This window comes from Streptomyces sp. NPDC059649 (genome assembly GCF_042734445.1).
Taxonomy (GTDB): domain Bacteria; phylum Actinomycetota; class Actinomycetes; order Streptomycetales; family Streptomycetaceae; genus Streptomyces.
In genome coordinates this window covers 569672-627342 of the sequence record NZ_JBHWDV010000002.1, presented here as the reverse complement: position 1 = coordinate 627342, position 57671 = coordinate 569672, and the positions used below count along the sequence as shown (strand labels likewise).

At 70.7% G+C, this 57671-nt stretch carries 46 protein-coding genes and 2 pseudogenes (1 of these 48 cut by a window edge); 23 read left to right on the top strand and 25 right to left on the bottom strand.

Features of this window, described 5'->3' with window-relative positions:
* The 4 genes in view from ACFV1J_RS05610 to ACFV1J_RS05595 are tightly spaced (at most 29 nt apart) and all read left to right on the top strand, a layout consistent with a single transcriptional unit that may run on beyond the window.
* Positions 1 to 712, top strand: partial view of a CoA transferase subunit A gene (locus ACFV1J_RS05610; RefSeq protein ID WP_385855928.1) — the 3' portion only. Its footprint begins 155 nt before the window's first position; 712 of the gene's 867 nt are visible here — the last part of the coding sequence; its start codon lies off the left edge, out of view; it ends in the stop codon at positions 710 to 712.
* A complete protein-coding gene (locus ACFV1J_RS05605; RefSeq protein ID WP_385855927.1) occupies positions 709 to 1476 on the top strand; it encodes a CoA-transferase subunit beta in 768 nt (255 codons plus the stop codon). The genes ACFV1J_RS05610 and ACFV1J_RS05605 overlap by 4 nt, the downstream gene beginning before the upstream one ends.
* A 29-nt stretch (positions 1477 to 1505) precedes the next feature.
* On the top strand, positions 1506 to 2600 hold the full coding sequence (locus ACFV1J_RS05600) for an NAD(P)H-dependent flavin oxidoreductase (protein ID WP_385856012.1): 1095 nt from the start codon (positions 1506 to 1508) through the stop codon (positions 2598 to 2600).
* Positions 2601 to 2604: 4 nt separating this feature from the next.
* Positions 2605 to 3537 carry a tyrosine-protein phosphatase gene (locus ACFV1J_RS05595; RefSeq protein ID WP_385855926.1) on the top strand — a complete coding sequence of 311 codons (933 nt, stop codon included), beginning with the start codon at positions 2605 to 2607 and terminating at the stop codon, positions 3535 to 3537.
* Positions 3538 to 3570: 33 nt separating this feature from the next.
* On the opposite strand, the gene ACFV1J_RS05590 is transcribed toward ACFV1J_RS05595, so the two are convergent.
* The 5 genes and pseudogenes from ACFV1J_RS05590 to ACFV1J_RS05570 form a co-directional block, all read right to left on the bottom strand.
* On the bottom strand, positions 3571 to 4728 hold the full coding sequence (locus ACFV1J_RS05590) for an acetyl-CoA C-acetyltransferase (protein ID WP_385855925.1): 1158 nt from the start codon (positions 4726 to 4728) through the stop codon (positions 3571 to 3573).
* A gap of 40 nt (positions 4729 to 4768) precedes the next feature.
* Positions 4769 to 4849: pseudogene (locus tag ACFV1J_RS05585) on the bottom strand (TetR family transcriptional regulator); the annotation flags it as partial.
* A 14-nt stretch (positions 4850 to 4863) separates the two neighbouring features.
* Positions 4864 to 4956, bottom strand: a pseudogene (locus tag ACFV1J_RS05580) (TetR family transcriptional regulator); the annotation flags it as partial.
* Between the two features lie 64 nt (positions 4957 to 5020).
* Complete coding sequence (locus tag ACFV1J_RS05575) at positions 5021 to 5809, bottom strand: SDR family oxidoreductase (protein WP_385855924.1); 789 nt, start codon at positions 5807 to 5809, stop codon at positions 5021 to 5023.
* 103 nt (positions 5810 to 5912) lie between these two features.
* Positions 5913 to 7088: an acyl-CoA dehydrogenase family protein gene (locus ACFV1J_RS05570; RefSeq protein WP_385855923.1), complete on the bottom strand. Its 1176-nt coding sequence runs from the start codon at positions 7086 to 7088 to the stop codon at positions 5913 to 5915.
* A 109-nt stretch (positions 7089 to 7197) separates the two neighbouring features.
* On the opposite strand from ACFV1J_RS05570, the gene ACFV1J_RS05565 reads away from it, so the two are divergent.
* The 8 genes from ACFV1J_RS05565 to ACFV1J_RS05530 all read left to right on the top strand — a co-directional run bounded on the left by ACFV1J_RS05565 (position 7198) and on the right by ACFV1J_RS05530 (position 13735).
* On the top strand, positions 7198 to 8088 hold the full coding sequence (locus ACFV1J_RS05565) for an enoyl-CoA hydratase (protein ID WP_385855922.1): 891 nt from the start codon (positions 7198 to 7200) through the stop codon (positions 8086 to 8088).
* Entirely contained in the window at positions 8088 to 9266 is a 1179-nt protein-coding gene (locus ACFV1J_RS05560) for an acyl-CoA dehydrogenase family protein (RefSeq protein ID WP_385855921.1), read from the top strand. The genes ACFV1J_RS05565 and ACFV1J_RS05560 overlap by 1 nt, the downstream gene beginning before the upstream one ends.
* Entirely contained in the window at positions 9266 to 10351 is a 1086-nt protein-coding gene (locus ACFV1J_RS05555; RefSeq protein ID WP_385856011.1) for an acyl-CoA dehydrogenase family protein, read from the top strand. The genes ACFV1J_RS05560 and ACFV1J_RS05555 overlap by 1 nt, the downstream gene beginning before the upstream one ends.
* Entirely contained in the window at positions 10348 to 11421 is a 1074-nt protein-coding gene (locus ACFV1J_RS05550; protein ID WP_385855920.1) for an acyl-CoA dehydrogenase family protein, read from the top strand. Before ACFV1J_RS05555 ends, ACFV1J_RS05550 begins: the two co-directional genes overlap by 4 nt.
* Positions 11422 to 11800: 379 nt before the next feature.
* A complete protein-coding gene (locus ACFV1J_RS05545; protein WP_385855919.1) occupies positions 11801 to 12178 on the top strand; it encodes a hypothetical protein in 378 nt (125 codons plus the stop codon).
* A 23-nt stretch (positions 12179 to 12201) separates the two neighbouring features.
* A complete protein-coding gene (locus ACFV1J_RS05540; protein ID WP_385855918.1) occupies positions 12202 to 12894 on the top strand; it encodes a hypothetical protein in 693 nt (230 codons plus the stop codon).
* Between the two features lie 26 nt (positions 12895 to 12920).
* Positions 12921 to 13304 (top strand): hypothetical protein, encoded by a 384-nt coding sequence (locus ACFV1J_RS05535; protein ID WP_385855917.1) that lies wholly within the window; start codon positions 12921 to 12923, stop codon positions 13302 to 13304.
* A 23-nt stretch (positions 13305 to 13327) separates the two neighbouring features.
* Positions 13328 to 13735 carry a hypothetical protein gene (locus ACFV1J_RS05530; RefSeq protein WP_385855916.1) on the top strand — a complete coding sequence of 136 codons (408 nt, stop codon included), beginning with the start codon at positions 13328 to 13330 and terminating at the stop codon, positions 13733 to 13735.
* Between the two features lie 137 nt (positions 13736 to 13872).
* Here ACFV1J_RS05530 and ACFV1J_RS05525 read toward each other — a convergent pair whose 3' ends face one another.
* A complete protein-coding gene (locus ACFV1J_RS05525; protein ID WP_385855915.1) occupies positions 13873 to 16809 on the bottom strand; it encodes an AAA family ATPase in 2937 nt (978 codons plus the stop codon).
* A 541-nt stretch (positions 16810 to 17350) separates the two neighbouring features.
* On the opposite strand from ACFV1J_RS05525, the gene ACFV1J_RS05520 reads away from it, so the two are divergent.
* From ACFV1J_RS05520 to ACFV1J_RS05505, 4 genes are all read left to right on the top strand, one after another.
* Entirely contained in the window at positions 17351 to 17866 is a 516-nt protein-coding gene (locus tag ACFV1J_RS05520) for a GNAT family N-acetyltransferase (protein WP_385855914.1), read from the top strand.
* Positions 17867 to 18137: 271 nt separating this feature from the next.
* Positions 18138 to 18716, top strand: coding sequence for an AAA family ATPase (locus ACFV1J_RS05515; protein ID WP_385855913.1), 579 nt, complete (start codon positions 18138 to 18140; stop codon positions 18714 to 18716).
* A 198-nt stretch (positions 18717 to 18914) separates the two neighbouring features.
* Positions 18915 to 20003: an NAD(P)-dependent alcohol dehydrogenase gene (locus ACFV1J_RS05510; RefSeq protein ID WP_385855912.1), complete on the top strand. Its 1089-nt coding sequence runs from the start codon at positions 18915 to 18917 to the stop codon at positions 20001 to 20003.
* A 754-nt stretch (positions 20004 to 20757) separates the two neighbouring features.
* Complete coding sequence (locus ACFV1J_RS05505) at positions 20758 to 22170, top strand: transcriptional regulator (protein WP_385855911.1); 1413 nt, start codon at positions 20758 to 20760, stop codon at positions 22168 to 22170.
* Positions 22171 to 22330: 160 nt separating this feature from the next.
* On the opposite strand, the gene ACFV1J_RS05500 is transcribed toward ACFV1J_RS05505, so the two are convergent.
* The 4 genes from ACFV1J_RS05500 to ACFV1J_RS05485 form a co-directional block, all read right to left on the bottom strand.
* The gene (locus ACFV1J_RS05500; protein WP_385855910.1) at positions 22331 to 22858 is read right to left on the bottom strand and encodes an ATP-binding protein; all 528 of its coding nucleotides are present in this window, start codon (positions 22856 to 22858) and stop codon (positions 22331 to 22333) included.
* A gap of 332 nt (positions 22859 to 23190) precedes the next feature.
* The gene (locus ACFV1J_RS05495) at positions 23191 to 29532 is read right to left on the bottom strand and encodes an SDR family NAD(P)-dependent oxidoreductase (RefSeq protein WP_385855909.1); all 6342 of its coding nucleotides are present in this window, start codon (positions 29530 to 29532) and stop codon (positions 23191 to 23193) included.
* A 30-nt stretch (positions 29533 to 29562) separates the two neighbouring features.
* Positions 29563 to 30891 carry a beta-ketoacyl synthase N-terminal-like domain-containing protein gene (locus ACFV1J_RS05490; protein ID WP_385855908.1) on the bottom strand — a complete coding sequence of 443 codons (1329 nt, stop codon included), beginning with the start codon at positions 30889 to 30891 and terminating at the stop codon, positions 29563 to 29565.
* A 77-nt stretch (positions 30892 to 30968) separates the two neighbouring features.
* Positions 30969 to 31286 carry a DUF5988 family protein gene (locus ACFV1J_RS05485; protein ID WP_385855906.1) on the bottom strand — a complete coding sequence of 106 codons (318 nt, stop codon included), beginning with the start codon at positions 31284 to 31286 and terminating at the stop codon, positions 30969 to 30971.
* Between the two features lie 823 nt (positions 31287 to 32109).
* Between ACFV1J_RS05485 and ACFV1J_RS05480 the strand changes: the two genes are divergently transcribed.
* On the top strand, positions 32110 to 33021 hold the full coding sequence (locus tag ACFV1J_RS05480) for a tyrosine-type recombinase/integrase (RefSeq protein WP_385855905.1): 912 nt from the start codon (positions 32110 to 32112) through the stop codon (positions 33019 to 33021).
* A gap of 109 nt (positions 33022 to 33130) precedes the next feature.
* On the opposite strand, the gene ACFV1J_RS05475 is transcribed toward ACFV1J_RS05480, so the two are convergent.
* The 8 genes from ACFV1J_RS05475 to ACFV1J_RS05440 all read right to left on the bottom strand — a co-directional run bounded on the left by ACFV1J_RS05475 (position 33131) and on the right by ACFV1J_RS05440 (position 41082).
* A complete protein-coding gene (locus ACFV1J_RS05475) occupies positions 33131 to 33775 on the bottom strand; it encodes an IPT/TIG domain-containing protein (RefSeq protein ID WP_385855904.1) in 645 nt (214 codons plus the stop codon).
* A 410-nt stretch (positions 33776 to 34185) separates the two neighbouring features.
* Complete coding sequence (locus ACFV1J_RS05470) at positions 34186 to 34593, bottom strand: hypothetical protein (protein WP_385855903.1); 408 nt, start codon at positions 34591 to 34593, stop codon at positions 34186 to 34188.
* Positions 34594 to 34941: 348 nt separating this feature from the next.
* A complete protein-coding gene (locus ACFV1J_RS05465; protein ID WP_385855902.1) occupies positions 34942 to 36165 on the bottom strand; it encodes a glycosyltransferase in 1224 nt (407 codons plus the stop codon).
* Positions 36166 to 36201: 36 nt separating this feature from the next.
* The gene (locus ACFV1J_RS05460) at positions 36202 to 37269 is read right to left on the bottom strand and encodes a class I SAM-dependent methyltransferase (protein ID WP_385855901.1); all 1068 of its coding nucleotides are present in this window, start codon (positions 37267 to 37269) and stop codon (positions 36202 to 36204) included.
* An 89-nt stretch (positions 37270 to 37358) separates the two neighbouring features.
* Entirely contained in the window at positions 37359 to 38564 is a 1206-nt protein-coding gene (locus ACFV1J_RS05455; RefSeq protein ID WP_385855900.1) for an IPT/TIG domain-containing protein, read from the bottom strand.
* Positions 38565 to 38849: 285 nt separating this feature from the next.
* Entirely contained in the window at positions 38850 to 39593 is a 744-nt protein-coding gene (locus tag ACFV1J_RS05450) for an IPT/TIG domain-containing protein (protein ID WP_385855899.1), read from the bottom strand.
* 140 nt (positions 39594 to 39733) lie between these two features.
* Positions 39734 to 40363, bottom strand: coding sequence for a hypothetical protein (locus tag ACFV1J_RS05445; protein WP_385855898.1), 630 nt, complete (start codon positions 40361 to 40363; stop codon positions 39734 to 39736).
* 479 nt (positions 40364 to 40842) lie between these two features.
* Complete coding sequence (locus tag ACFV1J_RS05440) at positions 40843 to 41082, bottom strand: hypothetical protein (RefSeq protein ID WP_385855897.1); 240 nt, start codon at positions 41080 to 41082, stop codon at positions 40843 to 40845.
* Between the two features lie 201 nt (positions 41083 to 41283).
* Here ACFV1J_RS05440 and ACFV1J_RS05435 point away from each other — a divergent pair, with 201 nt between their 5' ends.
* From ACFV1J_RS05435 to ACFV1J_RS05425, 3 genes are all read left to right on the top strand, one after another.
* A complete protein-coding gene (locus ACFV1J_RS05435; RefSeq protein ID WP_385855896.1) occupies positions 41284 to 43743 on the top strand; it encodes a WD40 repeat domain-containing protein in 2460 nt (819 codons plus the stop codon).
* Positions 43744 to 43884: 141 nt separating this feature from the next.
* Positions 43885 to 45396: a transferase gene (locus ACFV1J_RS05430; protein WP_385855895.1), complete on the top strand. Its 1512-nt coding sequence runs from the start codon at positions 43885 to 43887 to the stop codon at positions 45394 to 45396.
* Positions 45397 to 45611: 215 nt separating this feature from the next.
* Entirely contained in the window at positions 45612 to 46223 is a 612-nt protein-coding gene (locus tag ACFV1J_RS05425) for a DUF4328 domain-containing protein (RefSeq protein ID WP_385855894.1), read from the top strand.
* Positions 46224 to 46303: 80 nt separating this feature from the next.
* On the opposite strand, the gene ACFV1J_RS05420 is transcribed toward ACFV1J_RS05425, so the two are convergent.
* Entirely contained in the window at positions 46304 to 47905 is a 1602-nt protein-coding gene (locus ACFV1J_RS05420; protein WP_385856010.1) for a CocE/NonD family hydrolase, read from the bottom strand.
* 633 nt (positions 47906 to 48538) lie between these two features.
* Here ACFV1J_RS05420 and helR point away from each other — a divergent pair.
* The 3 genes from helR to ACFV1J_RS05405 all read left to right on the top strand — a co-directional run bounded on the left by helR (position 48539) and on the right by ACFV1J_RS05405 (position 51795).
* Positions 48539 to 50764: an RNA polymerase recycling motor ATPase HelR gene (gene helR / locus ACFV1J_RS05415; RefSeq protein WP_385855893.1), complete on the top strand. Its 2226-nt coding sequence runs from the start codon at positions 48539 to 48541 to the stop codon at positions 50762 to 50764.
* Positions 50765 to 50817: 53 nt separating this feature from the next.
* Complete coding sequence (locus ACFV1J_RS05410) at positions 50818 to 51342, top strand: GNAT family N-acetyltransferase (protein WP_385855892.1); 525 nt, start codon at positions 50818 to 50820, stop codon at positions 51340 to 51342.
* 141 nt (positions 51343 to 51483) lie between these two features.
* Positions 51484 to 51795, top strand: a complete 312-nt coding sequence (locus ACFV1J_RS05405; protein WP_385855891.1) for a hypothetical protein — start codon at positions 51484 to 51486, stop codon at positions 51793 to 51795.
* Positions 51796 to 51898: 103 nt separating this feature from the next.
* Here ACFV1J_RS05405 and ACFV1J_RS05400 read toward each other — a convergent pair whose 3' ends face one another.
* From ACFV1J_RS05400 to ACFV1J_RS05375, 6 genes are all read right to left on the bottom strand, one after another.
* The gene (locus tag ACFV1J_RS05400) at positions 51899 to 52690 is read right to left on the bottom strand and encodes a VOC family protein (protein ID WP_385855890.1); all 792 of its coding nucleotides are present in this window, start codon (positions 52688 to 52690) and stop codon (positions 51899 to 51901) included.
* A 47-nt stretch (positions 52691 to 52737) separates the two neighbouring features.
* Positions 52738 to 53313 carry a DUF6817 domain-containing protein gene (locus ACFV1J_RS05395; protein ID WP_385856009.1) on the bottom strand — a complete coding sequence of 192 codons (576 nt, stop codon included), beginning with the start codon at positions 53311 to 53313 and terminating at the stop codon, positions 52738 to 52740.
* 110 nt (positions 53314 to 53423) lie between these two features.
* Positions 53424 to 54320 (bottom strand): ketopantoate reductase family protein, encoded by an 897-nt coding sequence (locus tag ACFV1J_RS05390; RefSeq protein WP_385855889.1) that lies wholly within the window; start codon positions 54318 to 54320, stop codon positions 53424 to 53426.
* A 228-nt stretch (positions 54321 to 54548) separates the two neighbouring features.
* On the bottom strand, positions 54549 to 55652 hold the full coding sequence (gene menC, locus ACFV1J_RS05385; RefSeq protein ID WP_385856008.1) for an o-succinylbenzoate synthase: 1104 nt from the start codon (positions 55650 to 55652) through the stop codon (positions 54549 to 54551).
* 129 nt (positions 55653 to 55781) lie between these two features.
* A complete protein-coding gene (locus tag ACFV1J_RS05380; RefSeq protein WP_385855888.1) occupies positions 55782 to 56564 on the bottom strand; it encodes a GNAT family N-acetyltransferase in 783 nt (260 codons plus the stop codon).
* The gene (locus tag ACFV1J_RS05375) at positions 56561 to 57655 is read right to left on the bottom strand and encodes a M20 family metallopeptidase (protein ID WP_385856007.1); all 1095 of its coding nucleotides are present in this window, start codon (positions 57653 to 57655) and stop codon (positions 56561 to 56563) included. Before ACFV1J_RS05375 ends, ACFV1J_RS05380 begins: the two co-directional genes overlap by 4 nt.
* Positions 57656 to 57671: the final 16 nt, after the last annotated feature.

The window sequence follows — 57671 nt, the reverse complement described above, 5'->3', positions numbered from 1 at the left end:
TTACGGCGGTCCGGACGTCGGCCTGCTCGCCGCCGCCGGGAAGATCCGCACACTGGTCGCCGCCTTCGCCACCCTGGACTCCGTCCCGCTGGAGCCGAACTTCGGCGCGGCCCGGCAGCGCGCGGCGTTCGAGATGGTGGAGCTGGACGAGGCCATGGTCATGTGGGGCCTGACCGCGGCCGCGCACCGGCTGCCGTTCATGCCGATCCGCGCCGGCCTGGGCTCGGACGTCATGGCCGTCAATCCGCGGCTGCGGACGGTGCGGTCCCCCTACGAGGACGGGGAGGAGCTGGTCGCCGTACCCGCGCTGCGGCTGGATGCCGCGCTGGTGCACCTGAACCGCGCGGATGTGCACGGCAACGGGCAATACCTGGGCCCGGACCCGTACTTCGACGACCTGTTCTGCCAGGCCGCCGACCGGGCCTACGTCTCCTGCGAACGGATCGTGGACACCGCGGATCTGCTCAAGGCGGACGGCCCCCAGTCGCTGCTGGTCAAGCGGGCGTTTGTGCACGGTGTGGTGGAGACCCCGAACGGTGCGCACTTCACCTCCTGCGTCCCCGACCACGACCGCGACGAGACGTTCCAGCGCGCCTACGCGCAGGCCGCCCGCGACCCCGAGGCCTGGCGGGCCTTCAGCGAGAGGTTTCTGTCGGGCGATGAGGACGCGTACCAGGCGGCCGTCGCGGCGTTCCACAAGGAGGAAGCATGAGCAGCGGCGCGACGACGGCGACCCGGGCCGAGTACTGCGTGGTGGCCTGCGCCGAGGCCTGGCGGGACGCGGGCGAGGTGCTGGCCAGCCCTATGGGCACGGTCCCGATGATCGGGGCCCGGCTGGCCAAGCTCACCTTCTCCCCCGACCTGCTGCTGACGGACGGCGAGGCGCTGCTCATCGGCGACGTACCGGCGGTGGGCGCCAAGTCCGAGGTGGTCGAGGGGTGGCTGCCGTACCGCCAGCATCTGGCGCTGGTGGCCACCGGGCGGCGGCACGTGATGATGGGCGCCAGTCAGCTGGACCGGCACGGCAACCAGAACATCAGCTGCATCGGCGACTGGAACCGGCCCCAGCGCCAGCTGCTGGGGGTGCGCGGCGCGCCGATCAACACCCTCAACAATCCGACCAGTTACTGGGTGCCGCGGCATTCGACGCGTGTCTTCGTCGAGCGGGTCGACATGGTGTCGGGCGTCGGCTACGACCGCGCCGCCGCGGCCGGCCCGTCCGCGTCCCGCTACCACCGCATCCCCGAGGTCATCAGCGACCTGGGCGTCTTCGACTTCGAGACCCCGGACCGCACGATGCGGCTGCGTTCGCTGCATCCGGGTGTCACGGTCGAGGAGGTCGCCGAGGCCACCGGTTTCGCGCTCGCCGTGCCGGACGAGGTGCCGTACACCCGCGAGCCGACGGAGGAGGAACTGCGGCTGATCCGTGAGGTGGTGGACCCGAAGGGGCTGCGCGAGCGCGAGGTGCCGGCATGAGCGACGCGCACCGCATGACGGGGGTCAGGATCGAGACTCCGTTGACCAAGCTCGTCGGCGTACGGCACCCGCTCGTGCAGACCGGGATGGGGTGGGTGGCCGGTCCCCGGCTGGTGTCGGCCACCGCCAACGCGGGCGCGTTGGGCATCCTCGCCTCCGCCACCATGACCGTCGAGCAGCTGCGGTCGGCCGTCCGGAAGGTCAACTCCCGTACGGACGCGCCGTTCGGGGTCAATCTGCGGGCGGACGCGGGTGACGCCGCCGAACGCGTCCGCCTCATCATCGACGAGGGCGTACGGGTCGCCTCGTTCGCACTCGCGCCCTCCCGCGAGCTGATCGCCCGGCTCAAGGACGCCGGGGTGGTCGTCATTCCGTCGATCGGCGCCAGGCGGCACGCGGAGAAGGTCGCCGCGTGGGGCGCCGACGCCGTGGTGGTGCAGGGCGGCGAGGGCGGCGGCCACACCGGGAACGTGGCCACCACCGTCCTCCTCCCCCAGGTCGTCGATGCGGTGGACATCCCGGTGATCGCGGCCGGCGGTTTCCATGACGGCCGCGGACTGGTCGCCGCGCTGGCGTACGGCGCCGCCGGGATCGCCATGGGCACCCGCTTCCTGCTCACCTCCGACAGCACCGTCCCGGAGGCGGTCAAGGCCCGGTACCTGGCCGCGACGGTCAAGGACGTCACCGTCACCACCAAGGTCGACGGCCTGCCGCACCGGATGCTGCGCAGCGAACTGGTCGACGCGCTGGAGCGCTCGGGGCGGGTGGCGGCGCTGCTGCGCGCGGTGCGCCACGCCGCCGCTTTCAGACACGACTCCGGTCTGAGCTGGGCGCGGATGGTGCGCGACGGCCTGGCCATGAAGCACGGCAAGGAGCTGACGTGGAGTCAGGTGCTGCTGGCAGCCAACACTCCCATGCTGCTCAAGGCGTCGATGGTCGAGGGCCGCACCGATCTCGGGGTGATGGCCTCGGGCCAGGTCGCGGGGCTCATCGACGACCTGCCGTCCTGCGCCGAACTCGTCGACCGCGTGATGGCCGAGGCGCAGCACACCCTGCACGCCCTTCCCTCTGCGAGCCGAATCCCCCCTCCACGACATAATTCCCCATCCCCTACAGGGAGTTGATGTGATGCGCACCATCCCTGGACGACTGGCCGCGGTCGCCGTCGCCTCCGTCATCACCCTCGGCGTCCTTCCGACCTGCGCCGTCGCCGACGCCCCGGCGCCGGCCGCCGCCCCCACCGCCCCCCACCACCACTGGGGCGCCGACGCCGTCCACCGCATCGCGCTGCAGGGCGCGGTGAACGTCCGCGACCTCGGCGGATACCGCACCGGCCTGGGACGGCACGTCCGCTACGGCCAGGTGTTCCGGGCCGACGGGCTCGGCAAGCTGACGGATGCCGATGTGGCCAGGCTGTCCGAGCTGCACCTGCGGACCGTGGTGGACTTCCGCGTTCCGCTGGAGGTTCAGCGCGAGGGCGCGGACCGCCTGCCCGACGGACCGTCCGCCCTCCCGCGCCCCGTGAACGACCTCGGCCTCTACGAGAAGACGATGGCCGCCATCGGCACCAGGGACCCGGCCAAGCAGCAGGAACTGCTCGGCGACGGCAAGGCGGAGGCGCTGATGCGGTCGATCTACCGCACCTTCGTCACCGACCGGGAGAACCGCGAACGCTTCGGGCAGACCCTCCGCGACATCGCGGCCCACGACCGGTCCCCGCTGCTCTACCACTGCACCTCGGGCAAGGACCGCACCGGCTGGGTGAGCTATCTGCTGCTGCGCACCGTCGGCGTCCCGGACCACACCGCGACCGGCGACTATCTGCTCTCCAACGAGCTGCGCGCCGAGGCGGACCGCGAGACCCGCGAGGCGCTGAAGAAGGCCGGCCTGATGGAGAACCCCGACCTGCTGATCCCGCTCCAGGAGGTCCGCGAGGACTACCTGCGGGCGGCGCTCGACCAGGCCGAGAAGGACTACGGAGGCCTCGACGGCTATCTGCGCAAGGGGCTCGGCCTGGACACCGCGACCGTGGTCGGACTCAGCGCCCGGCTGGTGAGGTGAGGAGGTTCGCGGGCGGTGACCGGCGCGGGTGGGTCACAGCCGCTCGATGATCGTGACGTTCGCCTGGCCGCCGCCCTCGCACATCGTCTGGAGGCCGAACCGGCCGCCGGTGCGCTCCAGTTCGTGCAGGAGGGTCGTCATCAGCTTGGTGCCGGTGGCGCCCAGGGGGTGGCCGAGGGCGATGGCGCCGCCGTTGACGTTGACCTTCTCCGGGTCGGCGCCGGTCTCCTTCAGCCAGGCGAGGACGACGGAGGCGAAGGCCTCGTTGATCTCGACGAGGTCGATGTCGTCGAGGGTCATCCCGGCCTTCTTCAGCGCGTACGCGGTGGCGGGGAGGGGGGCGGAGAGCATGCGGATGGGGTCCTCGCCGCGTACGGAGAGGTGGTGGATGCGGGCGCGCGGGGTCAGTCCGTGTTCCCGTACGGCGCGCTCGCTGGCGAGGAGCAGGGCGGAGGCGCCGTCGGAGACCTGGGAGGAGACGGCGGCGGTGAGCCGGCCGCCCTCGATCAGCGGCCGGAGGCCGGCCATCTTCTCCAGGGTGGTGTCGCGGCGCGGGCCCTCGTCGGTGCTCACCTCCCCGTACGCGATCAGCTCGCGGTCGAAGCGGCCCTCGTCGATGGCGCGGACGGCGCGCCGGTGCGAGCGCAGCGCGTACTCCTCCATGTCACGGCGGGAGATGTCCCACTTCTCCGCGATCAGCTCGGCGCCGTGGAACTGGTTGACGGGCTGGTCGCCGTAGCGGGCCCGCCAGCCCTCGGAGCCGGCGAACGGGCCCTCGGTGAGGCCGAGCGGCTCGGCGGCCTGGCGGCTGGCGAAGGCGATCGGGACCTGGGACATGTTCTGGACACCGCCCGCGACCACCAGGTCCTGGGTGCCGGAGAGCACACCCTGCGCGGCGAAGTGCAGGGCCTGCTGGGAGGAGCCGCACTGCCGGTCCACGGTCACTCCGGGGACCTCCTCCGGCAGCCCGGCGGCCAGCCAGCAGGTGCGGGCTATGTCGCCGGCCTGCGGACCAACGGTGTCGAGGCAGCCGAGGACGACGTCCTCGACGGCCGCCGGATCGGCGCCGGAACGCTCCATCAGCGCCTTGAGCACATGCGCGCCGAGGTCGGCCGGGTGCACGGCGGAGAGTCCGCCGTTCCGCTTGCCGACCGGGGTGCGGACCGCTTCGACGATGTATGCCTCGGCCATGACCACTCCTCTTCGTATGTCTACGCTCTCGGGTCACGCGTCATTCCCGGACGGCGATGCCTTCCAGCACCGTCGACAGGTACTGGCGGGCGATCTCCTCGGGGCTGTGCCGTCCGCCCGGTGCGGGGACTCGTTCTTGCGGACGGTGGTGGCGTGGTAACCCTGTGCGGCGAAGACCTCGGCGGCGGTGGCCAGGAGTTCCTCGCGCCGCTCGGCCGCCGGGCTCATCGCGGTCTTCCTGCTGCCACTGCTGGCTGCTACCGCTGGTTTTCGGGACCTGGCCATCGTCGCCTCACGGGTGCTGGCTGCTGACCGACAGGACCTCCCCGGTGAGGTACGAGGAGTAGCCGCTGGCGAGGAAGACGATGACGTTGGCCACCTCCCACGGCTCGGCGTAGCGGCCGAACGCCTCGCGGGAGGTCAGCTCCTCCAGCAGTTCGGGCGTGGTGACCTTCACCAGATGGGGGTGCATGGCGAGGCTCGGCGAGACGGCGTTGACCCGCACCCCGTAGTCGGCGGCCTCCAGGGCGGCGCAGCGGGTGAGCGCCATGACGCCGGCCTTGGCGGCGGCGTAGTGCGACTGACCCCGCTGGGCCCGCCAGCCGACGACGGAGGCGTTGTTGACGATGACGCCGCCGCTGCCGGTGGCCTTCATCCGGCGCAGTGCGGCGCGGGTGCAGCGGAAGGTGCCGTTGAGGGTGACGTCGAGGACCTTGTCCCACTGATCGTCGGTCATGTCGACGAGGTCGGCGGTGCCGCCGAGGCCGGCGTTGTTGACGACGATGTCGAGCCGGCCGTGCCGCTCCTCGGCCAGGTCGAAGAGCGCCGCGACCTGGGTTTCGTCGGTGACGTCGCAGGTCAGAGCGGCAACGCGGTCGGCGCCGAACTCGGCGGCCAGTTCGGCCCCGGACTCCTTGAGGCGGCGGGCGTGGGCGTCGGAGACGATGACGCTCGCGCCCTCTTCGAGGAGGCGCCGGGCCGTGGCACCGCCGATGCCGGCGCCCGCGGCGGCGGTGATGACGGCGGTGCGGCCGGCGAGCAGCCGGTGGCCGGGCTCGTACGAGGGCGGAGCCGAGGTCACGGGCGAACCTCCTTCGGCAGGCCGAGGCTGCGGTCTCCCGGGGAGCGCTGCGCCCGATTGCGGCTTCGCAGGCCGGACCCCCGATACGTGCTCGGCGGCCTCCTCACGGGCGAACCTCCTTCGGCAGGCCGAGCACGCGCTCGGCGATGATGTTCCGCTGGATCTCGTTCGACCCGGCGTAGAGGGTGTCGGCGCGGGAGAAGAGGAACAGCCGCTGCCAGTCGTCGAGGTCGTACGGCGCTCCGGCGGCCGTCAGGCCGTCGGCGCCGCGCACCTCCATGGCGAGTTCGCCCAGCTCGCGGTGCCAGGTGGCCCAGAAGATCTTGCCGATGGACGCCTCGGGGCCGGGGGCGCCGGCCGCGACGCCGTCGAGCATGCGCAGCGCATTGCAGCGGATGATCTCCAGGCCGGTCCAGGCCCGGGCGATGCGGTCGCGGATCAGCGGGTCCCGGGCGGCACCGTTGCGCTTCGCCAGCTCGATGACGGCTTCCAACTCGCGGCGGAAGCCGACCTGTTGGCCGAGGGTGGACACCCCGCGTTCGAAGCCGAGGGTGGCCATGGCGACCTGCCAGCCCTCCCCCGGCGCTCCGACGATGTTGCCGGCGGCGGTGCGGGCGCCGTCGAAGAACACCTCGTTGAACTCGGAGGTGCCGGTGAGCTGGGTGATCGGCCGGATCTCCACGCCCGGCCGGTCGAGCGGGACCAGCAGGTAGGACAGGCCGTGGTGGCGGGCCGATCCGGGTTCGGTGCGGGCGATGACGAAACACCAGTCGGCCTCGTGGGCGAGCGAGGTCCAGATCTTCTGGCCGGTGACCACCCACTCCTCCGTCGCGTCGTCGAGCTCGGCCCGGGTGCGTACGTTCGCCAGGTCCGATCCGGCCTCCGGCTCGCTGTAGCCCTGGCACCACAGCTCCTCGACGGCGACGATCCGCGGGAGGAAGCGCTGCTTCTGCTCGGGGGTGCCGAAGGCCATCAGGGTGGGGCCGAGGAGCTGTTCGCCGAGGTGGCCCACCCGGGCGGGGGCGTCGGCGAGGGCGTACTCCTCGTGGCAGGCCACCTGCTGTTCGAGGGTGGCACCTCGCCCGCCGTACTCCTTCGGCCAGCCGACGCAGGTCCAGCCCGCGGCGGCCATGTGCCGCTCCCAGGCGAGGCGTTCGGCGAACGCCTCGTGTTCCCGGCCGGGGCCGCCGCGTCCGCGCAGGCCCGCGAATTCCCCGGTGAGGTGGGCCCGCAGCCAGTTGCGGAACTCGGTGCGGAACTCCTCGACGCTGCTGCTCATGGGCGGCTCCGGCGGCTCTCGTGGACGCGGCGCCCCGGCGGATCGACTTCTCGACGGCCGAGAGCCCGTACGTTAACCTACCAAACAATTGTTAGGGAAGGAGGGACGGATGTCCGCTGCCCGCACAGCGCCCTCAGGGCCCGTCCGCTACGAACGCCAGGGCCCCGTCGCCGTGGTCACGATGGACCGGCCCGACTACCGCAACGCCCAGAACTCCGCGATGACCTACGCCCTGGACCGGGCCTTCTACCGCGCGGCCGACGACGACGAGGCGAAGGTCGTGGTGCTCGCCGGAGCCGGGAAGCACTTCTCGGCCGGCCATGACATCGGCACCCCGGAGCGGGACGCGCATCTGCCGTTCGACCGCAAGGCCGGGCTGTGGTGGGACCATGCGGACAAGGAGGGCGCGGAGAGCCGTTACGCCCGCGAGTCCGAGGTCTATCTGGGCATGTGCCGCCGCTGGCGCGAGCTGCCCAAACCGGTCATCGCCGCCGTCCAAGGGGCCTGTGTGGCGGGCGGGTTGATGCTCGCCTGGGTCTGCGACCTGATCGTCGCCTCCGAGGACGCCTTCTTCGCGGACCCGGTGGTACGGATGGGCATTCCGGGCGTGGAGTACTTCGCCCACCCGTGGGTGATGCCGCCGCGCATCGCCAAGGAATTCCTGTTCACCGGCGACCGGATGAGCGCCCGCCGGGCGTACGAGGTGGGCATGGTCAACCGGGTCGTACCGCGCGAGCAACTCGACGACATCGTACGTGAGTTGGCGCTGCGCATCGCGGAGATGCCGCGGCTGGGACTGGCCCTGACCAAGCGCGCGGTCAACCAGGCCGAGGATCTGCAGGGCCTGCACACCGGGCTGGACTCCGTCTTCGGACTGCACCACCTGGCACACGCGCACAACGCCGAGGTCGCCCGGGACCCGCTGGCCGGTATGGACATCCACGCCATGCGGCAACATTCCGGGACGCGACCCCCCTCCCCCCGAGAGGCGTCCGGCTGATGGACCTGGTGTTCACCGCGGCGGAGGAGGCATTCCGCGCGGAGGCCCGTGCCTGGCTCGCCGCCCATGTGCCGCCGGTGCCGCTGCCCTCGCTGGAGACCGCCGAGGGCTTCGCCGCACACCGGGAGTGGGAGCGCAGGCTGTTCGCGGACCGGTGGTCGGTGGTCTCCTGGCCCGAGGAATACGGCGGCCGGGGCGCCTCGCTCCTTCAGTGGCTGGTCTTCGAGGAGGAGTACTACGCGGCCGGTGCGCCCGGCCGGGTCGGCCAGAACGGCATCAGCCTCCTCGCGCCCACCCTCTTCGAGCACGGCACGGCAGAGCAGCGGGCCCGGATCCTGCCGCCCATGGCGAGCGGCGAGGTGATCTGGGCCCAGGCCTGGTCCGAGCCGGAGGCCGGCTCCGACCTCGCCTCGCTCCGCTCCACGGCCGTACGGACGGACGGCGGCTGGCTGCTGAACGGTCAGAAGACCTGGTCGTCCCGGGCCGCCTTCGCCGACCGGGCCTTCGGCCTCTTCCGCAGTGACCGGGACGGCCTGACGGCGGGCAGGCCGCACCGCGGGCTGACGTATCTGATGTTCCCGCTCGACGCGGACGGCGTCACCGTGCGGCCCCTCGGCCGCCTCGACGGCAAGCCGGCCTTCGCCGAACTGTTCCTCTCGGACGTCTTCGTGCCGGACGAGGATGTGATCGGCGAGCCCGGCCAGGGCTGGCGGGTCGCCATGAGCACGGCGGGCAACGAGCGCGGGCTGACGCTGCGCAGCCCGGGCCGGTTCACGGCCGCCGCCGAGCGGCTGACCGCGCTGTGGCGCGAGCGGGCCGACCCGGGGGACACCGCGCTGCGCGACCGGGTCGCCGACGCGTTGATCGGCGCCCGCGCGTATCAGCTGTTCACCTACGCCAACGCCGCGCGGATTGCGGCGGGCAGGAACATCGGCGCCGAGTCGAGCCTCAACAAGGTGTTCTGGTCGGAGCTGGACATCGCCCTGCACGAGACCGCGCTCGACCTGCTCGGCCCGTACGGCGAGCTGTCGGACGAGGCCGAGGAGGCTCCGGCGCACGGCAGTTGGTCCGAGGGCTACACCTTCTCCCTCGCCGGGCCGATCTACGCCGGCACCAACGAGATCCAGCGCGACATCATCGCCGAGCGGCTGCTCGGTCTGCCGAAGGGACGCCGGTGATGCGGTTCCTCCTCGACGACGAACAGCGGGATTTCGCCCGTTCGCTGGACGGCATGCTGGCGGCCGCCGACACCCCGGCGGCCGTACGGGCCTGGGCGGCCGGGGACACCGCGCCCGGCCGCGCCGTCTGGGCCCGGCTGGCCGAGGCCGGGGTCTTCGCCCTGACCGTTCCCGAACGGCACGACGGGCTCGGCCCGCGGCCGGTCGAACTGGCCGTCGCCTTCACGGAGTTGGGCCGCCATGCGGTGCCGGGGCCCTTGGTGGAGACGGTGGCCGCGGCGGCCCTGCTCGACCGGCTCGGCGCGCTCGGCGACGAGCCGGCGGCCGCCGCCTGGCTGCCAGGCATCGCGTCCGGCAAAACGGCCGCCTCGCTGTGCCTGCTCCCCGGCGCTGGGTCCGGAGCCGGCCCGGAGTCCGGCGCAGGATCCGGCGAGAGCCCGTACGCCCTGGACGCCGACTCCGCCGACGCGGTCTTCGTCATCGACGGCGACACCGTATGTCTGACGGAGGCGGCCGGTCCGGTGCAGCCGTCCGCCGACCCCGCGCGCCGACTGTCCCGGCCGCTCGGCGGAACCGTGCTGGTACACGGGCCGGGAGTGCCCGCCGCGGCCGCGCACGCCGCCGAGGTCGCCGCCCTGGCGACGGCCGCCCAAGCCCTCGGACTGGGCCGGGCCCTGTTGGCCCGGACGGTCACCTATACCCGGCAGCGCAGCCAGTTCGGGGTCGCGATCGGCTCGTTCCAGGCGGTGCGGCACCGACTGGCCGACGCGCTGATCGCCCTGGAGTTCGCCGAGCCGCTGGTGTACGCCGCGGCCCTGGCGCTGGCCGCGGACCCGGAGTCGTCGGGCGCCGAGATCGCGGCGGCCAAGGTGTCGGCCTGCGAAGCCGCGTACGCGGCGGCCCGGACCGCCCTCCAGCTGCACGGCGCCGTCGGCTACACCGCGGAGCTGGACCTCTCCCTGTGGATCCGCAAGGCCCGCGCACTGCGTGGCGCCTGGGGCACCCCGGCCGCCTGCCGGGCCCGCGTCCTCGCCCCCTCCCAAGGCGTACCGCTGCCCGCGGCGTGGAAAGGAGCGGCCGAGTGAGACCGACGGCGGAACAGGACGAACTGCGGTCCGCCGTACGGTCGTTGCTCGCCCGCCACGAGGGCGCGACGGCCTGGCAACCCCTGACCGAGCAGATCGGCGTCGCGGGACTCGCCGTCCCCGAGGAGTACGGCGGCGCGGGCGGCGGGGCCCGCGAAGTCCATGTCGTGATGGAGGAGTTGGGGCGCGCGCTGAGTCCCGTTCCCTACCTCGGCTCCGCGGTGCTCGCCGTACAGGCACTGCTCACCTCCGGTGACCAGGCGGTCTGCGCGCGGCTGCTGCCGCGGCTCGCCGAGGGCCGCGCGGTGGGGAGCCTGGCGTGGGCCGAGCGGGGTTCCTGGGACCCGGCGTCGATCCGCACCGAGGCCGCCCCCGGGCCGGGCGGGACCTGGCTGATCACCGGGACCAAGGAGCACGTACTGGACGGGGCCGAGGCCGACGTACTGCTCGTGGCGGCCCGTACGGGTGCCGGGGTCTCACTCTTCGAAGTGGCCGTCGGCGACACGGGAGTGCGCCGCCAGGCAGTGGTCACGATGGACCAGACCCGGGCGCTGGCACATGTGGTGCTCGACGCCGCCGAGGGCCGGCTCGTCGGTGCGGACGGCGCGGGCGGCCGGATCCTGGGACGTGCCCTGGACCTGGCCTGTACGGCGCTCACGGCCGAGCAGGTCGGCGCGGCCGAGCAGGCTCTGGAACTCACGGTCGCCTACGCCAAGGAACGCATCCAGTTCGGCCGGCCCATCGGCTCCTTCCAGGCGGTGAAACACCGGCTGGCGGACGCGTACGTCCTGGTGGAGTCGGCGCGCTCGGCCGCACTCGGCGCGGCCTTCGCGGCCGCCGCGGGCGCACCGGAGCTGACCCGCTGTGCGGCCGTCGCCAAGTCGGCCTGTTCGGAGGCCTTTTCGTCGGTGGCGGGCGAGATGGTCCAGCTGCACGGCGGCATCGGCATCACCTGGGAGCACGACGCCCACCGCTTCCTCAAGCGCGCACACGGCACGGCCCAGCTCTTCGGCACGCCGACGTGGCACCGTGCCCGGCTCTGCGCCGACCTGGGGCTGACCCCAGCCTGACGCGCGGCCTCACTCATCCCCGTGCCGACACCGTCACCGTCACCGTGACCCGTCCGGAAGCGCCCGGCTGCGTCCGTATCCGGATCGAGCGCCTCTCCGCAGCCCTGCGGCGCCATCGTGGGCACCACGGCTGAACCGGACGTCCTGGCCCGGTCACCCGGGGCCCGCCCGGCGTTGCGGAACCGTGGTTCCCCTCCCGAACATTCGTGGTCGCCCGCTGACTTTTCCCCGGGCACCGCAGTTCTCGGAATTCTGCCTTCCCAACGGTGATCGGTTCCAGGCATAACAGGGGGAACGCGGTACGGCGTCGATCGGAGACGTATTTCCGCGCACCGCACCACAGTTCAGTGAAAGACGGTTCAATGAAAGGCCGGAAACCTTGAGAACTGCCCGCAGGACCGTATTCGGCCTGGCGGCCGGCGCGACGCTCTGCGCCTCCGCCGTGGCCCTCGCGCCAGCCGCTCATGCGGCACCCGAAAACTACGTCAGGATCACCAACAAGGCGGGGATCGTCGCGACCACCTGCTACGAGTGGCTGGGCACCAGCGGCAAGGACTACTGCCACCAGGGCCGGCCGGTGGGGGATTCCTGGACCGCGTATTTCCCGGCGGACGCCACCTCGGCCGTCATCAATCTGAAGCTCTCGCCCTGGGGAGCGATCCGGGACAGCGCCGCGGTCAAGGACACCGGCAAGAACCACTGCTTCGAGATCCAGGGACTGCTCGGTTCGGAAAAGCTGATCGAAACCGGATGCTGACCGACAAGGAAGAGAACAGAGCCATGAGATTCGCACGCATGGGTGTGGTCGCCGGTGCACTCACCACCGCACTCGCCTGCACCGTACCGGCGGCCTTCGCAGGCGAGGCGGAATACACCGCGGTGAACGGCCACACCGACAACTGGGTGAACGAGGCGACGCCGACGGTCGTCTACCAGAACGGCCTCACGGACACCGATCCGGCGCGGGTCAAGGAAGCCTTCGAGCAGTGCAAGAGCCAGTCGGTTTCCTGTGCGGCGACCACGGTCGGCACCCCGGAAAGGGTGACGAAATGGTTCGACGTGGAGAACACCGGCACCGGCACCGGTCCGCTGGAGAACTGCGGACAGAACGCGTCGGACATCAAGGAGTCCATCGGCGGTATGCACGCGTTCGCCTGGGGCTGGAACGTGGGAGGGTCCATCGACATCGAGCTGACCAAGGGCGTCGGGATCGGGGTCAGCGGCCAGTACAACGAGACCAACACCGAAACGAAGACCGGCAGCATCGACATCACCGTGAAGCCCGGGCAGCGCGGCATGCTCAAGGTGGGCCACGACATGGAGCGCATCGTTTCCGATGTCACCGTCCAGGGCGGGAAGTTCGGCGGGGCGAAGATCTCGGGACTGCGCACCGAAATTCCCCTCAAGGAAAGCGTCAAGCGCGCCGCTCCCGACATCGTGCAGTGCGGGCAGAAGCTGCTGGTGGAACAGTGAAGCGGACCGGCGAAAAGGGCAGGACCATGAACGACATCAGGCGGACGGTGGCCTGTGCCACCGCCGCGATCGGCATCTCACTGGCCGGCGCGGTGGTGACGGCGCCGCCGGCATTCGCCGGCTCGGGCCACTACATCTCGTTCTCGAACAAGGGGTGGTTCGTGGCCAACACCTGTTACAAGTGGAAGGGTTCGACGACCTCCGACACCTGTGACTCCGGAAAGACCATCAACCAGGACTGGCGGGTGGAGATACCGGAGGACGCCACGGGCGTCGAGCTGAGCGTGACGGTGGACGCACAGATCGGCGGCGGAAACATCACCCCGCAGATCACCGATCTGAAGCGCGGCTACTGCTACGAGCTCTCCGGTTACACCTGGGGCCCGAAGATCACGGAGAAGCAGTGCTAGGCCGGGACGGGAGGAGCGAGGACATGACTGCCGGAACTCGCCGGATGACGCGGGCGGGCGGGTACGGTGCGGCCGTTCTCGCCATGGTGCTGGGCGGTGGAATCCTGACGGCACCGTCGGCCTCCGCACGTGCGGACAACTCGATCACGTTCACGAACAACGCGCTGTATTTCGTCGACACCTGCTACGAATGGCAGGGGCCCGAGGGCGTGGAGAAGAAGAACTACTGCCACAACGCCAGGGCCAAGGGGTCGAGTTGGAAGGCGTACTTCCCCCCGGAGGCGACCGGAGCCACCGTCAAGGTGACCTTCGCCGGCTACACCGGCGGAGCACCCAAGACCGTCACCATCGACGACGCCGACAAGGACCACTGCTACAACCTTGAGGGTGTCTGGCCCAACGTGGCCGAGGTCCTGCGGGTGAACTGCTGACCCGGCACCGGTGACACAGCGGCGGCCCTCCGTGCTGACCGGCCCCTTGAGGAGCCGGGAAGTACGGAGGGCCCCGCGCTGACCGCGCACACCGGCGTCAGCTCCCGGTGGGCGGCGTCAAGTCCGACTGGCCGGCGTCAGTTCCGGCTGGCCGGCGCGCTCAGCGCACCGCGGAGTTCCTGCCGGCCACCGATCCGGAGCTTGCGATAGGCCCCGGTCAGATGCGTCTCCACGGTCCGCAGGGAGACGAAGAGGTGCTCGGCGATCTGCTTGTTGCTCCACCCTTCGGCGGCCAGCACCGCGACGCGTTCCTCCCCCGCCGTCAGGGGGCAGCCGCCCGCTCCCCGGCTGCCGACCCGGCCCCCCGCTTCGTGGAGCTGCTGCTGGAGGTCCCGCGCCGCCGCGGTGGCCCCGCATCTGACCGCGAGGTCCAGCCCGCGGCGCAGCGCCGTACGGGCGCCGGGCTTGTCGTCGCGCCGTAGCAGTTCACAGCCGAACGTCCGCAGGGCGCGGGCGAGTTCCAGCTCGGCGGGCGTCCGCTCCAGGATGCTCACCGCCTCGGCCAGGAGTTCCAGGCCGCGCGCCGCTCCGGCGACCCGACCGGCGGTGTGCAGGGCCACGCCGACGGCCCGCGGTATCCGGCAGCGCCTGGCCAACTCCAGTTCCTCCTCGGCGAGCGCCTGCGCCTCGCGCCCGTATCCCAGCCCGAGGCTGACCACGGCCGCACGCGAGCGCCAGGGGGCGATCATCGGGCTGACGGTGCCCACCGCCTCGAAGTGCATACCGCACTCGCGCAGCAGCGCCAGCCCTCCGCGCCGGTCCCCCTGGGCCGTACGCAGCGCCGCCAGGCTCATCAGGAACCGCGGCCACTCCCAGGAGGTGTCGGACAGATCCGCGGTGGAACAGGCGGCGGCGATGTCCTCGGCGCCTGCCACGTCGCCCAGCTGCAGGAGGGCGTCGATCCTGATGGTGTCCAGCGACAGGCGGTAGGGCAGCTCACCCGCCGCACAGGCCCGCGCGGACACGGCCCGCGCCACCGCGGCGGCCCGGCCCACATCCCCCCGGCGCAGCGCGATGGCGGCCCGGTAGACCATCAGCGAGGACGCCAGCAGCTCCATCCCCTTGTCCTTCGTCCCGTGCAGCAGCCGGTCGCAGAGCCCGTCGGCCGCGTCGAGGGCGTCCAGGTACAGCAGCGACTGGGCGACGAAGTAGTGCAGTGGGAAGAGTTCGTGGGAGAACACCGGCAGATTCACCCGGGCCCGGTCCACCAGCTCGGCGACCCGGTCGGCCGGCTCACCCGCCCGCAGGGCGGCGAAGGCGCGGACGGCGAGCAGCTGCCGCTCTCCGGGAGTGTGGCCGTCCAGGTCGCTGACGGGGACCGCGCGCCGGGTCCGCTCCGCCGTACGCATCGCGGGCCGCTCGAACTCCAGCCACTCGATCAGCGCCCGCATGCGCAGCGAGGACTCACGGTCAGCGCCCTCGGTGTCCGTGCGCGCGGTCAGCTCCGCGGTCAGACGGGCCAGGTCAGGGCCGTCGGCGCGGCCTCCGCGGGACAGCAGATGGGCATAGGCCAGCACCCCGACGGCCTCGGAGCGGGCGGCGTCGTCGCTGAGGTCCTCCAGGGCGGCCGTGCCGTACGAGACGGCGAGTGAGGTGTCGTAGTGGCTCGCGGCGACGGCCAGCTGCAGGAGCACCTGGGCACGCTCCCCCGGCGCGGCCGGCTGGAAGGCGGCGTGCCGCAGATAGGTCACGGCCGTCTCGGGCGCGCCCCGGCGGAGCGCTTCCCGCGCGGCCCGGCGCAGGACCGTCAGGGGCCAGCTGCCGGCCACCGGACCGGCGGCCATCACATGTGCGGCCACCTCCTCGTCGGGACGCCCGCTGAGGTGCAGCACGTGGGCCGCCCGCGCATGGGCCGCACCGACCTCCTGGGGCGTCCACGTCGCGAGGACGGCTTCGCGGACCACCCGGTGGACGAAGCGCGGGTCGTCCCGGGCGCCCAGCAGCCCGAGGGAACGCAGCTCCGCCGCGGCCGAACGGACCACGGCCTCACCGGTGCCGCAGTACGCAGCGAGCAGCGGCCACGGCATCCCGTCCCCCAGGATCGCGAGCCCGCGCGCCAGCTCGGCCATGGCCGGGGAGCCCTGGCCCAGCCGCTGCCCGATCTCGCGCAGCAGCGTGGGCAGGCCGAAGGTCCGGATCTTGTCCCGGTCCTCCTGCGCGGGCCGCACACCGCCGTGCCGCGCGTCGCACAGCAGGGCACGCAGGAAGAGCGGGTGCCCCTCCGTGGCGGCGTGGCAGGCCGCGCAGAAGGACGGGTCCGGCCCGGGCACGCCGAATTCCCACGCCACCAGCTGCGTCACGTCCGCCGGTCGGAGCGGCTCCAGCGCCAGGGTGCGGCAGGTCGAGGGGTGCACGAGCGCGTCGTAGAGGTCCACGGGCTCCGGTCGTTCCCCGGTGCGGGTCACGACGGCCACCAGGATGGGGTGGGTGTCCGCCCGGTCGACCAGGTGCGCCAGCCACCGCAGCGACGGCGGGTCGATCCACTGCAGATCGTCGACCGCCAGCACTAACGGTCCTTGGCGGGACAGCCGGAAGGCGAGGCGGTCCAGCCCGGCGAGCGTGCCGGCGGCGTCGGCGTACGCCCCGGAGTCGCCGCCCCAGGTCCCTTCCGGGTCGAGGATCCGCAGGACCGGCTCGCCCACTCCGTCGAGCAGCGCCCCGCGGTCCTGCTCACCGGCCCCGGCGACGAGGGGATGGAGCAGCCGCCGGACCGTCCCGAAGGCGAAGTCGCGCTGCAGCCGGCGGCAGCGCACCCGCACGTTGCGGAACCCCGGCACACCGTCCAGCCAGTGGTGCAGCAGGGCCGACTTGCCCATGCCGGCGTTCCCGACCAGCTGCACCACGCGTGTCCGCCCCGCCAGCACCTCCTCGGCCACCGCGTCGAGGGCGGCCAGCTCATCGCCGCGCCCGACCAGCGCCGGCGCGCCTGCACGGGCCGACGGACCGGTCCGAGGGGGACCCGCCCCCGGCGGTTCGTCCCGGGCGGCTCCGTCACTGCTGCGACCGTCGTTCATCTGGCCCCTACTTTTGGCCCTTGCTTTCTCTTTCGGTTTGCCAGACGTGGGCTTGCGGGCCGGGGTTGCGTCGGGCTCCCGTCTCACTATTCGGACGGCATGCGATGACCTGCCACTTCGCGGCCCGATCGGCCCCGTCCGACGGGCGACTTGGGCGGCACCACAGGCCCCGCCGTGCCACCGCTCCCCGGCACGGCCACCGTCATCTCGTGGTCGGTGACGAATAACCTCGTGGTGATCCACGACGCACGACGTTCCCACCGCGGTGACGCCACCCGGGGCCCGAGAGCCTGCCGACGGCCGTCGGCCGCGGGCTGACGGCTGACGGCTGACGGCTGACGGCTGACGGCTGACGGCAGGAAAAAACCCTTTGCCGCGGCCGGAGTCAGGTGGTTACTGTCCTGCGGCCCAGGAAGCGCACGTGATCACGGGACAGGGAGGTTGATGAATATGGCCGCCGACGGCCCTCTTCGGCATGCCCTTGTCCGGCCCGCGCGTCAGTAGAGCGCGGTCCGGTCGTTCCCACGACCAGGAGTGACACGTGAATCCCAGCACCTCATCAGCCCACGCAGAGCTGACCACCGACCGTCTCCGTCTCCGGCCCTGGACCACGGCCGAGGCCACCGCGGTCCTCGACGACACCAGGTCGCCCCACTGGGCCGACGACTTCCCCGCCGAAGGGGACCGCGTCATCGCGGGCCTCTTCGACCAGCACCCCGCCTGGCTCGGCCCGTACGGCCACCGCCTGATCATCGAGCGTGACAGCGGCCTGGTGGTCGGCTCGACCGGCCTGTTCTGGCCGGCCAGCGAGGGGATCCTCGAAATCGGGTACGGCATCGTGGCCTCCCGCCGCGGCCGGGGCTACGCCCCCGAGGCCACCCGGGCGCTCGCCGCATTCGCACTCACGGCGCCCGATGTCCATACGGTGATCGCCAACGTGGAGTTGTCGAACCCGGCCTCCGTCCGCGTGCTGGAGAAGGCCGGCTTCCACCATTGGTCCACCGAAGAGAACGTGGCCCGCTTCAGGATCACCGCGCCGGACCGTCACGAGCGATGACCCAGTGGGTCGGCGGCTTGCCTGCCGCCGACCCACCTGACCACCGAGCCAGGCTACTGGCGAACCGCCCAACTGCCCCTGCTTCAGGCGGCAGTTGGGCGCTCAACCACCATCCGTTACAGCTCGCGGCACACAGCCACGCACGCCGTCGAAAGTGACAAGGCTCACCGGGTAGGCGCCTTGAGGGAATTTCTTCGCTGCGACGCTTGGATTTTCCGCAACTTCTCCGGATACGCTCCGCCGGCATTGCTCGCCCCATGAGGAGGCTTCGTTGTCGGGCCACGATGCAGCTGGCACGCCACATTCCGGTGGACTGGTGCTACTTGGTGGGCCGCCCGGATCCGGAAAATCCACCGTTGCCGAAAAACTGGCGTCGGCAGCCGAACGGCCCACCGTCCACATGCACACCGACACCTTCTATGTATGGATACGCTCCGGCTTCGTCCCGCCCTATCTGCCGGAAGACCAACAGCAGAACGCGGTCGTCCAGAACGTCATGATCGATGCCGCATGTGCGTACGCGGGCGGCTACGACGTCATCCTTGACGGGATTCTGGGCCCGTGGATGCTCGAACCGTTCCGCGCCGCATGCCGGCAGCGTGGCCTCGACCTCTCCTACATCGTGCTGCGACCGAGTCTGGACGTGGCGCTCGCGCGGGGCACCCGGCGCGAGGGCCGGCACTTGAACGACATCGAACCGATCACCGGTCCCTACGGAGCATTTGCGGACCTCGGAGCACTCGAAAACCATGTGGTCGATTCGAGCGCCCAGTCCGTGGAGCAGACCACCGCAGAAATCGCCGCCGGACTGCGGGCCGGCACATTCGTCGTCGGTCCCGTCGGTCCGTAGCCGAGAATTCCCCACCACCGGTACGACCACAGACCTGCGGCTCATCGCGCCTGGTATGAGGGCCCGGGGGCACAAGGGCAGGAGGGCATGAGGGCACAACGGCGCAACAGCCAGTCACTCACTTCCACCGTCCCGTGCGACGTGCCAAGTACGACGTGCGACGTGCGACGACCCATAGTTCAGGGGGGAAACCAACCCATGCGCATACAGGCAGCTCTGGTGGAGTCCGTCGGTGGTCCCTTCACCCTGCGCGACGTCGACATCGACGAGCCGCGGCCGGACGAGATCCTGGTCCGGATCAGGGCCGCCGGGATCTGCCATACCGATCTCGGCACCCGGGAGGTCTGGCCACGCCTTCCCATGGTGTTCGGCCACGAAGGCGCCGGCGTCGTCGAAGCCGTCGGTTCGGCCGTGACGACCGTCGCCCCCGGAGACACCGTCTGTCTGAGCTACCGCAGTTGTGCCACCTGCGACAACTGCACCTCCAGTCGGTCCGCGTACTGCCAGGCAGGCATCCACACCCTGAACGCCACGGGTACCCGGCCCGACCACAGCACACCCCTGTCCCGGGACGGCTCCCCGGTCTTCGGCAGCTTCTTCGGGCAGAGCAGCTTCGCCACCCACGCACTCGCCTACGAGAGCAACTGCGTCAAGATTCCCGCCGGTCTCGACCCGGTTCTCGCCGCCCCGCTCGGGTGCGGGGTGCAGACCGGTGCCGGCACGGTCCTCAACGTCCTGCAGCCGGCTGCGGGTTCCTCGCTGGTGGTCTTCGGCGCCGGGAGTGTGGGTCTGAGCGCGGTCATGGCGGCGGTTGCCGAAGGCAGCTCCGTGGTCGCCGTCGACCCGGTCGCCTCCCGCCGCGCGATGGCGCAAGACCTCGGCGCCGTCGCCACGCTCGACCCGGAGGACCTGGACGATGTCGCGACCGCCCTCCACGAGATCACGCAGGGTGGGGCGCACCACGCCATCGACACCACCGGCCGGTCGGCCGTGATCTCCCAGGCCATCGTGGCCCTGCGCCGGCGGGGGACGCTGGCGCTGGTGGGTATCGGCAAAACGGCCGAGTTCGATATCATGACCGTGATGACCAAGGGGATCCAACTGCGCGGCGTCATCGAGGGGGACGCCGTCCCCCGGACGTTCATCCCCCACCTCATCGCGCTCCACGAGCAAGGTCGGCTCCCCGTGGAGAAGCTGATCACCCGCTACCCCTTCAGCGACATCGAGGCAGCCGCCCGTGCAGCCGCTTCCGGTGAGGTCATCAAGCCTGTCCTCACGTTCAGTTGACCGTTCGCAGACGCGTCACCTCCGCCGTCAACGCCATTGCTTCATCAACACGTTGCGGGCCAAGGCATGATGAGTTCTTTGCAGTCGCCTGGCATTCGGATGCCAATTGCCCGCTCCGCGCCTCTCATTCCTCGCATCGGAGTTCCCTCAGCATTTCTCTCGGGCCGTCGCATCAGGCTGCCCGTAGCATGCTCGCCTTCTCACTCGCCGTCGGCAAACACTTCCTGGCGGCCGACCACGGTCATCCGGTCCTCGCGCTCACCGCACGCGTCGCGACATGGGGCGCGGGGATTCCCTGGCGGTTATCGCTGAATGACCACTTTCGTGGGAAGGGCTGGCGTGCCCGTGTGCGTCACGCTCCCGTGGTGGTGCGTCTGTTCGGGGAGCGCAGTCCTGGTCGAGGCAGGCTTCGTCGCCCCTGCCGTTACGGAGCGGCCGTAAGGCGGTGAGGGCCGGTGTCGAGGTGTCGCGGGCGGTGAGATCCGCAGGTAACGGCCGTGGGGCGGGCGTCAGGGTTGTGCGGATGCGCATGACCGGCGCGGGGCGTTCGGCGGGTGCGAGCGAGCGCGCAAACGTCACCCGGCGGCGACCGGCGTTCGGCGCTGCCACCCGCACTACTGTGCGCGATGCTGTGGTGGTGACTTGACTGGAGTCATGACGGATCATTCCCGGTTGTTGGGTAATGACCTTTGCAGTCCCATAACACTGGATATGCCAACGTAAAACGTTGTCAGCATGTGCTTGGAGGCACCCCATGGCCGCCGGACCTGTCTTCGCACGTCAGAGCAATCAGCGGCTACGGTCGCTCATTCAGGAGGCAGCGGTGTCCAACTCCGCTCTCGCCCGCCAGGTGAACGTGCTGGGGCGCGAGCAGGGGCTCGATCTCCGGTACGACAAGACGTCTGTCAGCCGGTGGCTGCGGGGCCAGCAACCGCGGGGCCGCGTACCGGCCATTATCGCCGAGGCGCTGAGCAGCCGGCTCGGCCGCACGGTTTCGACCGACCAGATCGGGATGGCCAACGGCAACAGCGTGACCTGCGGGGTCGGGCTGCATTTCGCCGCCGATGTGAAGGATGCGCTGGGCCAGGTCCGCGAACTGTGGCAGATGGACGCGGAGTCGAGCGAGGCGTTGTCCGGCACGACCATGGGCACCGCGGCGTTGGTCGAACCCACCCGGGACTGGCTGATCAGTGCCGTCGACCCGGAAGTGGCCCAGAGCCGTCGGATGGGGCCGCGAACCGGGTTGGACGAGGTCGAGCTGGTGCGGATGACCACCCGGGCGCTGGAGGAACTCGACCACAGGGTGGGGGGCGGCTATGTGCGGCCGGTGGTGGTGTCGTGCCTGAACAGCGTGCTTTCGGGGCTGTTCTCCGGGAGCTACAGCGAGGCCACCGGACGCCAGCTCTTCGCCGCTGCCGCGCGGTTGACCGAGCTCGCCGGTTACACCGCGATGGACACCGGCCGGCCCGGCCTGGCGCAGCGGTACTACATCCAGGCGCTGCGGCTCGCACAGGCGGCGGACGAGCGGTGCTACGGCGGTTATGTGCTGGCCTCCGGGCTGAGCCGGCTCGCCGTGGATGCGGGCTGTGCCCGGGAAGCGGTTCAGCTCGCGCGGGCCGCCCAGGAAGGGACGAGGGGGCAGGCGCCACCGGCCGCGCAGGCGCTGTTCTATGTGGCCGAGGCCCGTGGTTACGCTCTGCTCGGCGATTCGCGGACGTGCGGGATGCTCAGGGACAAGGCCCTGGAGGCGATGGCACATGCGGATCCGGTTGACGTGCCGGAATGGCTGGCGCACTTCGACCGGGCTTATCTGGCCGATGAGTTGGCGCACTGCCACCGGGATCTGCAGCAGCCCCGGCAGGCCGCTCGTCGGGCCGCCGAGGCGCTGGCCCGGCACCCGAGGACGCGGGTGCGCCGGCGGGCGATCGATCTGCTGCTGCTGGCGTCGGCGCAGGTGCAGGCCGGTGAAGTGGAGGAGGCGTGCCGGGTGGCCGAAGAGGCCGTGGGTCTGCTGCGGCAGCTGCGGTCGGCGCTGGGCAGGAAGTATCTGGAGCAGTTCCTGGCGGGACTCCGTCCCTACCGAGATACGAAGGCCGCGGGCGATTTCGCCGTTCTGATGCAGGAGTGCGAGGCGCATCTCCCCGCGCAGCGCGGGTCCAGCGGCTGACGGGTGCGGGTGGCGGAGCCGGCAGCCAGGCAGATCGTCCCGCTCCGGAGGGGGGAGGGGGAATCGGACCTGTCCGGCCGTCGACCGCCGTGGCGCCCGCGGCCGGTGCGCGGAGCGCGGGGAGCGGGAAGCGGGATTCGGGAACACTGGTCATTGCGGTTCACGGCTGGGGGAGGCGGCCGACGGGTGCGCAGGTGGTCAGTGACACCGTTGCCCAGACCGTGCAGCCGTTGTCGGCCTCCGTCCGACGGCCCCACTCCTGGCAGGACTTGGCGACCAGTTCGAGGCCGCGGCCGCTTTCCTGCCCGTGGTCCGGGTACCGCCTGCGGGGCGCCCACGGGGTCCCGCCGCCGTCGTGGACCTCGATGTGCACCTGTTGTGCGGACCGGCGCAGTCGGCAGGTGATGCGGAGGGCGCCGGAATGCTGGATCGCGTTGGTGACGAGTTCGGACAGGGTGAGCAGGATGAGGTAGCGGGTGTCCTCGCCCTGGATCTGCTGGCCGTCGAGCCAGGCGCGGGCCAGGGCGCGGCAGACCGGCACCGAGCGTTCCAGTGGCGGCAGGCTGAAGGCGGTCCGGTCGGTGGAACGCCAGTGGTCGGGCGAGACGACCGTGGCCTTCGCGTCGGGCCAGGTCTCGACCTGATGGGCCGTCAATTCAATGCCGGCCTCTTGAATGCTGGGTAACATGACTACCCCTTTCCTAGGTTCCTTTCGGACCCCCGTACCAATTGGTGAACCCTCGGGCGGAATAACGCCCGGGATTCATTGGCTGCTTCTCCACATTCATTGAAACAGTGTGGAGGGAATTACGGAAGGCGCATCGAGAGGCGTGCGCAGGGGTGTGGAGACATGGGGAAGCGAAATACTATCACCGCAAGAAAACGTTGTGCGGGAATAGCGGGAATTGCGGGAATGGCGAGCAATTGGTGCGGTGGCGGAATAATCGTCGCCGGACAGCACCACGTTCGGCGGATACCTTCGAGGTGTCCGCCGAACGGGAGGGAGCGGTCCGCGCCGCGCTATGTAGTGGCCAGTTCCAGCCCCAGGAGGTCCGCCACGCCCACGGCGAGATCGGCCAAAGTGGGGTGCTGCCACACGAAGTTGCGGGACACCGAGACCGCGAAGGTCCGCTCGATGCGCACCCGCATCTCCATCGCCAGGAGGGAGTCGAATCCCAGGGATTTCAGCGGGATCTGCGGATCGACGGTGCCGTCGCCCAGGCGCAGCACCGCCCGGACGTGCTCCGCCAGACGTTCCTCCAGTGCTGCTCTGCGGGCCAGGCCGGTGGGCAGTGCGCCGAGCCAGGCGCGCAACTCCCCGCTGTCGGCCGGGGCTTCGGTGCCCTGCGCTTCGGTCTTTTTGGCGGGCCGCTCGGTCGAGACCGCGCTGAAGAAGGGGAGGTGCCGGCCCGTGGGTGGGAGCCAGGTGTCCGACGGCCCGGGGAGGACCCCGGTCTGTACCCGCCGCCGGGACAGCAGGCCGTACAGGGCGGCCATGCCCTGGTCGGTCGGGATGGTGTGGTAGCCGCGCCGGCCGAAGTCGGTGGCGACGCCCGTCTCGCCCCACGGGCCCCAGTTCACCGCCAGGGTCGGCAGGCCCTGGGCGGAGCGCCAGGCGGCGAAGCCGTCGAGCCAGGAGTTCGCCGCGGCGTAGGCGCCCTGGCCGGGGTTGCCGAGCAGGGAGGCCATCGAGGAGAACCCCGCGAACCAGTCCAGCGGGCATCCCTCGGTGGCGTGGTGCAGCCGCCAGGCACCCGCGGCCTTCGGCAGCCAGACCCGCTCCAGTTGTTCGTCGGTGACGTTGGTGAGGGCCGCGTCGTCCAGGACCATGGCGCAGTGCACCACGCCGTGCACGGGGAAGCCCCCGGTCGCCGCGGTCGTCACCAGCCGCTCCGCGGTCCCCGGTTCGGCGATGTCGCCGAGCACCACAGACACCTTGGTGTCGTCCCTGCCCAGGTCGGCGATCTCCCGTGCGGCGTCCGAGGAGGGCGCGGAACGCCCGTTGAGGACGAGGTGACCGGCGCCGTTCCCGGCCAGCCACCGTGCCGTGGCCAGTCCCAGACCGCGCAGTCCGCCGGTGACGATGTAGGCGCCGCCCTTCCGGACCGGCAGCCGCATCTCGGGCAGCGCGGCGCGGGCCCGGCCGGCGTGCGGCACGGCCAGCACGATCTTGCCGATGTGGTCGGCGGCGGCCATGGTGCGGAAGGCCGTGGTGGCTTCCGACAGCGGGTATTCGGTGCAGTGCAGCGGGGTGAGCCGGCCGGCTTCGAACTCGTCGAGGACCTCCTGCCACACACGGGCGAAGGCGTCGGGACGGTGCCGGCGCAACTCGATCAGGTCGACGGTGCGCAGGGTGACGTTGTGGCGCAGGGGCAGCATCCCCAGCGGGGCGTCGGAGAGGATGTCGCGCACCCCGAGCTCCACGAACCGGCCGAACGGGCGGAGCGTCTCCAGTCCGGTGCGGATCGCCGCGCCGGACAGCGAGTTGAGTACGACGTCGACGCCGTCGCCGGTCACCTCGCGGACCTGTTCGCCGAAGTCCAGGGAGCGGGAGTCCATGACGTGCCGGATTCCCATGCCACGGAGGTAGCGGCGTTTGTCCTCGCTGCCGGCGGTGGCCAGCACGTCGGCCCCCAGGGAGCGGGCCACCGCGATCGCCGCCAGCCCGGTGCCGCCGGTGGCCGAGTGGATCAGCACCCGCTCCCCGGCCGCGAGCCGCGCGACATGCCGCAGGGCGTACCAGGCCGTCACGAAGGCGACCGGCAGCCCCGCCGCGGTGACCGCTCCCAGGCCGGTGGGGATCGGCGCGACCGCCTCGGCCGGTGCGGTCAGGAACGAGCCGAAGGCCCCGCCCCGCAGATCAATGGCGACCACCTCGTCCCCGACCTGCAGATGCTCCACCCCGGCGCCCACCGCGCTGACGACGCCGGAGCACTCGAACCCGATGCGGTAGCGGACGTCCTCGTCGCCGGGGAGCAGCCCCAACGCGGTCAGCACGTCCCGGAAATTCAGGCCAGCCGCGGTGACCCGCACCTCGACCTCACCGCGCTGTGGCGGCCGCCGCCGGACCGCGGCGTACTCCAGGCTCGACAGGTCGCCCAACCGGGCCGCCCGCAGCCGGAATCCGTCCACGCCGTACTGCACGGCGCACGGCGTCAGTGGACGTTCCTGCTCGGCCGGGGAACGCCGCAGCCGGGCCACCCACCGGTCGCCGGCGCGCAGCGCGACCTCGTCGTCGTCGGTGTCGGCCAGCAACTCCTCGACCACGTCCGTGGGATCGGCATTACGGGCGTCGGCGTCCACCAGCGTGGGGTGCAGGTCCGGGTGCTCCAGGGCGCCCACCCGCACCAGTCCCCGAAGGCTGCTCTGCGCGATGTCGACGGTGTCGTCCGGGAGTACGTCCCGGGCGCCCTGGGTGAGGACGTACAGACGTGGTGACGCCGCGCTCTCGGTGACTGCCTGGAGGGTGGCGAGCAGTCTGCGGGTGCGCCGCAACGATTCCTCGGTCGGCTCGGCCAGGCTCCGCCGGCCGCACACCAGCACCACGCCGCGCGGGGGTTGGAGTCCGGCGGCCAGGCGTTCGCTGAGGGAGGTGCGGAGGGTGTCGAGGGGTGTGTCGTCCAGCGGACGGTCCCAGACACTGGTGCGGGCACAGCGGGCGCGCAGCGCGGCGGCCAGTACCCGGGCCGATCCGTCCGCCTCGCCCACCAGGAACCAGCTCCCCGGCGCCTGGCCGGTCTCGGTGGTGGATCGGGGGGAGGAGTGCCAGTCGATTTCCAGCAGCCAGTCATCGGCGGCCGGTGCGCTGCGTGCGGCCCGCCGTGCGAAGCGCAGGCCGTTGACGGCGAGGACGACCGCGCCGTTGCCGTCCAGGAGCCGGACGTCGGCGACCACGCTGTCCGGCGCGTTCTCGCTGATGTGCGCGTGGCAGTACTCGGCCTGCGCGGCATCGCCCAGGACGCGTACCGCCTGCACGGCCACGGGAAGCACGGGTGCGGTGTCGTCCTCGTGCATCAGCGGTGCCACCGCGAGCTGCGCGCAGACATCGATCAGGACGGGATGGACGGGGAGGCCGGAGGCGGGGTCCTTCGCCCGGGCCGGGAGCGTGATCTTGGCGAGATAGCTGCCGTGGTGGCGTTCCGTGCGCAGTTCGGTGATGCCGGTGAAGGCCGGACCGTGCTCCAGTCCGCGCCCGCGCAGGTTCCGGTAGAGGTCGCCCGGGTCCAGCCGGACCGGATGGCGCACCGTGAGGGCCTCGATGGGCCGGGGCCGGGGGTCCGGTCGTAGGGTCAGCCGGTGCAGTACCGCGTCGGCCTGTCGCTCCCAGTCGCCGTCCTCGCCCCGCGCGAGGATCTCGCAGTGCGCACGGTCGGGGGCGGACATCGTCACGACGGTGCTGATTTCGGTGTGCCGGTCCAGGCGCAGCAGCTGCTCGAAGTGGACGTCGGTGACGTCCACTTCGAGCGGGGCGGCCCCGAAGACCTCGGCGGCCGCCGCGAGCGCGACGCTGCAGTGGGCCGCGCCGGGCATGACGGGGTCGCCGTGGACCCGGTGGTCGGCGAGCCAGGGCAGGGCGTCGGTGCCGGCGTCGGCGCGCCAGCAGTGCCGCACGGGCTCGCCCGGCACTTCGGAGTGCCGGCCGGGCAGGACGGAGTCGCCCGGTCCGGCCGGTGTGGAGCGGGGTGTGGCCGCGGCCCAGTGGTGGCGCCGGTCGAAGGTGAGGGTGGGGGCGTCGACGAGGTTCCCGCCGTCGTACAGGCGCCGCCAGTTCACCGGGACCCCGGCGCAGTGCAGTGCGGCGAGCTGGGTCCGCAGCGTGGTCGGTTCGTCCTCCTCGCGGCGGAGCGTGGGCAGCACGGCCGGGGAGGTGACCAGTCCGGACAGGCTCCGCTCGACGGAGTGGGTGACGACGGGGTGGGGCGAGAGCTCGACGTAGACCTGGTGCCGGTCGGCCGCCGCGGCGGCCACCGCCTCGGCGAACCGCACGGGGCGGCGCAGGTTGTCGCACCAGTAGTCGGCGTCGAAGGACGGGGTGGCACCGGTCTCCACCACCGTCGAATAAAACCGTACGGTGGGTGGCCGCGGCGTCAGCCCGGAGAGCGCCGAGCGCAGGGCGGGCAGCACCGGGTCGACCAGTGGGCAGTGGGAGGCCACGTCCACGGCGATCGGGAAGACCGGGATCTGCCGGGCCTCCCAGGCGGCGGCCAGTCGGCTCACCTCCGCGGTGCGCCCGGCCACCACGGTCGTGTCCGGCGAGGACAGGACGGCGATCGACACGGTCTCGGCCGCGCTGTCCGCGAGTTCCGCACGGACCGCGTCGGCGCTCAGCCCCACGCTCACCATGCCGCCCGTGCCCGCGATGTCGCCGAGCAGGCCGGAGCGGCGGCAGATCACCCGGACCCCGTCGGCGAGCGACAGGGCACCGGCCACCACCGCCGCCGCGACCTCCCCCATGGAGTGGCCGATGACCGCGGCGGGTTCGACGCCGTACGAGCGCCAGGTCGCGGCGAGCGCGATCTGGAGGGCGAACAGCACCGGCTGCACCTCGCCACAGCCCTTGACGGGCTTGCCCTTGCGGATGACGTCGAACACGGACACCTTGCTGTGGGCCCGGATGAGTTCGCCGACCTCGCTCAACGCCTCCCGGAAGGCCGGTTCGGTCGTCAGCAGGCCGCGTCCCATTCCGGGCCACTGGGAGCCGTGGCCGGAGAACACCCAGACCGGCTGCCGCTCCACCGCCGCGCCCACCGCCCCGGTCACCACCGCGGGATGCCGCTGTCCGTCGGCGAACGCCCGGAGGGCGCCGAGGAGTTCGCGGCGTCCCGAGGCCACGACGCCCAGTCGGCCGCGGCCGGTGCAGCGGCGCAGGGACAGGGTGTGCGCGAGGTCCCGCAGCGGTACGTTCGCGCCCTCACCGGAGACCCAGTCCGCGAGTCTGCCGGCCGCGGCGGGCAGCACGTCCGGGGAGCCGGCCGGGACGAGGAAGACGTCGGGTGCCGAGGCGGCCGGCTCCTGGGAGCGCCGTGGGGCCGAAGTGTTCGGGGCCTGCTCCAGCAGTACGTGGGCGTTGGTTCCCGAGAAGCCGAAGGAGGACACCGCCGCCAGGCGGGCCGGTGTCGGCAGGGGCCAGGCGGTCAGCTCGGTGGGCACGAAGAAGCGGGTGTCGGCGGCCGAGATGGCCGGGTTCCACTTCCGGAAGTGCAGGTTCGCCGGGATGGCGCCGCGCTGCAGGCACAGCACGGCCTTGATCAGCCCGGTGACGCCGGCGGCCGGCTCCAAGTGTCCGACGTTGGTCTTCACCGAGGTCAGGGCGCAGCGGCCCGGGCCGTGGCCGTAGACGTCCGCCAGTCCGGCGAACTCGATGGGGTCACCCACCGGGGTGCCGGTGCCGTGGGTCTCCACCATCCCCACGTCCTGGGGATCGACCCCGGCACGCGCCAGGGCTTCCCGGTAGAGGGCTCGCTGGGCGGCGGCCGACGGTGCGGCCAGTCCGTCGGACGAACCGTCCTGGTTCGTCGCGGAGCCGCGGAGTACGGCCAGTACCCGGTCGCCGTCCCGAACGGCCTCGCTGAGGCGTTTGAGCACCACCACGCCACAGCCCTCACCGCGGACGAATCCGTCGGCTCCGGCGTCGAAGGTGCGGCAGCGCCCACTGGCGGAGAGCATGCCCATCCTGGCGAAGGAGCGGGTGATGCGGGGCTGGAAGGTCAGGGTGACGCCGCCGGCCAGCGCCAGATCGCACTCACCGGCGCACAGTGCCTGGCGCGCCATGTGCACGGCCACCAGCGAGGAGGAGCAGGCGGTGTCCAGGGCCACGCTCGCCCCGTGCACGCCCAGGAGGTACGAGACCCGGCCGGCCGCCACGCAGTGGCCGTTGGTCAGGATGGATCCTTCGAGTTCCTGGGGCGTGCCGGTCAGGTGGTCCATGTAGTCGCCGTAGCTGATGCCGGTGAAGACGGCGGTGGGGGTGCCGTGCACCCGCTCGGGGGGCAGGCCGGCGTGTTCCAGCGCCTCCCAGGTGACTTCGAGCAGCAGGCGGTGTTGGGGGTCCAGGACATCGGCCTCTCCACCTGCGACGCCGAAGAAGGCGGCGTCAAAGCCCGCCACCTCGCGCAGGTAGCCGCCCGGCAGGGAGGCCGGTGTCCCGGGGTGTTCGCGGCCGGGTGGTTCGCCCTGGACGAGGCGCCGGCGTTCGGGGGGAAGTTCGCCGATCGCGTCCCGGCCCTCGGACAGCAGCCGCCACAGGGCTGCGGGCGAAGGGGTGTCACCGGGGAGCCGGCAGCCCATGCCGATCACGGCGATCCGCTCGGTGTCGGTCGGGGTCTGCGGCGCGGCGGCCGGAGGATGCGTGTGGTTGCTCATCGGGTCTCCGTACGTAGGCGTGGTCCGCGGTCACACGACCTGGGTGCTGCCGAGGAGGATGGCGTTCTTGACCCCGCCGACCTGGTAGTTGAAGGTCAGCGCGTAATCGAGGTCGAGCGGGCGGGGCCGGGTCCCGGGGACGGGGTCGAAGGGCAGCCCGTCGGCGGGTTCCTCGCAGTTGGCGGTGGGGCAGACCTGCCCTCGCTCGATCATCATCAGCGTCAGGGCGACCCCCGCGCAGCCCGCCGGGGCGCCGTTGTGGCCGAAGCAGCCCTCCTGCGACGTCATGAGGGGCATGTCGTCCCCGTACAACTCCCTGATGGCGGCGGACTCGAAGGCGGTGACGACGAGGTTGCCGTCGCTGCCGCCGTGGACGTACGGCACGTTGCCCAGGTCCCACCGGTCGCCGAGGCAGCGGCGGACGGCGGTGACCAGTTCGCTGCCGGTCTCGTCGCAGGCGAGCGGGTTGGCCAGGCCGTCCCGGGTCATGGCGGTGGAGAGCACCTGGCCGTAGATGTGCGCACCGCGTCGGGCCGCGTGGTCCCAGCTCTCCATGATGATGGTGGCCGACCCCTCGCCGTGGTTGATGCAACTCGCCCGGCGGTCGTAGGGGCGCATGAGGGAGAGAAAGGACGGCACCAGCTCGGGCATGCCCGGCGTCCGTACGTCCTCGTAGGTCTGCTGGGCGCCGTGCAGCAGCCGTTGGATGTTCTGGATGAGGTGCATGTTGAAGACGTCGACGCCGGTGACGACGGCGATGTCGACCTCACCCCGGGTGATCATCTGCCGGGCGTTGCCGATCTGTACGGCGGACGAGGCGCAACCGCACGAGACGGTGTAGGTGGGGCCGTTGGAGCGGACGAGCGCGGACTGGACCAGTGCCACGTCCGAGGGGGTCACCGCCTGTTGGGCCGCGACGAACAGTTCCATGGCTTCCGGTGCGGTGGTCGTCGCGGGGTCGGCGCGGAGCACCGACAGATAACTGTCGATGTTGGCGTCGACTCCCCCGCGTCCGACGAGGATTGCGGCATTGCCGAGTTCGCCGTCCCGGAAATTCAGTCCGGCGTTGTCGCAGGCATGTGCCAGCGAGAGCATCCCGTAGTGATGTGCCGGTGTGTAGTGCCGGGAGAAGAACGGGGGAAGGTCCGGGAAATGTTCGTCAAACATTTCCTGGGTCAGGCCGACGGAACCGTAGTAGACCTCGTCGTACTGAAGGCACGACCGGCCGTTTGCGGCGACGTCCCAGGCCTCTTCGGCGGTGAAGACAGGCTTCGTCGGGCCGGGCAGGCAGAACCCGACACCGGTCACCACGGCGCGGCGGCCGGTGTCCTGGTCCTCGGGGTACACGGCTGGTTTCATGGCAGGACTCCGTCCCTCACGAGGATCGTCAGGTGCCGTCCTCAGTGAACTGGTTTCTTCCTCGGGGCACGCGTTGCCTACTCGGCAATGGACGTGCGGTAGTGCCAGCGATATACGGGCACTTGTTCGCCGTCCAGTTCCGCGTATTCGCCGTAGAATTCGAAACGCTCGTAGCCGCTGCCGCGCACGAGCCGTACCGGATCCCGGATTTCTTCACGCGAGTTCTGGGGAAGGGCCGTTCCCCCGGGCTCGTCAACGAGAATCACGATGCTTTTCCGTGGCATGGTCCACTCCGGGGTTCTTTCGCAGGTGTTCTGGTTCGCAGCCGGATTTCCGGCCGATGGCGGCCGACGGCTGATGCAGAGATGCGGTGGGGGAACCTGCGCGGAGGTCACCGCGAGGGCGGCACCTGCCGGAGGGGCGACGAAGGCCGTGCCTGTCGTATGACCGGCGGGGCTGCGCCGGTGAGTGACCGTTGGACAGCGGCGAAGGCGATGGCCGCTGTGCTCGTGGTGGCCGTGGGGACGGTCACCACACGGAAGTCGATCGCATGGCGCCCCTCGCTCGGCGGTGGGGGGCCGATCAGCCGGCGCCGAAAATCGGCGCCGGCTGACGGATCCAAGACCCTCCGCCGGGGACGCCCATACGGCAACGGTCTGACCCGTAACCAGGCACTGGGCCGGGCCAACGAGTAGGCCGGAGCCGCTCCCCGGAGAGGGTGGGCGGCCCACCGGTTGGATGCAAATAGTTATCCATGCACTCAGGGCGGGCTACAACAGTCAACCGATAAGGCCACCCATTCGGAGCAGCGCGAAAGACCTCGAATTCGCACCGACCAACTTGCGCACCGGCATTGGGGAGTGCTTTTAATTCACTCATGACCGATGTAGCACCGCCATGCCTCCGCCAGTTCTGCGGTGAAAAGATGACCTATTGGCACCGCCAACTCGCCGCTCCGGATTCGCACACAGGAAGCTCGGACACTACGAAGTCGGTTGCCTCAGGACGTTAATCAGGCGGTAGGTATGCCCGCCGACCCGTGACGGGGGACTTAGCACATTTTTCTGAAGTACCCACGGCCGGACGTCACCTTCACCGTGTACGAATAATTTCCGCCATCTCTCAGCACGGCCGACAACTCCCCCATCAGACAAGGGCAATTGGAGAATGACGATTGTTTTCTCGCCGCGGTCTTCCCGAACGGCCGACAGCAGCACGATGTCACTCGCCGAGTACGGCGGATATCGGTGGACCGCAGCGATGCACGGGCTGGAGCCCCTGACGATGTGTCCGTACGAGGCCGGCTGGCGGCTGCGTGTCCTCCCGACCCTGGGGCACGTCCCCGTACGACAGATGACCCGGCGGGACGTCAACCGGGCGCTGCACTGCTGGATCGCGGACGAGTACGGGCTGTCGACGGTGAAGAACAGCCTGGCCGTGCTGGTGCGGGTCCTCGAACAGGCCGTGCACGACGGCGTCCTGGACGCCAATCCCGCGCGTCTCGCCGGCTGGCAGCAGGAGTACCAGCGCGCCCAGCGCGAGCGCATGACGCCGCGGTCGCTGGCGCTGCCCGACCCGGCGGCGCTCGACCGCCTGGCGGCCAGGCTCGTCCAGCAGTCCTCGGACGGCTACCAGGGCTGGGGGGACATCGTGCGCTTCACGGCCTGGACAGGCACCCGCTTCAGTGAGGTATCCGCCCTGCGTGCCCAGGACATCGACCCGGTGACCTGGACCTGGCACCTGTGCCGGCACACCGTCTTCGTGCCGGACGGGCTGACCGACTGCCCGTGCCGGAACCGGAGCCGGCGAGCGGTGCCGCTGCGTCCCGCGGCACGGATACTGCTGGCCCGGCGGTTGCAGGCGGCACGCCAGGCACCGCAGACCCGGCTGTTCACCGAACCGTCCGGCGGCCGCTTTTCCACCCCGCTGCTGAGGGAGGCGACCCGTTGGGACGAGGTCGTCGTGGAGCTGGGGCACGAGTTCCTGCTGCGCAACGACCTGCGGCCCACCGGGCTGACGTGGATGGCGGATGCCGGGATGTCGATGTCCGAGTTGTACGACGTCGCCGGGCGTCCTCCGCAGGACGAGGTCCGGCGCTACCTCCCGCCGAGCACCAGCCCCGTGCGCTAGGGCGACCCCGTGGTGCCCCGGCAGCGGTCCGGCCCCCGTCCCTGAGGGAACGGGGGCCGAACGACGAGGACATCACGCCCTGGGCGGATGCCTCAGGAGATGCCCTGCCTCACAGGTAGGTGAACCCTCCGGGGACAGTGGCGCTGCCTCCCGGGGTGGTCACCTCGACCGGAACGTTGCCGCCGCCGTCGGGCCCGGGCGGAGTGAAGCCGAACAGCAGCGAGCCGGAGGGGTCGGTGCCCAGGACCGTCGCGGGAGTGTCCCCGAAGGTCACGGTCGCGTTCTGCAGACCGGAGCCGATGAGGGCGAACGGGGTGCTGCCCCCGATCGGGCCGGAGTTGGGGATGATCGAGAACGCCTGCGGTTCGGGCGGCGGGGGCGGCGTCACGTAGACATAGGTCACCGGGTTGGTGGTGCCCACGGCGTTGGTGGCGGTGACCTGCACGGCACCCGCGTCGTTCGGCGGGGCCTGCACCGTGACGGTCAGCCCGAAGGGGTCCTGCCCGGTGATGGTCGCCGGCGAGTCCCCGAACAGCACGCTGGTGGTCCCGGCCAGACCCAGTCCGAACAGCGTCACCGTGTTGCCACCGGTGTCAGGCCCCGAGTTGGGCAGCAGGGCGATCAGAGCCGGGCCGAGCTGCGAGAGCTGGGGCAGCTGCGGAAGCTGGGGCAACTGGGGCAGCTGCGGGAGCTGGGGAGCCTGGAGTTGCGCCACGGCCGCCTGCGGATTCGGTTGGTTCGTGCAATCGCACATGGAAGTCCTCCTGCTGTCTGCGGGGTGTGTCGCCCGGATCGGCTCGCGACGATGTGGTTCGCGAGCCAGGGGTCCGAGCAGTGGCAGCAGCCGGCCGTACCGGAGGAGAACACCGACAGCGCGCACAGGGCCTGCTCACAGATGCGAAAAGCGAGGGCCGTCATGCCGTCGGCTTCCTTCACAGCCCTGCGCACAGGGGGGCGGGCGGACCGACCACTGAAGCCCGAGGGGGATGGACGGCCCACCGACAGGCCTCACCAGTAACCCAGAAGGGTTTGCCGCCGGACAATGGCCTTGACTCCGGGCCACTCGTTCAGCGCAGCGCGCATTCCCGCGCAATGACAACGCGAGGGGAAAAGGCGGTGGGGGCCCGGGCGTGCGGCCCGGACCCCCACCTGTCTACGGAGCCGTCAGCTTGCGTTGGCCAGCGCGCTGGTGATGGCCGCGGCCGTCGACTGCTCCGAGTCCAGGGCGGCAGCCGAAGCCCCCAGCAGGTTGAACACCGTCGCGGCGACGTTGCTGGTCGTGGCGGTGAGGACGTTGGCCGTCACGCTCGAAGGCTGACCCATGCAGTCGACCGCGGCGGAGAGCAGCGAGGTCGCGGTGGACAGGTTGTGGTTGCGGGCAGCGGCGGTGTTGTTTGCCTGGTCCGCCGCGATGGCCGCGTTGTTGGAGTTCTGGGCGGCCTGAAGGTCGGTCACGCAGGCCGATACGGCGGCCTTGGCGGGCGCCGCGGAAGCGAGGGGCGCGAAGCCCAGGGCAAGAGCTATCGCGACGGCGGACGTGCCGGTGGCGGCAGCGATACGGACACGGTTCATGGGAAACTCCCTACAGGTTTCGTCCTCGCCGAGCGGCAAGGAGGATCGGTTCCGGAGGAACACCGGGTCCCTTCCAAGGGGGCCTGTGGGAATGCCGGCAACAGCCGCCAATGGCTTGCCTGTTGGGAGCGCGAGCGGGCGGGCGTCAGAACGCCGACTTCCCGGGAAGGGATGGGCGGCCCGCCGGTTCGGATGGAGCCAGTAAACCAACGCAGGGTGGGGCCAGGTAACCGGAATTGACCACAAGGCACCCGTTTGGCGTAAGCCGTAACGCCGAAGAAGCGAGTCGGTGACTGGGCCAACTGTGTTGCGGCAGCGTTCTGTTGGGACAGCTGGGTCCCTCGTGGTTCACCTGCCGCGCTCGACGGCCGCCAGGACCTGTCCGGCGCCGTCCTCCGCCGCGATCAGCGCGGAGAGGCGCTGCGCGCGGTGACGGTATCGGGGATCGCGCACCGCGTGCCGCACGGCCTCCGCCAGCCGCTCCGCGGAGAGTCGCCGCAGCGGCAGCGCACCGGGACTCACCCCGAGAGCCGTCAGGCGGGACGCCCAGAACGGCTGGTCCAGCATCACGGGTACCGGCACCGCGGGCACCCCGGCCCGCAGACCGGCCGCCGTGGTGCCTGCTCCCGCGTGGTGTATCACCGCGGCGACCTGCGGAAACAGCTCTGCGTGCGGTACCTGGCCGATCGTCAGCACATCGTCGCTGTGGAGGGACAGGGCGGCCTGTCCCGCCTGTACCACGCCGCGTACCCCGGCGAGCCGCAAGGCGCGTGCCACCAGACTCCCGAAGCCTTCCGCGTCCCCGAGGTTCATGCTGCCGAAGCCCACATAGACCGGCGGCGGGCCGGACCGCAGGAAGTCGACCAGTTGCGGATCCGGCGTCCAGTCAGGCTCCTCCGCCGGCCACCAGTACCCCACCACGTCCATGCCCGGCCGCCAGTCGGCAGGCCTGGGAACGACCCTGGGACTGAAACCGTGGTACACGGGTGAGGCCGCCCGCCTCCGCCGGACGGCGTGCGCCGTCACATGCAGCCGTCGCCGCAGATGGCGCACCGCCGGAGCGTAGAGGTGGATCAGTAACGACTGGGCGCAGTGGCCCGCGGCCCGGTTGCCCACCGGTCCCAACGACGGAAGACCCGAAACCACGGGCGGGAACTCCCGTGTGGGAGCCAGTGGTTGCAGGAAGACCCCGCTGCTGGGCAGCCCCACTCCGGCCGCGGCCACCAGCGCCAAGGGAGCCAGGGCACTGGAGAACAGCAGGATGTCCGCACCGGAGGCACAGGCATCCGCCAGTGCCTCGGCCATCACCGGCCCCAGATCCCGCACCACACGGAACTGCTCGGTCACGGAGAGGCGGGCCGTCGCCGGTGAGTGCCGCGCGCCGGGGCCGGTGGTCGCACCCTGGTCGAGCGGCAGGGGGAGAAAGCCGAGACCACAGCGGCGGATCAGTGCGGCGGAGCGCTCGTGCGTCGCCACCACCACCTCGTGGCCGGCGGTCATCAGACGGGTTCCCAGGCCGGTGTACGGGGCGACGTCCCCGTGCGAACCCGCGGAAGCGATGAGCACACGCATCGCCAACTCCCTTCATTGGCAGGCGTGTTGGCCTGCTCAGTTACGGCGTGCGATCACCCGGTAGGCGTTGGACAGCCGGGTGCGGCGGATGAGCGGCGACAGCAGGAGGTCCACTGCGAAAAGCGCGACCAGGTTGGGTACGTTCTGCAGCAGCAACAGCCTGCGGGACCAGCGTCTGAGCGGGCCCGGCTTCCTGGGCATCCAGGGCAGATCCTCGTGCGGCAGTACGGACTTGAACAGGTTGGCCGCCGCGGAGACGAGGTCGGTGGGTACGTGGGGCTCGCGCCGGTCGGCGGCCACCACCGTGAAACCGCGCTCGGTCAGCGCCTCGCAGAGGTTCGACATCGGCAGGAGGTGCAGGTGCTGTGGCTGCAGCCAGGGGCCCCACCAGCGGCCGAGCAGACGGGCGGAGAGTGACTGGGGATCGGGGACCTCGATCAGGAGATGTCCGCCTGCGCGGAGCACTCGATGTGCGGCGGCCAGTTCGGTGCGCGGCGCCGGAGTGTGTTCGAGGTAGTGGCACATGCTCACCACGTCGTACCGTCCGGTGAGCCGGTGGCTCAGTTCGGTGAAGGAGCCTCGGTAGGCCGTGGCGATGCGGCCCTCGCGTTCGGCGCTCTCCACACCCTCGCCCCGGTCGAGCCCGTGGAACTCGGTGTCCGGATGAACCCTTTGGGCCGTGACGCAGAAGTGGCCTTGGCCGGTTCCCACATCCAGCCACAGTGCCGGGCGGCCGTGCGGCAGCAGTGCGCGGGCACGGGCCCGGTAGAGCCTGGTCGCGAGGGGTGAGGAGGCCAGTCGCGCCATCGTCGCCTGTCCCAGGCCGTCGTAACAGTCACGGTAGTAGAACTCCAGTCCCGCCGCGTTGAGTCTGGGGTTCTGGAAGACGTGCCCGCAGCTGTCGCACTGATCGAGTACGAAGGTCCCCGGTTTGCGCTGGAGGTGGTCGGTGGTGCGCAGGCGCCGGCGCAGGAGGGTGGAGGTGCACCAGGGACACGCGGTGCTGCGGGGCTCGAAGAACCGCTCCACCCCCTGCGCCAGGTCGTTCTGGTAGCCGGCCCTGAGGGCGGCGACCCTTTCGCTGCGCTTGTTCTTCTTCCTCATGGGTCACCTCTTGCATGGCGTGCCGACGGCTGTGGTGGGACGGGGGCCGGTCCGCAGTCCTGGCGGCGGAGAGCAGGCCCCTCTCGGGCTCAGATGGTGGGGGGAAGTACGCGGGAATACGTCAGGGCGTTGCTGGTACCGCCGGGGGTGGTGACGGTGATGCCGACCGGGCCTGCTGGTCCGGGCGGGGCCACGGCGGTGAGGGCGGTGTCCGAAACCACGGTGAACGCGGCGGTCCTGGTGCCGAATTGGACCGATGTGGTCCCCGCGAGCCCGCTCCCGGTCAGCGTGACGGTGTCACCACCGGATACCGGCCCCGCCGCCGGGCTCAGCGCCGTCAGTACGGGCGCCGCGAGGTAGAGGTAGCTGAGACCTCCGCCGGTCCCGCCAGGAGTGGTGACGGTCACCTGGACCGCACCGGCAGTGGAGGGCGGCGCGACAGCGGTGATCCGGGTGTCCGAGACGACCGTGAAGGAGGCCGCCGGCGTCGCACCGAAGCGGACCGCCGTCGCGCCGAGGAAGTGACTGCCCGTCAATGTGACGCCGGTGCCGCCGGCCACAGGGCCTGACCCCGGTGTGACGCTGCTGAGAACCGGCGCGTCGAGGTAGAAGTACGGGACGCCCGGGGAACTCGTTCCGCCGGGGCCGGTGACGACGACCTGGGCCGCTCCGGCCGCGCCGGCCGGCGCCACCGCGCTGATCCGGGTCGGCGAGTCGACCGTGAAGCTGGTGGCCGCTGTCGAGCCGAAGCTGACCGCGGTCGCTCCGGAGAAGTTGCTGCCGGTCAGGATCACGGTGTTCCCGCCGAAAACCGGGCCCTGCTGGGGGCTCACACTGCTCACCACGGGCACCGACGCATACGCGTACGCCACCCCGTTGCTCGTCCCCCCGGGCGTGGTCACCGTGATCTGCACCGTCCCCGAACCCGCCGGGGCCACAGCCGTGACCTGTGTGTCGGAGACCACCGTGAAGGAGGGCGCAACCGTCGCGCCGAACCGCACCACCGTCGTACCGGACAGGCCCGATCCCCTCAGCGTCACCGTCGTCCCGCCCGCGGGCGGACCGGACGACGGCGCCACGGAACTCAATACCGGCAGGGACACCGACGTGTACGCGTACGTGACGAACTCGGAGCTGATGCCTGCGGGAGTGGTGACGGTCACCTGCACCGTTCCGGTCCCGGCGGGTGCGACGGCGGTGATCCGGGTGTCGGAGTTGACCGTGAAGGAGGTCGCCGGGTTCGCCCCGAAACGCACTTGGGTGGCGCTGGTGAAGTTCGCGCCGGTCACCGTCACGCTCGTCCCTCCCCCGAGGGATCCTGAGGCGGGTGAGAGGGAGAGGACAGTGGGCGGGGGCACGGACAGGGCGGACGGCCCCTTCGACAGGTGTCGGGATGCGTTCAAGGGGGCCGCTCCTTCGGAAGGACGGGACGGTGTGCGGGCGCCGGACCGGCGGAGGAAGGTCGGTCCGGTGTCTGCCGGAAGGGGAATGCGCGGGGGCCTGCCCGGTGGGGGTTGGGGGGCATCCGGGCAGGCCCCCGCGCGCCTGGCCGGGAGGGACCAGGCTCAGCGACCCGTACGTCAGATACCGGGCCCTGCGGTGTAGGTGAAGGCGCCCGCAGCGGTTGCTGCTCCGCCTGTGGTGACCACCGACACGTCCACGGCGCCGGCGGTGCCGGGCGGGGTGACGGCCGAAATGGTGGTGTCGTTGATGACGTCGAACGGCGCCAGCGCGCCACCGAAGGAGACCGACTGTGTGGTGGTCAACTGCGTGCCGGTGATGGTCACTCCGGTCCCGCCGGAGGTCGGTCCGGCCACGGGCGTCAGGGACGCGATGGTGGGGGTGTCGACGTAGGTGTAAGACAGCCCGTTGTTGGTGCCGCCGGCAGTGGTCACGCTGACGCCGACCGGCCCGGCCGCCGCCCCGGCCGGCACGGTGACGGTGAGCTGGCTGTCGTTGACCACGGTCGGCACGGCGGAGGCCGCGCCGAAGGCCACGGAGGTGGCCGTGGAGAGCCCGGTGCCAAGGATGGTGACCGTACCGCCGCCCGCGGTGGGGCCGGAGGTCGGACTCAGGGTCGACTTGAACGGCGCGCCCACGTAGAAGAACGGTAACGGGTTGCTGGTACCGCCGGGGGTGGTCACCGTGACATCGACCGTTCCCGTGCCGGAGGGTGAGGTCACCGTGACCGAGGTGGCGGTGTTGGCCGTGATCGTGCCCAGCTTGGTGCCGAAGTGGACCGCGGTGGCGCCGGCGAGGTTGGTACCGGTGATGGTGACGACTGTCCCGCCGCCGGTGGAGCCTTGGTTGGGTGTGATGGGCATGGTTGCCTCTTCTCTTCATGAGGAACGTGTGGATGGGTCGCGGACCGGGCGCTCTGCGGTGCACCGCGGTGCGCGCGCCCGATGCCGCGGCGAGCCGGTGGGATCGTCCGGCCGTCCGTTGGTGTCGTCCGGCTGTGCCGTCAGTCCGCGCAGCCCGGGACGGTCCCCGCGGGGGCGCAGTTGTTCGGCGTGTTCCGGCTGACGTCGCTGACCAGCAGGCTCACCGCGCCGGAGTTGCGGTAGATGCCGCCCCCGGCGGCAGTGGCGGTGGCGGAGTTCTCGGTGACGCTGCTCGCCGTCAGGGACACCACCCCGTTGTCGACGTAGATGCCGCCGCCGGCCACGGCGCTGTTGCCGGTGACCGAGCTGGACACCAGGGTCACCGCACCGCCCCGGTCGGCGATGCCGCCCCCGGGGTGGGGAACTTGCGCCTTGCCGCCCCGGACGGTGATCGCGGCCAGGGTGAGCTGGCCGTTGGTTCCCGGAACGTTCGCGTTGCCCTGGACTTCGAGCACGCGGAAGGCCGGTGCTGACGGGTCACGGGCAATGACCGTGCCCAGCCCCGCCATGGTGATCGGGGTGGTGATGGGTGGCAGCCCGACCGGCCCGTCCGACGCACTGCCATGAGCAGTGGTGAGCGAGTACGTGCAGAACGGAGTCAGGGCCAGGGTCTCTCCGCCTGCCGCGTTCGCCGCATTGACGGCGGCCACCAGCGAGTTTTCGCTGCACAGCACAGGGATCTGGGCATGGGCGGTGGCCGGTACTGCCATCAGGCCCGCTGTCAGAGAACAGACCACGAGCGCCGACCGGAGAACACGGGCAGTTGGCATGATGCCCCCAAGCGGTCATGCAAGCCGCTGCTCCCACCCTGCTGAGCAGCAGCGCGGGCGGACGAGGCAGGTCCTCTACCGAGGGAACCTGGAAGGAAGGCATCGCCGTCGTAGGACCGGTGCGGGGCTGGGCTCCAAACCGGGAAGCGGACAGAGACCGCCGTCACTTGCTCCCCCGGAGAAGATGGGCGGCTCACCGGATTGGACGCCCCAAGTAACCCACCAGGGTGATGAGAGGGGCAATGTCTCCGGAGGCGCGTCATCCGAATGGCCGCGCGCGAAGGTTGCGTGGCCCGGCGCGTGAGGTGAGCGGGCTCTTGCGGAGCCCAGTAGTTCCGGCCACCGGTCCCTCGCGTGGGTCTGCTCCTCGACGGACGAGGAGCAGACCCATGCCTCCCTCCCTCTCGCCGGCCGCGCCGTCACCGGATGAGGGAGCGCAGGACCGGGATGGCGGCACCGGCCGCCGCCATGCCAGCAACTACGGCTGCCGGGACCGGCGTTCCGGCGAGAGCCGTCAGACAGCCGACGACGATCCCGATGACGACGGAGATCAACAGCACGACGGCGGTGTGCAGGGACAAGAACGGCGCCTCGGGCTCGGACCCGATCCGGTCGGAGGAAGGCGCGTGGAAGGACGGGGAGTTGTTCGCGTTCGACATGCCTCCACTCTGGCTCCGAGCGGCGCCGTGACCTGCGTCGACCGAACGAACCCGGAAAGCGCTGAGCAGCGCGGTACAACCGTTCAGGGACGGCCGTGTTCAGTCGAACGCTCTCGCGTTCAGGCTTGTTCAGGAAAGTTCGCGCCCGTTCCGTCGGTCGAGCCCTAACCTGCTCTTCCAGGACGCAACGGGGAGCAGAACGTGGTCGACCAGCACGTGGCCGAAGGCAGCTACGAAGACGCACTGGCGGATTTGGCACAGCGTTTGACCCGGTTGAAGGTGCAGCGGGGCAAACCCTCGCTGCGCATGATCGAGGCGCGGGCGAAGCAGCTGTTCGGCACACAGGTCTCGTTACCGATCGGCACCCAGAGCGCCGCCTTCAACGGCAAGCACGTCAGCATCGACACCCTCATCCTCCTCGTGCGCACCCTGATGTCCTGGGACCAGTACGGCGAAGAATGTCCTGCGCCCGACCGCAGAGCACCGGAGCTGGACGCATGGCGCGCGCAATGGACCGCTGCGACGGCCCTGCAGTCGAGGCGCCGGAGTACCGCCGCGCTCACGCCGGTCTCTTCCGAGGACCGGGGGCCTGGAGGAGGGCCCTCGACGCCCGCTCCCCCTCTCCGTATGCGCGACAAGTACGGCCTGCCTGTGGTGGACGGCAGCCGCGCTGTCTACTGCCTGGCTTTCTCCCCGGACGGGCGCTGGTTGGCGGCCGGCGGTGCTGACGGGGCGATCCAGCTCTGGGAGACCCCCAGCGCGCGGAGCGGCGGCGAGGCAACACCTCTCGGCGCCCCGCTCACCGGACATGTGGGGCCGGTCTACGGGGTGGAGTTCTCGCGGGACGGCCGGTACATGGCCACCTGCGGCGCTGACGGCACGGTGCGCCTGTGGGACACCTACTCGCGGGAGCCGGTCGGCGATCCTCTGACGGGCCACGACGGTCCTGTGCACGCCGTGACGTTCCGCGACAACGGGAGCCATGTGGTCGCGGCCGGCGCCGACGGCACCATACGGCAGTGGCTCACCTACTCGCTGGAGCCGTTCGGAGAGCCACTCGACGGTCACGGCACCCCGATGATCGCCATGGCAACTCCCGGCTCCGATCTTGCGGTCGGCGACGCCCATGGCCTGGTGAAGTGGTGGAGCAAGGACTCGGGTGAGCCCACAGCATTCCTGGAGGGGTACGGACCGGTCTTCGCGATGGCCAGCCATGTGTTCACCCTCGCTGTGGGGCACGCGAGCGGCGTGGTGTACGTGAGAGACACCGGGGAGAAGGACACCGGGCAGGTGGTCCTGAGTCCTCCCGGCAGCGCCGTGTACGCGGTGGCGATGCTGCCCGGGAGAGCACGCCTGGTGGCGGCGGGAAGTCATGATGGCACGCTGCGGGTGTGGGATCAGGAGCGCGATACGGGGCCGTTCGTCGCGGAGCTGCACGAGGGCCCGATCTTCGCGGTCGGTTTCTCACCCGACGGCACCTTCCTCGCCACGGCAGGGGCCGACGGAGACGTCCAGCTGAGGAACTTCACCGTGGAACTCCTTGCTAAGGCGCTCCGCGGCAAGGGCGCCGTGGCCCTCCCGGCAGCCTCCCGCCCGCCGATCCCCCACACTCCATGTCCTCCCGGAGACGATCGTCCGCAGCCGGAGGAATCGCTGGCCACGAACGCGGTGCAGCACGCGCGGCGGCACGGGCACCACATCGCCCTGCCTCCGCTCGTATGCCCCCACAGCGTCGGATCGTTGGTGTTCTCGCCGGACGGCCGTCTCCTGGCCACCGGGGCGGATGACGGGTCCGTGCAGCTGTGGGACCCCGTCACTCGCGAGCCCCTCGGTGCCCGGCTCACCCAACGCGGCGGAATGGTCCGGTCCTTGGCCTTCTCGCCGGACAGCCGTTTGTTGGCCGCGGTGCATGCGGGCAGACCCGTTCAGCTGTGGGACACCGCGACGCATGACCTCGTTGGTGAGCTTCCGGCCCCGACCGGCTCGATCAGGACAGCGTCGTTCTCCCCCGATGGCAAGGTGCTGGCGACCGGCGGAACCGACAGCGCGATCCGCTTCTGGGACCCCGCCACCCAGAAGGCCGTTCGGGAACCGCTCATCGGCCACGCAAGCCCGATCGAGTCGATGGCGATCTCTCCGGGCGGCATCCTCGTCGCCGTCGAAGGCGGCAGCAGGGCCTGGATGTGGGACATGGCGGGATGGGAACTGACCACAGCCGGCAACGGCCTGCAGCCCTTGCTCAGCGCCGGCCCCTCCGTCACCGCCATGGCCCTCTCGCCGGACGGCCGCATCCTCGCGCTGGGTGGGTGGATGGAGGGGATACGGCTGTGCAACCTTCAGAGCCGGAGCCGCAGTTGGACGATGACCACGGGCAATCGTGTACCGAAGGTCCTCGCGCCGAAGGCGCTCGCCTTCTCGCCGGATCAGACCTGGCTGGCTGTCTGCGGCGACGATCACTCGGTGTGGTTGCTGCAGACCGAGGAGGGCGACGGTTTTGGAGTCGAGCTCACCGGCCACTCCAACACCGTGCGCGCCGTGGCGTTCTCACCGGACAGCTCCCTGATCGCCACCGCATCCGACGACCGGTTGGTACGGCTGTGGACGGTCCCGCACCACCGGAGCCCCGAACGGGACACGACACAGACGGCATTGAGTGGCTGACCTGTCGCGCCGAACGCACACCTTCCTTCGCCGTACGCGGTTCCTGAAACCGGCCGCGGACCGGGGGCCGAGGTGGTACCACTGGACGCACTCCGCGCCTGACGGCGGGGTCCGGCTCGGCAAGCGGAACAAGGGGGTTGGATGTCCTCCGGCTTACGGGCGTTGGCCCGGCTGGTCACGGCGATCGCGGTCATCACGGCCTACATCGCGTTGCACCTGACGGTCACCGCATGCCTGGACCTGCAGGCTCGTGACCGCTTCCGCGAGGCCCCCACGAAGGCCGCCGCCTTCGTCGCCGCGCTGGACCGCTACGCCGACGGAGACATGCCCGCACGCGCTGAGATCCAACGGATCGACGCGTGGTTCAGCGAGAACGCCCCGGTGGGGGAAAGCCGTTCCACGGTCTCCTCGGCCGCCGACTACGCCGAGGAGGACCGGCTTGCCCTGGCACGCGATCGCGTGGCCGGGCTGGCGACGGAGATCGAACGGGATCAGGCAGGCCTCGACCGGGAACTCAGCTCGTCGACTGCGGCCGCGCTGTACTGGGCGGTGCCCGCCGGGGTGTTTCTTGTGCCGGCGCTCTGGCTGCGGCATCGTCGCCGGTCGGGTGCCGCGGAGATCGTTGACGCGGTCAGCCGGTTCGTCCCGTATCAACCACGGTGGCGGCGGCCGGTGTTCCTGGTGGGCAGCTGGGCCGGATACGGGCTGTTCGCGACGGGCACCTTCGCAGCCGCGACGTCGGAGCGGCAGGGCTACAAGATGCCGCTGGAGACGCAGGTGTTCCTGCTGCTCGGTGGCCTGGCCGCGCTGGGAGCCGGCGTTCTGATCCTGCGCTACTGCCGCCCCCGCTCGGCGCGCGGCGCGGCCCAGGCGCTGCTGGCCGACGGCCGTCAGCCGGTGCTCTACCTGCGCAGCTTCGCCGACGACGACACGGCGGCCTCGGTCGACGACGGGGTGCCGGTCAACATCCATTCGCGGGAGGAGCAGCTCGCGGGGGCGTTGAGCGCCTTCGGCCCGGTCATCGCGGTGGGCAAACCCGACGAGCCGCTGCCGCGTCTGGGAGCGGCGCGGGTCTACCTGCCGCCGGACGACTGGCAGCCGGTGGTCCTGCGGCTGATGGAGCTGTCCCAACTCATCGTGCTCAGCCTGGGATCCGGCGAAGGACTGTGGTGGGAGGTCGAGCAGGCCCGCGCCACTCAGCCGGCCCGGAAGCTGGTCCTCCTGGTGCCCGGCGGGCGGCCGGAGGTGGCCGAGCGGCTGGACGAGCAGCTGCCCACGCCGTCCCGGCTGAACGAGGTGATCGCGAGCGATACCTGGATCTCCGCCGTCATCACCTTCGACTCCGAAGGGACACCCCGGGTGCACCCGGTGGGACGCGCCCCCGGCACCACGACCCGACGAGGCGCGCTCGCCCGCCTCGCGGCCCGCCTGAAAAGGGCCGGTCTGCTGTCGATGACCCTGAACACGCCCGCGCACGAGATGATCCGCGCCATGAAGGCCGCGCTGGCGTCGGTGGGGATGCGTAGACGGACGTTGGTCGTGAAGGGCCTCATCGCCGCACAGACGGCATTGTGGAAGGGTGTCGCGCTGGTGGTGGCCGCGGCCCTGCTGGCCTGGCTGGTGATCCGGGCACTGCAGCTCTTCGGTCTCTGAGGCGCCGTCCCCTGGCTGAGGCGAGCCGGTCAGCCCGGTACGCCCCCGAGAAATACGAAACGGGGGACGTGTCCGGGCACCGCGGAGTAGCATCCCGCTCCCAAGGATTGTTCAGCGGCTGCGCGGGATTCGGGGGAATCATGGACGGTCCGCAGGAAGCTACGCCGACGGGCCCGAGCCCGACCGGTCCGGAGCGGTCCAGGACGGTGACCGGCGTGGCCACCGCCGCAGCGACACTGATCCTGCTGGTGCTCGTGGGCGAGGTCTTGGGCTCGGTGTCCGACTGGCGCGACTACCTGGTCGTCCACGACTACAAGGCCGGCGCGGCAGCGATCGCGGACCTCGAAGCGGCCGACGACTTCGCGAGGCTGGTGTCGCTTCCGACCGTCGCGGTCTGGATCGCAGCCGGCGTGGTGTTTCTGGTCTGGTTGTGGCGGGCGCGCCTCAACGCCGAGTTGTTGGCCGGTGCCGCCGCGCAGCGTCGTTCCCGGGCCTGGGTGGTGGGCGGCTGGTTCACCCCGGTGGCCAACCTCTGGGTTCCGTACCAGGTCGTGTCGGACATCTGGCGGGCCAGCGCGGCCCGCCGGCCGGCCGCCGCCGGCCTCGTCATGGCCTGGTGGGCGCCGCTCGTGGTGAGCACGATCATCGGCCGGGCCCTCGCGCGGTTCTACCTCTCTGAGGAGATCACCGAGGAGGGTCTGCTGAGCGCCGCGAAACTGTCCACCCTGAGCACGGTGCTCGATGCGGCCGCCGGTGTGCTGGTGGTTCTCATCATCCGGCGGATCACCGCGTGGCAGACCCAGAGGTTTGCACAGAACGCCGTGTGAAGGCCGCCCGTGCGCGCACGGGGCGGAGTGAGCCGGGCCTGGTGGCCCGGCTCGTCAGCCGTTCCTCGCCGGCGGGACCATCACGTGAGCCCGGAGCTGCGGGGCAGCATCAAGGCCGAGTCCGTGTGGAGCGTGATCCGCACCGGTACGTAGGTGGTGGCGTCCAACGGCGACTCCCCGGTACCGGGATTGCGCGGGTAGCGCGGATGGGCGCCTCCGCTGATCTGCCACCGTATGCGGTGACCGACGGGGAAGCGATGGGCGGTGGCGCTCATCGGCACGGTGACCTGCGAGGGCACATGTTCCGTCGTCCGTAGCCGGACCAGCCCGTCACACACATTGACCGAGCGGCCCTGTTCGTCCACATCGCACAGCCGGGTGAAGACATCGCTGTGGCCGGTGTCCGTGGAGATGCTCAGCCGTGCGGAGACCGGGCCCATGATGTCCACGGGCTCGGTCAGTGGGGGGCCGGTGAACGTCAGGACGTCGTCCCGGGCCTCCAGGGTGTCGTTGTTGCGAGTCCCGGCCATGCGGGAGAGCAGCGGGCCGCCGACGGACGGGGTGGGGTCGTCCGGGTCGTAGCGGAAGGTGGTCAGGGGTGCGGAGTCGGTCGGGGCCTGCTGGGTGAGGTGCCCGTTCGGGGCGGGATACCACGAGGTGGCAGTCGGGGCCGACGGCCAGTCGTCGAGGTCCCGCCAGGCGTCTTCGCCGCCGATGTGGACCCGCACCGCGGTGGGGCGCAGCCCGGAGGGGTCGGCGTACAGGTGGGCACGCAGCCACGCCAGGCTTTCGGCGAACACTTCGGGCCAGCCCCGTTGCATGGCGGAGGTGTGGGTCCACGGACCGACGAGCAGGGCGGTCTCACATCCGGCCCGGCGCAGTCGGCCGTACTGTTCCAGGGTCTGGTCGAGCAGTACGTCCTGCCACCCGCCGATCAGGCTCGTGGGCACCTGCAGCTGATCCATCACCTCGGCCATCGATATGCCGTCCCAGTACGCGTCGTTGGCGTCCGGGTGCGCCATCACGTCGTCCAGCCAGGGCACTTCGCCGAGGGCGGAGACATGTGCGCCGCGCAGTGGCGGCGTGGTGGTGATGTCACGCAGCCGTCTGTGCAGCCGCAGGCTCGCCTTCAGCAGCGGCACCATCCCTTGGTGCTGATACGTCATGCCCGCACCGACAGCCAGCGCGTTCTCCAGGTGGAGCACACCGTCCGTGTGGAAGAAGGCGCACGGATCGTGCAATCCCGCCTGCACCACCATGGCCTTCAGTTCCGGTGGTGGGTCCACGGCGAGGGCCCATTGCACGTATCCCAGGTAACTGGGGCCGACGGTCCCCAGTGTTCCGTTGAACCAGGGCCGTTCGCGCAGCCAGGACACCGTGGCCTGGCCGTCAGCGGCTTCGTTGCGCCATGGATGGTGCTCACCGCATGAGCCGCCGGTGCCGCGGCAGCTCTGCAACACCACGTGAAAACCCTGTTCGGCGAAGAGCAGGCCGTACATGGGAGACCACGGGAGGCCTCGGCCGTACGGCGAGCGGACCAGCAGGGTGGGGAAGTCGCCCTCGGCGCGCGGGAAGTAGTGGTCGGTGATCAGCGGGCTGCCGTCGGCGGCCGGCACCGCCAGCCCCGGCTCCCATCCGACCTCGTACCGCTTGGCCGGGAGGCCTCGCCAGGTCGCCCTCATCATCCGTGAGGACAGCGGCGGCTTCTTGTCAGGTGGCGTCCAGGACGGCCTGGCCACGGTTTCGGGCATGCGAGACGGCATGGTTCCCCTCCTTTATTACGTACGCTGTACGAGGATAGGGGATGCGCGGACGGTCTTCGCAAGGGCCGACGCAACGCCGGGGAGAGGAGCGCGAGTTCGGGTCGTCTGACGGTGGATGAGGCGGAACCACCGGGCTCGGCCACGCGCCTCCACGGCAGGGGGTGGGGCGCCGGTCGGTGCGCGATCGCCGTGCGACCCCATCGACGAGTCGCGCTCTCGACCCTGTACCGGCAAGCGACGGGCGGGGGCGCAACCACCACTCGGGCCAAGAAAGCCTGGCAGGGAATGCCTGGTGGGGGAAGAAAGCCTGGTAGGCCGGCAAGCCTCGTAGGCAAAAGAGAAAGGGCAAGGAGGTCAGCCACTCCTTGCCACTCTCAACATATAGCGCATGGGGGGCCTTGCGGCAAGGCCCCCTTCGTGCCGCAGAATCACACGCCCAGCCACCCGGACACCCCGTCGTCCAGACACCCAGTCACCCAGACACCCAGTCACCCAGTCACCCTGCCGTGCGCAAGGGTCGCGAACGAGCGGCCTCAGATCGGAGCCCATACCGTGAACCCGCTGACCACCAGCGTGTTTGACCTTCCCGACCACCTCTCCCCCAAGGCCGACCGCACGCTGATCGCCGGTGACGAGCAGCACTTCGCGGCCATCGCGGAGAGCCTTGAGCAGACGATCGCCGAACTGTCCGACCGCCTCGAAGCCGAGCGCAAGGCACCCGGCGGCATGGGACGGCAGGCCATGGACCGGGACGCGGAGATCCACCGGCTGACCGCCCGCCTGCGCGCACTGCGTCGCTTCGGCCTGGACCTGTGCCTCGGCCACATGGTCGGCGCGGACGGCTCCGAGCCGGTGTACGTAGGACGACTTGGCCTCACCGACAGCACGGGTCGTCGGCTGCTGGTCGACTGGCGCTCCCCCGCGGCCGAGCCGTTCTTCGCAGCCACCCACGCCCACCCGATGGGCCTGGCAAGCCGCCGTAGATATCGCTGGACCCGCGGCCGCATCAGCGACTACTGGGACGAGGTGTTCACCCCGGACGGAGGTGTCGGGCACGCCGCGCTCGACGACCAGTCCGCCTTCATCGCCAGCCTGGGCAGCAATCGTTCGGCGCGGATGCGGGACGTGCTCGGCACCATCCAGGCCGACCAGGACGCCATCATCCGCGCGGGATCCCGCGGCGCTCTCGTCGTCGACGGCGGTCCGGGCACCGGCAAGACCGTCGTCGCTCTGCACCGCTCCGCCTACCTCCTCTACTCCGACCCCCGCCTCAGTCACCGCCGGGGCGGTGTGCTGTTCGTCGGCCCGCACCGTCCCTACCTCTCCTACGTCTCCGACGTCCTCCCCAGCCTCGGAGAGGAGGGTGTGCAGACGGCCACCCTGCGGGACCTCGTCGCCGAGGGAGCCACCGCGGCCGTCGAGGCAGACCCGGACGTGGCCCGCCTGAAGTCGTCCGCGGACATGGTGAAGGCGATCGAGAAGGCCGTCAGGTTCTACGAAGAGCCGCCCGCCGAAGGGATGACCGTCACGACCGACTGGTCCGACATCTGGCTGAGCGCCGACGACTGGGCCGAGGCATTCAACGCACCGGAGCCAGGCACTCCGCACAACGAGGCGCGCGAGCAGATCTGGGACGAGCTGGTCACGATCCTGCTGGACAAGCTCGACGCCGATATATCGCCCGACCTCTTCCGCAGGTCGCTGCTGCACGACGAAGAGCTGGTCACCACCCTCCACCGCGCGTGGCCGCTGCTCGAAGCGGCGGACCTCGTCGGAGACCTGTGGTCGGTACCCGCGTACCTACGGATGTGCGCTCCCTGGCTCAGCCGCGACGAGATGCGCACGTTGCAACGCAAGGAGGCCCCCCATGCCTGGACGGTGTCCGACCTGCCGCTCCTGGACGCGGCGCGGCAGCGCCTCGGCGACCCGGAGGCGGCACGACGAGCGCGTCGGCACAACGCCATCCTCGCCGCCCAGCGCGAGCGCATGGCGCAGGTCGTCGACAACCTCATCGCGGCCGCCGCCGACTCCGGCGCCGACGGTGACGACGGCGAAGGCCTGGTGACGATGCTGCGCGGCCAGGACGCCAAGGTCAGCCTGGTCGACGAGTCCGAACTGCCCACTGCCGAACCGGACCGGCTCGCCGGCCCGTTCGCCCACATCGTCGTCGACGAGGCCCAGGAACTGACCGACGCGGAGTGGCAGATGCTGCTGCTCCGCTGCCCCTCCCGGAGCTTCACCATCGTCGGCGACCGCGCCCAGGCCAGACACGGCTTCACGGAGTCGTGGCAGGAACGGCTCGCGCGAATCGGCCTCGACCGGATCAACCTGGCTTCCCTGAGCATCAACTACCGCACGCCGGAAGAGGTCATGGCCGAAGCCGAGCCGGTCATCCGAACCGCACTCCCCGACGCCAATGTGCCGACCTCCATCCGCAGCAACGGCATCCCGGTCACCCACGGATCCGCCTCCGATCTGCACTCGATCCTCGACACCTGGCTCGCCGCGCACCCCGACGGGATCGCCTGCGTCATCGCCGAGGCCACCTTCCAGACCTTCCAGATCTTCCAGGCGACGCCCCGTGTACGGTCGTTGACTCCGGAGCTGTCCAAGGGCCTGGAATTCGACCTGGTCGTCCTCATCGACCCGGAGGAGTTCGGCGAGGGCATCGAAGGAGCGGTCGACCGCTATGTCGCGATGACCCGAGCGACCCAGCAACTCGTCATCCTCAGCAGCTCGGTCACGGCATCGGCGGACGGCGAGCCACGACTGTCGTAACTTCGTAGTTCCTCACACGGTCAAGTCATGGGATGGGTAAGGGGTTGGTGGGCATGCCGCTCGGAGAACTGGTGACGCTGCGGGCCATGGGCCCGGCGGACGCCGAGGCGCTGTGGCGCTGGAACCATGACCCCGAGGTCATGCGGTGGATGGACGACACCTACCCACACCCGGTTGAGCAGGTCCGCCGGTGGCTGGAGGAGCGCCCCCGCAACGCTTATGGCAACGTGCTCCTCGGCATCGAGGCACTCGCCGACGGCACGCTCATCGGCCTGGTCATGCTGCAGGACGCGGAGCCGGAGAAGGGCATCGCGAAGCTCGACATCTACCTGGGCGAGAAGGCGTACTGGGGCAAGGGTTACGCCACGGATGCGGTGCGGACGATCTGCCGCTACGGCTTCGAGGACATGCGCCTGCACAAGGTGACGTTGACCGTGGTCACGGAGAACCATGCGGCGCGCAAGGTTTACGAGAAGGCCGGCTTCGTCGAGGAGGGCCGCCTTCGTCAGGTCTTCCGCCGTGACGGCAAGTGGTACGACATGTTCACGATGGGTTTGCTGGTGAGCGAACTCCGCTGAGAAGGGCGAGTGAACGCCGCGGTCCTTGGAGCACCGCTTGGATCATCGCTTGGGTCATCGCTTGGGTCATCGCTTGGGTCGATGAATTCGGTTTCCTGGGTGAGCAGGGTCGGCCAAGCTGGAGCTATGCCTCGCAGAATCATGTTCGTGCAGCTCAAAACGGGCTACGACACCGATCGCGGACCCTCGTGGATCGGGTGGGTCGGCTTCTCCAAGACCTGGAAAACGGCCTATTTCCAAGGGCGGACCCTACGGCGGGCCACGGGTCTCGGCTTGTCCGATGCAAACTTCTACGACGTCGACACCGATGAGGATTTCTGGATCTCCGGACCCAAACGCGACCGGAGCGACACACGGTACGGACCGGAAGGGCCGACCGTAGAGGACGATGCCGCAGACGCTTACCGGGCATTTCTCCAGGGGGCGGCGCTTCCCGGCCGGGAGGACGGCTAGGCGGTTGCTCTTGGGACGTTATGGAGGGACGTTACGAGGGGGACGTTAGGAGCAGAAAAGCCGCCTCAGCGCCGGCCGGTGAGCGGCGTGTGTGTCGCGTGCGTCAAGCGCCCGGTCGTTCGGCCTGCGAAGGCCCGAGGATGAGGAACTCGTTGCCCTCGGGGTCCGAAAGGAGGTGGTGTCGGTCCGAAAGGAGGTGGTGTCGGTGTGACTCGTCCCTTCCGGGGGCCGCCGTTGAGGCACCGGCGGCCAGCAGTCGAGGCACCTCGGCCGAGGGATCGCTGTCGGCGCTGGGCGTGAGGGCCAGCTGGATGCGGTTCCGGCTCGCCTTGGGTGCCGCGGGCGGGCCCATGACCAGGGTGGGTCCGTCGCCAGCTGCCGAGGCGAGACTGACGCCCCAGTCGCCCTGGTCCACGAGGGACCAGCCGCTCGCCTCCTCCCAGAACCGACCCTGCGTGCTCGGGTCGGCGGCGTCCTGGCAGATCTGGGCGAGCCCGCTGTGGGAGCCCGTTCGCGTTCGGGGAAGGACGCAGAATTCGTTGCCCTCCGGGTCGACGAGCACTTCCCACGGCACCGTGCCCTGTCCGATGTCCACACGGGTGGCGCCCAGGGCCAGCAGGCGCCGCACTTCGTCCACGTCGCCCGCGAGATCGAGATGTACCCGGTTCTTCGCGGTCTTCGGCCGCGCCGAGGGAACGAACAGCAGGCCGATGTCGCCCGACCCGCACAGACGGATACCCGTACCGTCGGCGATCGAGCCGTCGGCAGGGGCAGAGGCAGGTACAGGGGCAGAGGCAGGGGCCGGGGGCTCCCCTTCCAGGGCCTGCGCCCAGAAGCGGGCCAGGCGCCTGGGGTCCAACGCCTCGATGACGACCGTGGTCAGCTCCGTGGGCATGCTGAGGGCTCCCGTCAGATTGTCAACTGCTCGCATCCGTAAGGGTATTAGTCGGCATACCGGCCGAGGTGGTGCTCGCAGGCGTCCCGGGCCGCGGCGGACAGCAGGTCCTGGGCGCGGGTGAACAGCCGGCACAGGGCGGGACCGTAGCGCTCGGCCAGCTCGGCGTTGTGCGCGAGCACGTCGAGTTCGTTGGCGGCGGTGATCTCGAGGAAGGCGCGCACGTCCGGTTCCGGTGGGGTGTGTTCCTGGCCGGTGAAACGGTCGCGGAAGACCACTGGTCGCCGCCCGCCCCCGAACCGTGGATACACGACGTCGCGGTCACAGCTCGCGTAGAGGTGGACCAGCGCCTCCGCCCGTTCACCGATCAGTTCGGTCAGGACTGCGCGCCCGCCGGCCTCCAACCCGCCGACGTCCAACTTGCCGACGTCCAACTCGCCGACGTCCAACAGGGTTTGGTCGAAACCGTCCGTGCCGTACGCCGCGTGGCAGAGCCCCGCGACCTGCACGGCCGGGTCGGCGTCCCACTCCCCCAACAGTCGCGCGACGCGGAGCAGGTGCTCCAGGAGCGTGCCACCGGGGTGGGGCATTCGGCCGGCGCCCCGGGCGCGCAGAAAATCCACGACGTCCGGCCACGCCGTCACACGGTCCGGGCCGCTTCCCCGGCCGCTCCCGCTCCCTCTTCTGCTTCCGTTTACCGAGGAGTCGTCGTCGCGCGGGGCGAGCCGCTGCATTACGCCGCCGCCTCGTCCGCCGCGCGGGCCACATCTGCCACCAGTCGGGCCGTGGCCGGGGTTTCCACGCCGTGGGCGGCCCCGGCCCGCAGGACGGCTCCGCCGATGGCGTCGAGTTCGAGTGGGCGTCCGGCCTCGGCGTCGCGCTGCATCGAGGACCTCATGGACTGCGGGGCGCCGTCGAAGAACGACAGCAGGTTCTCGGTGGTCACCGGCGCGCCGGCGGCCCGTGCCACGGCGGTGATCTCGTCGAGTACGGCGAGCAGTTCCGGCCTCCGCTCACTTCGTACGGATCCGAGGTCGGCCCGGTACCGGGTCGTCAGCAGAGCGAACGGGGCGAGGAAGGCGAGCTTGTCCCACATCACCGCGGTCTCGTCGGTGCGCAGTGTCACACCGAGGCCGACGTCCCGCAGACGGTCGGCGAGCCCGTCGAGCGGTGCCGCGAGTTCCAGGTGGGCGAAGGGGCTGGTGTGGAGGATGCGGCCGGGCGCCGTACGGGTGGCCTCGACCCTGATCGTCCCTGCCACGACCCTGGCCGAGGGATAGCGCCGGCGGAGTACCGCGAGATGGTCGAGGCCGTTGAGCAGCGGGAGCACCGACGCGTCGCCGAGGAGGTCGGCCGGGACCCGTTCGAGCGCCTCGTCCAAGGCGGTCTGCTTGACCGTCACGAAGACGACGTCCACCGGCTCACGCAGCCGGGTGTCGGCTGCCACCTCTGCGGTGAAGTTCCCGTACTTCGCGCTCTCGACGCGCAGGCCGTCCCGGCGGAGGGTGGCTGCGGTCCGTTCGCCGGCCAGGCAGATGGCGCGGTGGCCGGCACGGGCGAGCAGCGCGCCGATCAGACCGCCGACGCCGCCGGGTCCGAGGACGGCCACCCTCAGGTTGGTGGTGCTCATGCGTGTGCTCCTGTCCTTACGAGACCGTTGTGGGTCGGCACCTGCCGTGCTTCAGCACAGCGAGCGGGTTGCCGCCCTGAGCCCTGCAACGATGATCAAGCTGCCGGAAACCCAAGTCAATCCATGGGTTTGCTGGGAAATCCCCAAGCGATGTCTTGGGTTGGCGGTTGGCGGCAGGCAGGCAGGCAGGCAGGCAGACAGGGCGTAAGGGCAGCTCTCGCTTGAGGTCTAGCGGGCTATCCATTCCCTGGTGGTCGTCACCTCGTCGAGGATCTCGGTGAGGGGCTCGGTGCCGAGGCCTGGGCCGGTGGGAACGGTGAGGTGGCCGTCGGTGAGCACGAACGGGGGCGTGATGTCGGTGGCGAAGTAGCGGTGGGAGCCGGAAGTGTCGCCGGGGAGGGTGAAGCCGGGCAGGGCGGCGAGGGCGATGTTGGCGGCGCGGCCGATGCCGGTTTCGAGCATGCCGCCGCACCAGACGGGGATGCCGTGGGCGCGGGCGAGGTCGTGGATGCGGCGGGCCTCCAGGTAGCCGCCGACCCGGGCCGGTTTGATGTTGATGACGGAACAGGCGCCGAGGGAGATCGCCGCCGCGGCGTCGGCGGCGGACTCGATGGATTCGTCCAGGCAGATCGGGGTGCGCAGGATCTTGGCGAGCTGGGCGTGCTGGACCATGTCGTCGTTGGCCAGGGGCTGTTCGATCAGCAGCAGGTCGAAGTCGTCGAGTTTGGCGAGGTGTTGGGCGTCCACGAGGGTGTAGGCGGCGTTGGCGTCGACCTGGAGGAGGAGGTCGTCGCCGAAACGTTCACGGACGGCGCGGACCGGTTCGACGTCCCAGCCGGGTTCGATCTTCAGCTTGATGCGGACGTAGCCCTCGGTGACGTAACGTGCGACGGCGTCGAGGAGTTCCGGGACGGAGTCCATGATTCCGACGGAGACGCCGCAAGGGACGCGGTCCCGGGCGGCGCCGAGGTACGAGCCGAAGGACTCGCCGGAGATGCGCAGTTGGGCGTCCAGGACCGCGGTCTCCAGTGCGGACTTCGCCATGTGGTGGCCGGTGAAGGGCTCCAGTATCCGCCCCACGGCAGCAGCATCCACGCCGTCCTTCGGCAGGGCGGGAATGAGGAACTTGCGCAGGACGTCCTGTGCGCCGTCGACGTATTCGGAGCAGTAGCGGGGTTCCGACATGGCCGCGCATTCGGCCCAGCCCTCGCCGTCGGCGGTGACGACGCGGACCAGTAGTACGTCACGGCTGGTCTGGACGCCGAAGGAGGTGCGGAACGGTGCGACGAGCGGCATCGCGATCCGGCGCAGTTCGATCCCGGAGATCTTCATCTTCATGGTCAGGTGACTCCTGGTTGAGGGGGGTGCGGTTGTGGTCTTGGAAGATTGAGGGGTTGTGGTGTTGGGAGGTTGAGAGGCTGAGGGGTTAGGGATTTGGGGTGTGGGTTAGAGGTTTGGGGTTCAGGCAGCGGTGGTGGGATTGCGGTCGACGAGGTAGCTGCGTCGGTCGTGGAAGCCGGTGACGCGGGCGCCTTCGGCGAGCAGGCCGCCCAGGGTGTGCCGGACGGCCAGTCGCCAGGCACGGGCGGCACCGGGGTCCTGCCGGCGGAGGGCCTCGATGTCGTCGGGCAGATCAACGAGGACGGTGTCGGCGTCGGCCGGTCCGGTTTCGGGGCGGCCGCCGCGGTTCCGTAGGGCGTACGCCGCGTCGGCGGGCACGGCGGGTGTGGTGCCCGGGTCGGGTGCTTCGGCCGGTGCGGTCAGGTCCCAGGCAATCAGCACGCGGTCGGACTCGTCGCCGCCGTTGATGGCGTCGTCCATGGCGCCGTAGAAGGAGGTCAGGTACTCCTCGGGGCGGGCGCCGAGTTTGACGAGGTTGAAGTAGGCGTTGCGGCGGATGAGCGGGTCGTAGGTCCAGGTGATGCGTTGCAGGCCGCGGGCGAGCGCCCACTGGCGCTGGTGCAGTTTGAGGGCCAGGCCGATGCCGCGGCCTCCGGAGGCGCCGGTGATGTGGGAGTGCAGGGTGGTGGCCGGGGGGTCGCCGAAGAAGGCGACGGACGCGCCGACCAGCCGGCCGTCCTCGTAGGCGCCGGCCACGTAGTTGCCGGCGTGCGACAGGGCGCGCATGACCCCGGCGGAGACGGGCGGACCGGCGGTGTCCGTTCCCCAGATACCGGCGTAGAGACGGCTGGCGGTGGCGAACTCCTCCATGGCGTGGAGTTCGCGGATTTCGGGTGCGTTCATTGGTGCGTTCCTTGCAGTGCTCCGACGAGGTGGGCCAGGAGGCGGGCACGGGCGGGCATGGTGGCGGTGAGGACGTGTTCGTGATCGGCGTGGGCGCCGTCGCCCACGGCGCCGAGTCCGTCGAGGGTGGGACAGCCGGCTCCGGCGGTGTAGTTGCCGTCGGATGCGCCGCCGACCGCCGCTTGCCGCAGCGGGCCGAGGCCGAGCTGTGCGGCCTCTTCGGTGGCCAGGGCGAACAGCTCCCGGGAGGCGTCGGGATCCAACGGCGGACGATTGGGGCCGCCGTCGATCTGCAGCCGGGCGCCGCGGATCTGCGGCTGCAGGGTCCGGATGAGCTGGTCGACCGCTTCCTGTGCCGCGGCGGTGGGAACGCGCACGTCCACGTTCAATGTGGCGCGGGCGGGCACGGTGTTGCTCGCGGTGCCTGCCGACATCACGGTCGGGGTGATGGTCGTCCCGGGCCCGGTGCGCGCGGTGACGCTGTCGGCGATCTGCTGCACGGCGAGGAGTTGGTGGGCGAGTTCGGTCGCCGCGTTCACGCCCTTCTCGGGTTCCAGTCCGGAGTGGGCGGCCCGGCCGTGAACCGTGAGGTCGTACAGGGAGACGCCCTTGCGGCTGGTCTTCAACGCCCCTGCGGGGGCTGAGGGTTCGAGGACGAGGGTGGCCGTGCACTGACGCGCGAGGTCTTCGATGAGTCGGCGGGAGGTGCCTGATCCGACCTCTTCGTCGCCGGTGACCAGTACGCAGATGCCGTCCAGGGACGGGAGCGAGGCGAGGGCGTGGAACATCTGGACCAGTCCGGCCTTCATGTCGAAGACGCCGGGGCCGCGGGCGATGCCCTGCTCCACCGACCAGGGGTGGGTCTTGAGGGATCCGATCGGCCAGACGGTGTCGTGGTGGCCGAGGAGCAGGACGCGCGGCGTTCCGAAGGTCCACTGGACGTGGGTGACACCGTCGACGACCAGCAGCTGAGGCTGGGCGCCGAGCAGTCGGCCGCCCTGCGCGGCGACGACCTGGGCGCTGCGGGCCACGGCCGCGTGGTCGGCGGAGTAGGACTCGCAGACCACGAGTTCTTCGAGGTCGGCGAGCATGGCGTCGAGGCTCGCC

Excerpts from the sequence above, each read along its gene's own strand:
- ACFV1J_RS05500 (WP_385855910.1), bottom strand. The coding sequence starts at position 22,858 with ATGTTACCCAGCATTCAAGAGGCCGGCATTGAATTGACGGCCCATCAG.
- ACFV1J_RS05420 (WP_385856010.1), bottom strand. The coding sequence starts at position 47,905 with ATGAGGGCGACCTGGCGAGGCCTCCCGGCCAAGCGGTACGAGGTCGGA.
- ACFV1J_RS05470 (WP_385855903.1), bottom strand. The coding sequence starts at position 34,593 with ATGAACCGTGTCCGTATCGCTGCCGCCACCGGCACGTCCGCCGTCGCG.
- ACFV1J_RS05445 (WP_385855898.1), bottom strand. The coding sequence starts at position 40,363 with ATGGCAGTACCGGCCACCGCCCATGCCCAGATCCCTGTGCTGTGCAGC.
- ACFV1J_RS05555 (WP_385856011.1), top strand. The coding sequence starts at position 9,266 with ATGCGGTTCCTCCTCGACGACGAACAGCGGGATTTCGCCCGTTCGCTG.
- ACFV1J_RS05460 (WP_385855901.1), bottom strand. The coding sequence starts at position 37,269 with ATGAGGAAGAAGAACAAGCGCAGCGAAAGGGTCGCCGCCCTCAGGGCC.
- ACFV1J_RS05375 (WP_385856007.1), bottom strand. The coding sequence starts at position 57,655 with ATGCTCGCCGACCTCGAAGAACTCGTGGTCTGCGAGTCCTACTCCGCC.
- ACFV1J_RS05440 (WP_385855897.1), bottom strand. The coding sequence starts at position 41,082 with ATGTCGAACGCGAACAACTCCCCGTCCTTCCACGCGCCTTCCTCCGAC.
- menC (WP_385856008.1), bottom strand. The coding sequence starts at position 55,652 with ATGAAGATCTCCGGGATCGAACTGCGCCGGATCGCGATGCCGCTCGTC.
- ACFV1J_RS05530 (WP_385855916.1), top strand. The coding sequence starts at position 13,328 with ATGACTGCCGGAACTCGCCGGATGACGCGGGCGGGCGGGTACGGTGCG.
- ACFV1J_RS05565 (WP_385855922.1), top strand. The coding sequence starts at position 7,198 with ATGTCCGCTGCCCGCACAGCGCCCTCAGGGCCCGTCCGCTACGAACGC.
- ACFV1J_RS05505 (WP_385855911.1), top strand. The coding sequence starts at position 20,758 with ATGGCCGCCGGACCTGTCTTCGCACGTCAGAGCAATCAGCGGCTACGG.
- ACFV1J_RS05510 (WP_385855912.1), top strand. The coding sequence starts at position 18,915 with ATGCGCATACAGGCAGCTCTGGTGGAGTCCGTCGGTGGTCCCTTCACC.
- ACFV1J_RS05390 (WP_385855889.1), bottom strand. The coding sequence starts at position 54,320 with ATGAGCACCACCAACCTGAGGGTGGCCGTCCTCGGACCCGGCGGCGTC.
- ACFV1J_RS05430 (WP_385855895.1), top strand. The coding sequence starts at position 43,885 with ATGTCCTCCGGCTTACGGGCGTTGGCCCGGCTGGTCACGGCGATCGCG.
- ACFV1J_RS05595 (WP_385855926.1), top strand. The coding sequence starts at position 2,605 with ATGCGCACCATCCCTGGACGACTGGCCGCGGTCGCCGTCGCCTCCGTC.
- ACFV1J_RS05450 (WP_385855899.1), bottom strand. The coding sequence starts at position 39,593 with ATGCCCATCACACCCAACCAAGGCTCCACCGGCGGCGGGACAGTCGTC.
- ACFV1J_RS05475 (WP_385855904.1), bottom strand. The coding sequence starts at position 33,775 with ATGTGCGATTGCACGAACCAACCGAATCCGCAGGCGGCCGTGGCGCAA.
- ACFV1J_RS05590 (WP_385855925.1), bottom strand. The coding sequence starts at position 4,728 with ATGGCCGAGGCATACATCGTCGAAGCGGTCCGCACCCCGGTCGGCAAG.
- ACFV1J_RS05540 (WP_385855918.1), top strand. The coding sequence starts at position 12,202 with ATGAGATTCGCACGCATGGGTGTGGTCGCCGGTGCACTCACCACCGCA.
- ACFV1J_RS05495 (WP_385855909.1), bottom strand. The coding sequence starts at position 29,532 with ATGAGCAACCACACGCATCCTCCGGCCGCCGCGCCGCAGACCCCGACC.
- ACFV1J_RS05570 (WP_385855923.1), bottom strand. The coding sequence starts at position 7,088 with ATGAGCAGCAGCGTCGAGGAGTTCCGCACCGAGTTCCGCAACTGGCTG.
- ACFV1J_RS05560 (WP_385855921.1), top strand. The coding sequence starts at position 8,088 with ATGGACCTGGTGTTCACCGCGGCGGAGGAGGCATTCCGCGCGGAGGCC.
- ACFV1J_RS05400 (WP_385855890.1), bottom strand. The coding sequence starts at position 52,690 with ATGCCCACGGAGCTGACCACGGTCGTCATCGAGGCGTTGGACCCCAGG.
- ACFV1J_RS05480 (WP_385855905.1), top strand. The coding sequence starts at position 32,110 with ATGTCACTCGCCGAGTACGGCGGATATCGGTGGACCGCAGCGATGCAC.
- ACFV1J_RS05535 (WP_385855917.1), top strand. The coding sequence starts at position 12,921 with ATGAACGACATCAGGCGGACGGTGGCCTGTGCCACCGCCGCGATCGGC.
- ACFV1J_RS05410 (WP_385855892.1), top strand. The coding sequence starts at position 50,818 with ATGCCGCTCGGAGAACTGGTGACGCTGCGGGCCATGGGCCCGGCGGAC.
- ACFV1J_RS05405 (WP_385855891.1), top strand. The coding sequence starts at position 51,484 with ATGTTCGTGCAGCTCAAAACGGGCTACGACACCGATCGCGGACCCTCG.
- ACFV1J_RS05380 (WP_385855888.1), bottom strand. The coding sequence starts at position 56,564 with ATGAACGCACCCGAAATCCGCGAACTCCACGCCATGGAGGAGTTCGCC.
- ACFV1J_RS05525 (WP_385855915.1), bottom strand. The coding sequence starts at position 16,809 with ATGAACGACGGTCGCAGCAGTGACGGAGCCGCCCGGGACGAACCGCCG.
- ACFV1J_RS05490 (WP_385855908.1), bottom strand. The coding sequence starts at position 30,891 with ATGAAACCAGCCGTGTACCCCGAGGACCAGGACACCGGCCGCCGCGCC.
- ACFV1J_RS05465 (WP_385855902.1), bottom strand. The coding sequence starts at position 36,165 with ATGCGTGTGCTCATCGCTTCCGCGGGTTCGCACGGGGACGTCGCCCCG.
- ACFV1J_RS05605 (WP_385855927.1), top strand. The coding sequence starts at position 709 with ATGAGCAGCGGCGCGACGACGGCGACCCGGGCCGAGTACTGCGTGGTG.